The sequence below is a fragment of the Nitrococcus mobilis Nb-231 genome (genome assembly GCF_000153205.1).
In the GTDB taxonomy this organism is placed as follows: domain Bacteria; phylum Pseudomonadota; class Gammaproteobacteria; order Nitrococcales; family Nitrococcaceae; genus Nitrococcus; species Nitrococcus mobilis.
On sequence record NZ_CH672427.1, the window covers coordinates 1,620,160 to 1,677,128 of the forward strand.

A 56,969-nucleotide genomic window follows, 5' to 3' on the forward strand; every position below is an offset into this window, starting at 1 on the left:
GCCGGAGGGGCAATCGGCTCGGCAAAGCGTTGCCAGGCGTATCTGCGCGACCTTTGAGGTCAGCACCAGGAAATGTAGAGTTGAGGAGCACCCAGCGCGACTTTGAGTTCCGAGTCGTTACATTGGCTGGGCCGGCGAAACGAAGCTGAGTGCCGAAATAGCGGAATGCTCCTCTTGAACGGGAGGCTCACCACTCGACCGTATCATCGACTCCGCCGAATCGGGCCGGAAAGGCTGCGAAGTGCGGTAGATCATCCTTGATCGGCAAAAGGGCATGCTGGCACTGGATGTGAAACTCGGGTTTGAACATGCCTTTGGGTAGGCGGTGCGCTAGCACGCCACACCCGCCGAGACCGAGCACCCTGGCAATCATGGGCGTTCCACAGATCGCGCACCTCTGACGGGGAAGGCTCTTGAGCGTCCAACTCACCAGCTCACCTTGCGTCACAGCGACGGCCTGCGATGGATAGATCGCAACACCGATGTAAGCGCCGCCATGGACTGCCTGGCAGTCGTCGCAGTGGCAGTAGAATTGGACTAACGGCTCGCCGTTGATCCGCACTTTGACAGCCCCGCATAGACAACTGATTTCGATTGCGGTCACATCGATTCTCCATCGCTCGAACGAGTCTCGTATCCTTAATGGCCGTCTCGTCGCCACGGCGGCTAATGATACACCTACAAGTGCCGAAATATACTAAGGTACCGTAGAAGGGAGCAGTGCTAGCAGGAGGGGGATACCGTGTTTAGAAACGAACGCCCGCGTGTAGACGCCGCAACCTGGTTTCGACATCGCTCAGCCATATGACCACCAATTAATCGTGCTGACGGTGACTGCCTATTATTTCAATCTATTTGCGCTACCGAACATTGTCGTAGCTGTCGGCCTGCTGTGCTGGGGCGCGCTGCTGCGTTGGCGGGAAGCGGAATCCACCACAGGGACATGGGCCTTAGGGGTTGCCATCGCAGCGGCAACTTGGCAAACGGGTTTTGCCCTCGCCTATTGTTCGCTGACTCCCCCAATCGCTTTACAGTGGATTAGGCTGAGTCAAGTTGGCGTTGTGTTCCTCGCACCCACCCTCTACGAGTTGCTCAGGCGTCTTTTAGGGCTGACCGGCTGGCGCAGCCGCCTATCGCCCTGGGCCTGGACGGCATCCCTGGGCTTTCTTTATGTGCTATTGGCCACCAATGCGTACATGGGAACTCCGTATCTGTATTGGTGGGGTTATTATGCGCATTACCGTATCGGCGGTATGCTCTTGGCGGCCTATTTGTGCGCCATGATGGTCTATTTATTTATTGAATGTTTACGCACGTGGTGTCTATCACCTCGCGGCAGCACACGCCGGCACAGGGCAAGAATTCTGCTGCTGGGCTTTGGAGTGGCTTTTACGGCCGCCATTGACTTTCTGGCGGCTTGGGGGGTTGCCGTTTATCCATTCGGCTACCTCATGGTGGCCTTTATGGTGGTCACCATCGGTTACGCGGCTTGGCGTTATCGTATCATTGCGGTGACCTCGCGGGCGGCGGCAGAACATGTGCTTAAAACGCTCTCCGATGGGGTCCTGGTGCTCGATGAGTTAGGCGCCATCGCCCTTGCTAATAATCGTGCGGCCCTACTGCTCGGATTCGATCACGATGCACTGTTGGGTAAAACCGTGGACGCGGTGTTACCTCTAAGGGACGTGGTTCTGAACCCTTTGAGGATCCAGCCACCGGGGCCGGTCCATACTGAAATCGAACTACCCATTCGAAATGGCGATAAACGCGTGATCAACGTCACCGTCAACACGATGCGCGATGCCGGCGGCGGATCACCGCTAACAGTATTGGTACTACAAGATGTCACGCACTATCGCGAGGCCACCGATAAAATCCGGAAACTGGTGTACTTCGATCAAGCGACCGGGCTTCCCAATCGGCGCCATCTACGCGACAAGCTCGGCCAAGCCCTGAAACTCTCTTCTCAAGGCCAACGCGTGGCGGTATGCGGTGTTCGTCTGAAGCATTTCCGGCACTTGGCGGATCACCACCCTTCAGCACACTCGAGTGATACCATGCTCAACGGGGTTGCTGCTCGTCTGCGCTCGTTCGCCCAGTCGGTTCCGCAAGGAAAAGTAACCGTAGCACGCCTGCAAAGCTATGAATTCGCCATACTGTTCGAGCAAGTAGACTCTGTCGGCAAGATGACGGCGGAGCTCGATCGGCTCCACAAGGCGCTTCGAGAACCGATAGCAATCGGCACGCGTCGACTGCACCCTGTTCTGTGGCTCGGTGTCAGCCTCTATCCCAATGACGGCAACAGTATCGATGCACTCATGGATCGCGCAGCCGCCGCTGTGGATCAAGCCGCGGAAGCCGGCGATGAGCAACACATACACTTCTACAACGCGGAGGCGAATACAGCGGCGCTGCACTCGCTGATGCTCGGCGCCAAAATTGCCCGGGCTATCGAAACCGACCAGCTGTGCCTGTATTTCCAGCCCATCATCAATACAGACTCCGGGACGATCGAATGCGCCGAGGCGCTGGTGCGTTGGCACGACCCTTTACACGGGCTGCGCTTACCCAGCGAGTTTATTCCGGTGGCGGAGCAAAATGCGCTGATCATACCGCTTGACCAGTGGGTGCTCAAAAAAGCATGTGAGCACGCTTTGCAGTGGCAAGAACGCCCACCTTCGCGCGGGCCGAAGGTCGCCGTCAACCTCTCCGGCGCGCATCTGTCCTCGAACGGGGGCAGGCAAATCGCCGAGACGGTTCAATCCATTTTGGAAACCAGCGGCCTGCCGGGCAATCGATTGGAGCTCGAGATCACGGAGACTCGGATGGTCGGAACGGATCAGACGATAGTCGACGGGCTACGGCGTCTACGGGAGCTGGGGGTACGTATCGCTGTTGACGATTTCGGCACGGGTTACGCCTCACTCAGCTACTTACACTGGTTTCCACTCGATAAGCTCAAAGTAGACCAAAGCTTCGTTGCGGCCATCGGCCAGGATCCGACCAAAACCGCTTTGCTCAAATCCATCTTGCTATTAGCCTCCCAGCTGGATCTTGCAGTGGTCGCCGAAGGCGTTGAAACACCCCATCAAGCGGCATTTCTGCTTCGCCACGGTTGCCCTTTCATGCAGGGCCACTTGCTTAACAAGCCGCTTCCCGCTGATGATTTCATGCAGCTCACCCGGAACTGGCACGTGCCGAGCGAGGTTCGGCTCGGCAGAAAACGCGCGGAAGGTTGGGATAGCGAACAACGCGTTGTCTTTAGACCCGGCTCGGGATAAATCGACGCCGGTGCGCCGCGAGCACTTACCGGAAACGACCATAATAGCCCCCTGCCTGTCAAAGAACGCCGACACGGCGCTGGCACAGCGACCTGGAACTCCCTTCGGGCGGCGAGACCAGCGCCCTACTGGATTAGCCGGCATTCTTCTTCCGACATGCCTATGAACTATTTTCAGACTACCTACATGTCTGCTCGACGCCTGCACGGAGCATGAGCCCGTCCGTTTGGCGGCTGAGAAAGGTTAATAGGCATATTTTCCGAAGACATACATTCTTTTTGCCGGCAAAAAAGCTCCTTAGCCATGCACACCGTAGAACTCGGCGCGCTTGCGCACCCGCACGGCCCACTCGCGATGGGTTGTGGGCTCGCACATCTGGCCGTTCATCTTAAAGACGGCCGGTGCATCCCGCCCAAGAATCTTCTCGGCCAGCGCGTACTCTTGCTCGCTCACCCGGTAGGCCGTCTCGATCATGCCGACCTGAGTGGGATGGATCGCCGTCTTCGCCCACAGTCCATACATGATATCCATTGCAACCTCGCGCTCTAGGGTCTGCCAGCTGTCGAGGTGTTCGAACACCGGCGAGGACAGCTCATAGCCGGCCGGCCGGAAAGTCACGATGATATCGTTGATGACCGTGCGCAACGGCGTGTCGTAAACCGTCATGTGCTTGGGCCGCTTGAGTCCTAGGCATTGCAAAAGGTCGTTCCCGCCGATGCGCAGGCAAAGTACCGGATTAATAAGCAGCGCAAGGGAATCTCGCAACCGTTCCAGGCGGCCACGATCGAAAGCCACGGCCGTCTCGATCGTCGGCATCAGCGCAAGCCAGGGCGTCTTAGCCACCGTCTCGGCATAGGCGATGATATTGGTCTCATCGACCTTGGGCAGCACCAGGCCGTCGATTGCATTGATACCCGGCATGCGCATGATCTCACCAAGCACCTTAGGATTACGCGGCCGCACGAAACGCATCAACGAGGCCGGCGAAAGACGATCGAGGGTGGCATCGAGGTTGCCCAGCGCCGCGGCAAGTTTGTTCTCGGGAACGGCATCTTCCGTGCAAACTACGAGCGAGCGAAGACCGCAGAGCTTCTTCTGGTTGAGCAGCGGCACCAAATCTTCGCGTGTAGCGGGCATATAAAGAGTAGCCCCCAAGCCCATATAGTGGGGCCCGGACGTCTCGCCAGCCTCCCTGGCGCGTACCGTGGCCGCAAACTGCGCCTTACGATCGGTCATGATGGGTTTCGAACTCGTTGTTGTTATGTAACCTTGATAAAGGCGGCTGCATTGAAAGGCATTTCCGGCTCGATGTCGATCGGAATGCTTTTCTCCTCGGCCAGCACTCGCAAGTGCTCGACATCGGAACTTGTCGGATCGCGCAGCAGCAACCGTCCTGGAACCCGGCGCAACATCACCCGAGTCGCCTCTGCGATTCCCGGCTTAATGTAATTGACGTCTTTGACGCCATAGCGCGCCATCCAACATGCAACCCAGGCTCGGGAACGGGCCGCCCGATCTTCCTTGGCAACAAAGCGCAGCGGGTAACCGCTCGCCGCACCAGCGAACGCTGTGCTTATTTCATCCAGAAACCAATTGGTCAGATCGTGGCCGCGCAGGTCATCATAGACAACACAGCCATGGAACCCGCACTCGCCAACCTCCTCGTTGAGAATGGAGCGGGAAATCAGCCCCGAGACCGTGGCATTGAGGATGCCTGAGGGAATCGCGTAATCCTCGTCGGTCGCCGCGACATCCGCCGTGCCCCCGATATCCGAGATCACGTACAACTCATCCGAGAGTTGCTCTGATTCCCGCAGGTTCCAGGCCTTGATCGCTGCCTTGAACTCGCGCGTGATCACACCTTTTGCGGTCCAGGCATCGGCGAAGAGCACGCCTGCAGCCGGACGCCGCGCAACGCGTAGGATATAGCGCAGAGCCTCAGTGTCGATCCCGCGATCGCGAATGATCGAGATCGAATAGTGAGTCGAGTCAACTGTAAACACCTCGGTCAGTGCCCGCTGCAGCAATGCACCAAACGGTGTGCCGGCCCGTGCGAGCGAAACAATGGTGATCGGTGCCGGCCGCGTGGCGACGATGTACTGCGCCAGAACCAAAATCTCGGTGGCGAGCCTCGCCTTGTAGCGCGCAGTCAGACTCTTGAATAGCGCACGGTACCGCTCGGGCGGCGCCCACTCCCGGCTGATCATCTCCGAATAGTGGCGCTTGCCACTCTGGATCATCCGCTCTTTCTCGATTACGTCGGTAAAACAGGCTTCTATCGGCCTCAGTAAAAACTGGCAATCACTCGCACGATAGCTGCCGGTAATGGGCTTACTGATATCGGTTACAAAGTCGGTGCGCCGCATACTCATACCCATGCACCCCGATGAATCTGGCTGCCTTGCGGAGTGAGCGCAAAGTGGCACAGCTTGAGAAAGGGCAGATCGGTGAGGCTGTCGCCCAGACCGATAAACAACGGCGGGACCGAAGCATCCTCGCAAATAAGCCCCATCACGTGTTCGACTGCCCGCGCCTTGCAGGCAAACGGCGGCAGCAACGCCATATTGCGGCCGTTGCGATGGATCGTGCCTTCGCGCCAGAATGGCTGGACGATCTTCGCCATGAGAGCGATTGCGCTACGCTCGCCTTTGATCGAGACGTAGACCGGGATGTCCCGATCATGAATGACTTTGGCTCGTAGCGGCAGATTTGCGGCCTTGATGTGCTCATGTGCGTAAGCCAGCGCTTGCGCAAACCGTGCCGACCACTTCGGCAACTCGGTCTCGAGCACCCGCTCCCATGCTGGCAGCAACCGCTCATCCGCCCCGCACACCAACGCTCCATGGCTGGTAATCCGTACCCAGGGGAATTCCATCGAGCGAACTCGCTTGAGCGCCGCGAGGTTACGGCCGGTCACGGGGATGAGTGTTGCCGTCTTAAACAGAGCGAGTAGCGTGAGCTGTTCTTCGGTGTGAAAGGACAGCGCCTGGCCGGCCTTGTCGTAGGCCGCTTCATGCACCGCGGCGTTCCCACACTTGTCTCGGACCTGGAAAAGTGTGTCATCGAGATCAGTAAAGACATAGACCGGACGGGTCACGCGCTTACCCTCCGGTCGAATCCTGGCAGGATCACCGGTATCGCATTCAACTGCTCGGACAGAGTGTGATTATAGGCGCAGTGTGGCGCTTCGTAGACCACCAGCACTTGAGCCGTTGTCGGCGGCGGGTTGTGGAGATAACTGGTCACGCCCTCACCGTGTTCGTCCTCGAATGAGATTGAACTCGCAATCGCGCCGCCCGGCGCGATCGGTGAGCGGGTGCTGCTTTGGTAGTAAACATCAAAGCCTTGGCGTTCGAGCTGTTCTGCGAGTAGAAAGGGCTGATAACCGAGCTCACCGGTTCCGATCACATACACGGGGCGCTGGCGATCGAGCGCCGCCGTTGGGGGAACGAGCTTATGTTCCCAACAACCCATACGAAGGCCGCGGCGTCCGATGTCAGCCCGCACCTCGACCTCGCGCTGTGCAGTCAACTGTCCAGGCAACTCGGCGTGAAACCTCGGATTACGCACAAAGCTGAAACCGCCTTCGAGCACGTTCGCAAAGCTCGGCGACAGACGTAGGCGCTGAGCGATCGCGCTCGTACGTGCATCGGCATCAAGCCAGTTGACGATGGAGGCAAAAACGATGTGCTGTAGCCTCGGCAGGTGCCGAATCATCGTTTCGGCGAGCCGCGTCAAAGTACGTCCGGTAGTGATCTCGTCATCGACTAGCACTAGGGTCTGCGCATTGTGATAATCGTGTGCGAGCACCGGCTGCGGCGCGTAAACGATATGATCAGGCGCATGGCTGTGCACCTCGTCAAAACGCGCGAGTTCCGTCGCTGGCACCGTATGGCGCGTGGTGTGTTGGTAAATTACGCTGTCTGCGCCGGCCCGCTGCGCAGCCAAACTATCGGCTATGCCACCACCCAGGCCGGTAGCCGTTTCCGCCATTCCCATCACCAGTATCGGAGTTGGCATCGCGCACAACGGCTCTATCAACAAATCGTAGATGGCTCGCATACGGCTCGGTCGGCACGGAACGTGTTTGCCCAGCACCTTTGATACAAAGAGAAAACCTCGCTTTGGATTGCGCCGCGTAGCAAAACCCAGCAGTTCCTCGAGTGGCAGCGCCTCTTTCGTAGTATCGATACTCAGGCGGCCGCACGCTAGATCGATCTCGTAGCGCACCCTCTACCCCCATTTCATAATTATTCTTGTCGATCCACCCCGGACATAATTGGGTTTGATCCGCGCTGTAGGAATAGGCCTTGAATCGACACTGGGGTGCCTGGCACCCCAGTGTCGAATGGGTTAGCGCCAAAGCTCAGATGTTGACGCCGTAGTCGCGAGCAACCGCGCCCAGGCCACCCGCGTAACCCTGACCGATTGCCTTGAACTTCCACTCGTCGTTGTGCCGATAAAGCTCGGCGAAGATCATTGCCGTCTCGGTGGAGTAATCCTCGGAGAGATCAAAACGGGCGATTTCCTTGTCACCGGCATCGTTGACGACGCGTATGAAAGCATTGGAGACCATACCGAAGTTCTGGCCTCGCGTGTCGGCCTCGTGGATGGTGACCACGAACACGACCTTTTTCGCCTCGGCCGGCACCGTGTTCAGTGCCACCTTGACGACCTCGTCATCTCCCTCGCCTTCGCCGGTGAGGTTATCGCCTTGATGCGCCACGGCACCGGATGGGTCCTGCTTGTTGTTGTAGAAAACGAAGTGACCGTCCGAGAGAACCTTGCCGTTCTCGCCAACGATGAGCGCGCTGGCATCGAGGTCGAAGTCCTTGCCGTCGGTGGTACGAACGTCCCAACCGAGACCGACACTGACGTCGGTAAGACCTGGGGCTTCCTTGGACAGGGAAACATTGCCACCTTTCTGTAGGCTAACTGCCATTGCTGTACTCCTTAATCGCTATTGCCTCTAGTGTAGAGAGTTGCCCTATTTAGCATTTATAGCGCCCTATGCCAGTGCAAGGCGGCGCTTGCCGGCGGGCTGTTCGCCGCGAGCAGGGGCTACTCATACCCCTCAGACGCAGCCGTCCTCACTCGCCTTGCCCTTCTCGGGAAAAATGAAGGAAGCAATAACCCCTACGGCCAGGGTCCCGAGCACGATCATTAAGCTTAAGTTCGGACCGATCTCGAAGCCGATATTGCCGAAGATGTGATTGTAGCTCTCCAACGCGAGTTTGGCCGCGATAAAGAACAGCAGCCCGATGACCGCCTTCTCCAAATGCACGAGATACTTAGTCAGTGCTGAAAGCACGAAATAAAGACTGCGCAGACCCAGAATGGCGAAGATCATCGCCGCATAGACCAACAGCGGTTCTCGGGTAACTGCGATTACCGCCGGCACCGAATCGAAGGCAAACATCACATCCGAGGTCTCGATTGCTATCAGACACAGAAAAGCCGGCGTTGCAAAGTAGGCTGCCGCTGCACGACCTCGGCCCTGAACCTTGATCGACGGATCCTGGCCCTGCAGGTCCTCGACGATCTTGCGGGTAATGAAAAACTTCTCCAGATGCAAGCGCGGAAACACCGGCACGACCCGTTTCGCCAGGCGCACCGACCAGTGATCAGAATAGTCCTCGATATCCTCATCAGCACCGCCCGAGGTGAGCATCTTCCAGCCACTCCAAGCAACGATCGCCGCAAACACGAAACCGACCCACGCGCTGGCTTGGAAAAGGCTGGTACCAAGCAATATGAAGACCGCGCGGAAGAGCAGCGCGCCGATAATGCCCCAATAAAGGATCCGGTGCTGCAGCGCACCCTTGATGCCGAAACTTGCGAAAATCGCCATGAACACCATCAGGTTGTCGACCGAGAGCGTCTTCTCCAGCACGTAGCCGGTGAGGTACATGTCGGCCCACTTCTGTTGGAAGCGAATGGCGAGATAAACATAGAAAGCAAGTGCCAAACCGATCCAAAATACTGACCAAAGACTCGCATCCTTGAGCGTGATCTCCTGGCTCTTGCGATGCGCGAACAGATCGGCGTAGACCGAGAGCCCGATCACGGCGAAGAAGATCACCACCGTCTCGAGCGGAAAACCAAAATGACTCATTGCAGCTGATTCCTCGTCTGCCGCCTCATGATGCAATGTTGAAAACGGCCTATCTTATCGAGAATATCGAGCCCACCGGCGAGCCGAGACACTGACTCGGTACACCCGATAGATACCGTATTGCGGTGCCTTACAGATCGAAATCCGCTGGGTCGAGCCCGAGTTCGTTGCAGACCTTGCGAACCGCCTGCTTCTCCTGTTCATCGAAATCGCCATCGGAGCTGGCGATCGCGCAGCACACGCGCACCAGCAGGCGCGCTTGATCCGGTTTGCTTTTCACCTTGGCGATCGCCGCAAAAGCGTCTATCTCGCCGATCTGGCGATCGAACTCGAAGCGGCTGGAGAACTTCTCGAACAGCTTGATGATGTCCTCGGTCTTGAACACGGACATGATGTCGTTGTTACGCATGAAGCCCATCATTTTCTGCTTTTCCTCGGGCTTGACGATGCCATCGGCATAGGCCACTAATGCGCAACCGGCAACCACGCCTTCGAGGAAGGTTTGGTTGCGGATTTTGGTGACTTCACCTTTCAGGGACTTGGAAACTTCGTTGAACTTGCCCTTGAGCCAATTGAGTGCCATAAGCGTTTACTCCGTAGAAATGGTACGCGACTACTTGCGCCCGGCGCGCCAGCTAAAGCCCCAGCCGTAGGCTTCATCCATAAAACGATGGCCACGATAATAATCGATGAGTTTACTAACTTTGATTTTGCCGCCGTCGTTCTCGAGCATAGCTACGGCGCACATGCCTTCGCTGCTGCTGTGGCTGTCGAGACGCACGACGAGTTCCGGCTGATCGGGAGCCTTGATCGTGATTACCGCATCGGCGGCGGCCCAGTTCGGCGCGCCCTCATAGATAAAAGCGTAGACAAGGACCCGACGCAGCTGCGACCATTGGTCGCCGTTGATGTGCAGAAACTCGCCTTGACTGGCCTCCCCGGTACGATCATCGGCGAGCAGGTGCGCGTACGGCTTGGAGTCGTAAGCGCCGAAGGTGTTGCCGAGCGCCTGGACCACGTCCTTAGCGCCGCTTTGGAGTTCGACAAAGCAGCCAAGATCAAGGTCGATACCCTTGTTGCGGCTGAAAAACCCGCCGCCACCCTTACCTTTCGTCCAGTTGAGGTTGACGATAATTCGACCGTATTGGCCACTCTCCTTGGTGAGCGAAACCGGTTTTTTCTTCTCCAGCGTGATCTTGTTGAGATTCACTGGCGCTGAAGACGCTGTGGTTGATGGGGTCGGCGTCGCCGAATGTGACGGCGGGCTGGTAGAGGGCTCGGCTTGCTCGGGGTCGTCTTTGACCTCAACACCATAGTGAGTCGCCAGCGGACCGAGTCCGCCGTTGAACCCTTGGCCAACGGCACGGAACTTCCATTGACCATTGCGCTTGTAGAACTCGCCGATGATAAGCGCGACTTCGCTCATCCCCGAGGCCGCAAGCGGAAAAACGAGGGGCTCGCCAGCACCAGTGACCGTAAGCTTTACCTCACTTAAGTCACCAAATCGCTGCCCCCGCTTCTGCCCTTGGTCGATCGTGAGCGCGATCACCACTTTCTCGATGCCGGCCGACAGCCGCTTCAGCTCGAGTAAAAACTCGCGCCGAGCGGCATCCAACACCACAGCGCCGTCCGCTGATTTGGGCTGCCCGTAGAAAACGAAGCCCTCATCGCCTGCAACCTTGCCGGTACTGGTAAGAAGGAAGGCACTCGGATCAAGCTCAAGTGCCGTGGCCGCTGGGGTCCACGACAGTTCCGCGCATACACTCAGCTCGCTCAGCGCCGTATTCTGACCGGGCTGTAGGTTCATAGTCCCCCCCGTGACGGTTCCGCAACCAATTAACGCTTAGAGATGCTGCGCGATGACGGGCATCAGTTTGTCGAACGTACGACCCTCGCCGTAGGCGCCCACCGCCTGCATCTCCCATTCACCCGACTGGCGCGAGAGCTTGGCCATAACCAGACCAGTGTGTTCGCCGCCATCGAGCGAGAGATTGAACCGAGCAATCTCCTTCTTTCCGTCCACATCGAATAAGCGGCAGAAGGCGTTGGGAATGCCCTTGAAGCTGTCGGCCAAAAACGAATTGACCGTGAAAACGAGTTGCTGGACGTTGGCCGGCAAATTCTTCAGGTCGACTTGGATACGTTCGTTGTCGTCGTCGGCCTGACCACCGCCGGAACGGTCATCACCACTGTGCTGAACGGTTTGGCACTTGCTACGCAGTTGGCGAAACCAAACCTGGTCGACGAGCTGGCCGTTGGCCTCGAACATAAGGCAAGAGGCGTCGAGATCGACATCGACTTCCTTCGTACCGAACAGCCCCTTCTTCGTCCGACGCCCCCACCCCAAACCTAAAAACACTTGTGCAAGACTTGTCCCCGCCTCTTTAGCGAGCGAGATCCGCTGACCTTTCTCAAGACGAATCGCCATCTATGCCGTTCTCCTAATTGGCGCCATTGTAGGCGCTGAAGTTTGCCACCCCGACTCTGATATTCCCCATCGCGCTTAAACTCCACACTCAACAGATCACTTGCGGGTATTAAAGTTCACACACCGGTAGGGTTTTCGCCCAATCAGCAATTCCCGGTCAACGCTTAACAAACTGATTTAAAAGCATATTTTTATTGAGCTTTTTACAAACCCAGAAACAATAAATATATATATTTCAAATAGTTATATAAAAATTGGCCGGGAATCGCTGCTGCTCAATGATACCCGCATCACCCAATCCTAGTTTTTTCTAAAATGGGATATCGTCATCGAAATCCTCTTGCGGCGCCGCCTGCGGCTTGGGTTCACGCGGCTGATAATCTCCACCACGCGGGCGCTCGCTCGAGGATGCCTCGGTGCGACTGTCGAGCATCTGCATCTCACTCGCTACGATCTCGGTGGTGTAGCGATCCTGACCGTCCTGCCCTTGCCACTTACGGGTCTGCAGGCGGCCTTCTATATAAACCTTGGCACCCTTGCGCAGGTATTCACCCGCAATCTCGGCCAAGCGGCCGAAAAAGACGATCCGGTGCCATTCGGTGCGCTCCTGCTGCTCGCCGCTCTGGCGATCCCGCCAAGCATCCGTGGTGGCAAGCCGCGCATTGGTCACGGCGCTGCCACTGGGACTGTAACGAACCTCCGGATCCGCTCCGAGATTACCAATTAAAATGACCTTATTGATGCCCCTGGCCATGCCAGTCCTCCCCTAAAACGTGCAAATCGTGGATGATCTCGCTCTCAGACCTGTCACGACATCGTTATCGAAACCGGTTCACCGGAGCGATTCTCCGCATAACAAAACACGCCAGCCCTATTGGCCGCTCGACGCCACAGCGGAGAACCCCGTCAGTCAAATGCAGCTCATTCGCCAAGGCCGAAGCCATGCTCCGCCGCCACCGCTTCCAACCGCTCGTGCAGCACCGTCTTCTCATCCGCATCGAGAAAGCTCGCGTCGATCGCGTTGCGCCCCAGTGTGAGCACCTGGGCCGGGACCAGTTCCAGCGCTTTGCGCACGGCGAGAAAATTCTCAGTTATATACCCGCCGAAGTAGGCGGGATCGTCCGAGTTGACGCAAACGCGCAGACCCAGCGCCAACATTCGAGACAGGCTGTGCGAGCCCAGATTTTTGACCACGCGTAGACGCACATTCGACAGTGGACAAACCGTGAGCGGGATTTCCTCCCGGACCAAGCGCTCGACCAGTTGCCCATCCTCAAGGCAGCGCACCCCGTGGTCGATGCGCTCGACACCAAGGGCATCCAGGGCGCCCCAGATATAATCGGGCCCGCCCTCCTCGCCGGCATGGGCCACGGCCTTCAGACCCGCGGCACGCGCCTTGGCATAGACTCGCCGAAACTTCTCGGGCGGATTGCCCACTTCGCTGGAATCCAACCCGACAGCCGCGAAGCAACCGAGGTGCGGTTGAGCCTGCTCCCAGGTGGCCAACGCCTCCGCCTCGCTCAAATGGCGCCAAAAGCAGAGAATGAGCCGCGAACTGATCCCGAAGCGTTGCTGCCCGGCCGCCAGGGCTCGGGTGATCCCGCCAACCACGCTCGCAAACGGAATGCCGCGACAAGTGTGCCCCTGAGGATCGAAAAAAATCTCCGTATGGACTACATTTTGCCGAGCGACCCGCGCCAGGTAGTCCCACGTGAGATCATAGAAATCCTCCTCCGTGCACAGCACCCCCATAGTCGCGTTGTACAGATCCAGAAACGACTGCAGATTCTGGAATTCATAGGCTCGCCGCAGCGCCTCGACACTGTCGAAGTCAAGCGATAGGCCGTTGCGTCGAGCGAAGCGGAACACGCTTTCCGGTTCCAACGTCCCCTCGATGTGCAAATGCAGCTCGACTTTCGGCATGGCTTCGATGAACGCATCGAGGGCCTGCCCCCGTTCATGGCTCTTAGCTCGGGCCACAACGAATATTCTCCCTTAGTACTACAGTTGCAAATAATCATCGACGGACATCTCGAGGATGATCCCCGCAATTCGCTGCCGTCTCACCCAGTGGTAGAACTGAGCGAGGCGTTGGTGTAGCCAACGCCAGCGGCACCACTGTAACGCCTGTTCAGGCCCTCCGCGTCGCCAGGCGATGGGAGTGAGACACAGCCACCGTCGCAGCTCGGCCAGAGAGAGGACCACGGGCATTGGCCGCCCAGGCTGAGCAGCAGGTTTTTTTTCAACTGGTGCCGCCGCAGCGTGACCAGCAGAGCATAAGCCGCCATCACCAAAGTGATATGCCGGTGCCAGCCCGTCCAGGTGCGCACCTCGTACTGATCCAGTCCCAGCTGTGACTTGCTCTCCTGAAAGCAGCGCTCGATGTTCCACCGTGCTCCGGCCGCCAAGGCCAAATCCGCCAGCTCCGTTCCGTTCGAAGCAAAAATGAAAAACGCCTGCATCTCCTGCTCGGCGTCCAAGCTGCGGCGGACCAGTACCGCCCGCTGCCAGCCTTCGAACGGCGGCGGGTTGACCGCTAAGCAGGTCCAGTCGTACTCCCGGGGACCCTGACTACCGGCCCCGGCACTGAGCCGTGACCAGCGCGCCTGCGCATCGCCCCTCAAGGCCTCCAACAGCTTCCCCACCTTGCGTTGTTTACAGCCCTGCCAAACATAGGCTTTGCGGCTGACGGCCAGCACATACCCTTGGCCGCGCTCCTCCAGCATCCACCGCAGTCGAAAATCATCGCCGTAGAGCGCATCGGCTGTGACCCAACGGGCGCTTACCCCGCTGTCCAAGGCACGCACCAACATCTGCCGGGCCAATTCCGTCTTGGGCTGATGAACCACCTCGTCCGGTATACCCGCCCGGCGGCAACGCGCACGATCCTCCGACCACTCCCGCGGCACAAACAGCGCACGATCCAGTAGCCCCTGGCCCCAACAACTGGCATAACCGAGAAATACACCGATCTGAGCGTTCTCGATCCGACCCGCCGTACCGCTGTACTGGCGTTTCACTCCCGCCGAGTGTATGCCCTTTTTTATAAACCCCGTCTCATCCACCACCAGCACCCCGGCGGCATCCTTCAGGGCCTCGTAGACGCGCTGCCGCACGGCATCGCGCACGCCTTGCTCGTCCCAGCGGGCACGGTTGAGCAAGTGCTGAAATCCATACGGATGGGCTTCACCCTGGTATTCGGATAACTGCCAGCTATTACGACGCTCAACCTCGCCCAGCAGCCCCCGCAGGTAGGCCCCCACCCGCTCACGGGCTTCGGCACGCTTGACATGGCCACCCAGTTGCCCTACCCAGCTACCCAGCTCCGCTTCCCAAGCGCCCGCCTGCTCACGCAAACCCTCCAGCGTCAGGAAATGGTTCATCTCTACCGCCACTTCGTTCAACTATCTGATAACGAAGTATAGCGTATTTATTTACAACTGTAGTATTAGTATGCGGCGCATCACTCGACCGCTCGTGCACCGATGCCGACGCTGCTTGCGGACGAATCTTTTGCCTGCCCTCAATACAATTTCTTGTCGGCTTTCTCTTGCCACACACGAAACACCGCCATGGCCTCGTTGCCCAACAGCCGCCGGGTCGGGATGCGCCGCTGATTCAGTGGCAATGCGAGTTCGTCGTAGACGAAGCTGTCATCAAAGCCAATCGCGGCCGCATCGTCGCGGGTATTGGCGTAATAGATAACCTGCAATCGAGCCCAGTAGATCGCTCCCAGGCACATGGGGCAGGGCTCGCAGCTAGTGTAGATCGAACAATCCGCCAGTTGATAGGTCTCAAGGATTCGGCAAGCCCGACGAATGGCAACCACCTCAGCATGGGCGGTCGGGTCCATAGCGCTCCAGACCCGATTCCATCCCTCTGCGACCACGCAACCATCGTGCACGATGACTGCCCCAAAAGGTCCACCGATGCCGGCGATCATTTTCTCATAGGAAAGATCGATGGCGCGTCGCATGAAAGCGGCATGGTCCATGATGCATCATTCTCCGATCCTGCGCCGATCAACCATCCGAGCCAAGAGGGAGCATACCGCGCGTGGCAAAATGGGAGAAGTCGATGTCTATCTTTGCGACGGCGGCTCGGTGTGCTTTACCGTTCGGGGTGCGAGGCTACCGGAAGGCCGGCTCGTCGAAGCTGCGCAACTTGCGTGAATGCAGCGCATCCACTCCCCCCTCTTTGAGGATGCGGATGGTCTCCAGGCCGATGGAAAGATGCTGGTTGATGCGCGTGCGATAGAAGGCGTTGGCCATACTGCGTAGCTTGAGCTCGCCGTGCATGGGTTTGTCGGAGACACATAACAGTGTGCCATACGGCACTCGCAGCCGGAAACCGTTCGCCGCGATGGTGGCACTTTCCATGTCCACCGCGATTGCCCGCGACTGGCTGAAGCGCTCGTAGAGCTCCTCATAGCGAAACTCCCAATTGCGATTGTCCGTCGTCGCCACGGTACCGGTACGCAGCCGGGTTTTGACATCGACGCCCGTCAAACCCGTTATCTGCACCACCGCGCTCTGCAGTGCAACCTGAACCTCGGCGATCGTAGGCAACGGCACCCACAACGGCAGGTCCTGATCGAGCACATGATCCTCGCGGATATAGGCGTGAGCGAGGACATAATCGCCAAGCTGCTGCGATCGGCGCAGCCCCCCACAGTGGCCGACCATGAGCCAGCCGTGCGGGCGCAGCACGGCCAAATGATCGGTCACGGTCTTGGCATTGGAAGGACCGAAGCCGATATTAATGAGCGTGATGCCGAGTCGATCCTCGCTCACCAAGTGATACGCCGGCATGGGCGGCAGGTGAGCCGCCGGCCGGCCCCGTGCCCGACCCTGGCTGAACCGCGGGTTGGGTGTTATCACATCGCCTGGCTCGACAAAAGCGGCATACTCGCAGCCCTGCTCGACCTGCTGACGGCCGTAGGCGATGAAATCGTCCACGTAGCGCTGGTAATTGGTGAACAGCACAAAGCCCTGGAAATGGGACGGGTCGGTACCCGTGTAATGATACAGGCGTTGCAGAGCGAGATCCGCGCGCTGCGCTGGGAACAGCGCCAACGGATAGGGGTGCCCGGACGGTGTGCGGTAAGTGCCATTGGCGATGGCGTCGTCGATTTGGCCCAGATTGGGCAGATAGAACACCGACTCCATAGCCCGCAGTTGCTCACGATCGAGATCGGCTGTCGCCTCCTCGATTACGAACGGCAACGGGATCGCTTGGCGGCTCACACCGATTTGTACCGGCACCCGATGATGCTTGAGCAACAACTCGATCTGCTCGCGGTAGTAGCCGGCAAACAGGTCAGGGCGTGTCAGTGTGGTACCGTGCACCCCCGGATTACGCAGGCTGCCGTAGGCCGGTCGGGCAACCGTCACCAAATGTTCGACCCCAACCTCGATGCCGATGTACGGATAACAGGCATCCAACGTCGGCTGCGCAGTGTGGTTGCCCGCAACGAACTGTTGATACCGTTGCCGGATACGCCCCACCGCACCCTCGTAGAGCTCGGTGATATAGGCAACCGCCGCGTGCGCATCGGTGAAGGATCGTAGATCGCGTACCGCGCCATGACGCGTTCCGGGCATGAGTGAGCCTCCCTATCGATCCCCCGTGCGACGCCACGGATAAAGCCCCGCGGCGACCGTGCAGCGCAGCCGCCGCGCGCCTGCCAAAGCCGGGTCCGAAACAAGCCGTCAAGTACGGCACGCAGGCCCGAACTCCACGCTCTAGCAGCCCTTAGGCTGCCCAGACAGCAGTCACCGCAGACTGATGTAACCGGTGTGCTCCAGCTTGAGAATGATCTGTTGGGCGGCTTCATCCGGCGTGCAATCGGTGGTATCGATGCGCAACTCTGGATTCTCCGGCACTTCATAAGGATCGTCGATGCCGGTGAAGTTCTTGATCAGGCCAGCCCGGGCCTTAGCGTATAAGCCCTTGCGGTCGCGGCGCTCGCATTCTTCCAAAGGTGTGGCAATATGGATCTCAAGAAAACCGCCGCCAGTTTCCTCCACCATTTGGCGCACACTCCGGCGAGTCTCGGTATAGGGCGCAATGGGCGCGCACAGGGCGACGCCACCGTTTTTGGTGATCTCGCCGGCTACGAAGCCGATGCGTTTGATATTGAGGTCGCGGTGCTCCTTGGAGAAGCCGAGCTCGCTGGATAGGTGCTTACGCACGAGATCGCCGTCCAGCAAAGTGACCCGGCGGCCGCCCAGTTCCATGAGCTTGACCATAACGGCGTTGGCGATGGTGGATTTTCCGGAGCCGGACAGTCCGGTGAAGAAGATGGTAAAGCCTTGTTTCGACTTCGGCGGATAGGTTCTTCGCAACTCCTCGACTACTTCCCGATAACCGAACCACTCGGGGATCTCCAATCCCTCACGCATCCGTCGACGGAATTCGGTACCGGAGATGTTCAGCACGCTCTCATCGTCGTGGACCTCCGTGACCGGCGCATACTCGGCCCGTTGCTTGACGTAGACCATCATCCGAAACGGCACGACCTCGATGCCGATCTCATCGCTATAGCGCTCGACCAACTCCTGCGCCTCGTAAGGCCCGTAGAAACTCTCGCCGTTGCTATTACTGCCTGGCCCGGCGTGGTCCCGACCAATAATGAAGTGGGTGCAACCGTGGTTCTTGCGGATCAGGGCGTGCCACATAGCCTCCCGCGGCCCACCCATACGCATGGCCAGTGGCAGCAACGAGAGCATCGTCGTTTGCTCCGGATATTTTTTAAGAACGTGCTCGTAGCAACGCACGCGGGAGAAATGATCCACATCGCCAGGCTTGGTCATGCCGACCACCGGGTTGATCAGAAGGTTCGCTTCCACCTGTTTGGCGGCACGGAAGGTCAGCTCAACATGCGCCCGATGCATGGGATTGCGTGTCTGGAAAGCCACTACCCGGCGCCAACCTGCTTTAGCGAAACGCTCACGCAGCTGCTCGGGGGTCATTCGCAGATGGTTGAAATCGTAATGCACCGGCTCACTGAGACCATGCAATCGCCCCCCAAGGCAGACCGGATGCGCCTGGTGAAAGAGATAATGCACACCGGGATGAGCCGCATCATCGGTACCGAAGACCCCGAGCCCCTCGGCGCGCCGATCAGGTTCCCAAATCTCAGCCACGTCCAAAACCGCGATCAACAGGCCTTCAGGATCGCGCAGAGCCACCTTATCCCCCACTGCGAGACCTTCGGCGAACTCGCGCGTAACATCCAAGGTGATGGGGATGGGCCACAATGTACCGTCGGCTAGTCGCATCTCCTCAACCACGCGCTCGTAGTCGGCACGGTCGAGGAAGCCTTCCAGTGGCGAGAAGCCACCATTGAGCAGCAATTCGATATCACAAAGCTGGCGTTGCGTTAGATCCCAGCTGACGTAGTCAACGGCTCGTACCTTCTCCTCGGCCGCGTCGGCGGACGGAAGATACAGTATCTTTAGCTGGCCCCCATGAGGCGCGATGAGATCGGTCATATCCCTTTCCTAAGTAAGAACTAAATCCACTGAAAAGCGGGCACTTCGTGTTAGCCGCAAAAACACCTCGCCCGCGACCGCAGGGTAGAGGCGCAACAACGCCCCACAAACGGAGGTTGGCAAGCATTGCCATCGACAGGATTGCTTATTGGCGAAGCGCCGCAACGTATCATCCTGCACGTAGGCTCAAGCGCTATGATATTCGCTGTTCTCGGCCTGGTTCTGCCCAGGCGAGCGCAATCCCAACACCACCAGAAACCACAAACCCGCTACCACAGCACAGAATTGGAACGTCCCGTCAACACCGAAACGCCCATAAACCGCCCCGCCCAGCACACCCCCGAGAAACGCGCCGATGAATTGGCAGGTGGAAAAGACTCCCAGTGCCGCCCCCTTGGCATCCGCCGGCGCGAAACGGGAGACCAACGAAGGGAGACTGGACTCCAAGATATTGAAGGCGGTGAAATAGACGATCAACCCCACGACGACCGCCCACGGCGCAACGTGGATCGCATCTCCTAACGCCAGTGTTCCAACGACCAGCACCGCAACCATCGCTGCGATCAAACGGTGCATCATACCCTTAGCCTCGCCTACGCTCACGGCCGGGAAGAGCAAAGCGGCCGAGATCAGCATCACCGGGACATAGAGCTTCCAGTGCTCGGGAGGCGATAAATGGATGCTGTTTTGTATGACTACCGGCAGAACTACGAAGCTGGCGGTAAGAATCAAGTGTAAGGCAAGCACACTCAAATCGAGCCGAATCAGATCTGGATGCCGCAATGCTCGACCGAAGGAACCCGGGCGAATCTCGCGATCATGGGTATGCTCGTAATGACCGGGAACGAACAAGTAGAGCAGTACCATGGACAGCAGTGCAAGCGCGGCCGTACACCAGAAGATCCCCGTCAGTCCAAGGTAATAAGCTACCGTGGGTGCGATAACGAGCGCCAGCATGAATGCCGCACCTACGCTGATCCCGAGGAAGGCCATGATCTTGGTACGCTGGCTCGCGCGCGTGGCATCGGCCGCCAGCGCCATGACCGCTGCGGCAATGGCGCCGCAACCCTGCAAAGCTCGACCCAGGATCACACCGTAGATGCTCGTGGACAGCGCGGCCACCACGCTGCCCAATGCGAATATCAGCAATCCGCCGATGATAATCGGCTTGCGCCCGATCCGATCCGAAGCCATACCCATCGGTACCTGAAAAATGGCCTGGGTCAGGCCGTAAGCGCCCAGGGCAAGGCCAATCAGGGTCGGCGTGGCCGAGGTAAGCTGGTCCGCGTAGAGCGTGAACACGGGCATAATAAAAAACAACCCGAGCATACGCAGACCAAAAATCGAGGCGAGACCGAGCGACGCTCGGCGCTCGGCGCTCGTCATCGGATCACTTGACCGAGGTTTTTTGGAGCTCAAGGTCGTTCGGACACTATCTGGGCTATGGAGATGAGACGGGCTTCGCTGCTGGCGTATAGTAACAGGTTGTCCTTCGGACCCCAAACTCGCCCCATGAAGCCCTCTTAGTCCTCGGCACGAGGGGTAACGCAAAGATCAGCACTAACAGGCTCTGTATTTATGGACACCATTCGAATCCAAGGCGCGCGGACTCACAACCTGTGCAGCATCGATCTCGAGCTGCCTCGCGACCGGCTCACTGTAATCACCGGCATCTCGGGCTCGGGCAAGTCTTCGCTTGCCTTCGACACGATCTTTGCTGAGGGCCAGCGACGCTATGTCGAGTCGCTCTCGGCCTATGCCAGACAGTTTTTATCCCTAATGCAGAAGCCGGACGTGGATCATATCGAGGGTCTCTCACCGGCCATTTCCATCGAACAGAAGGCCAGCTCACATAATCCGCGCTCCACGGTAGGCACAGTGACCGAAATCTATGACTACCTACGTCTGCTCTATGCGCGGGCCGGCACACCCTGCTGCCCTGAGCACGGTATTGAGCTCAATGCGCAGACGGTGAGCCAGATGGTCGATCAGATTCTGAGCCTTCCCGAAGGAACCAAGCTCATGCTGCTGGCCCCGCGAGTGGAGGGCCGCAAGGGTGAGCATTACGCGGTCATGGAAGAGCTGCGCAGGATAGGATTTATCCGCGCCCGAATCGATGGCGAGGTAATGGAGCTCGATGAGCTACCGAGGCTCAATGCCAAGCACGTTCATACCATCGAGGCCGTAGTCGACCGGTTTCGGGTACGCCCCGATCAGGCGGCGCGTATCGCAGACTCTGTGGAGACTTGCCTAGAACTCACGGGTGGCAACGCACGGCTCAGTCTCCTTGAGGCGGGCTCAGCGGATGATGAGCTGATTTTTTCGGCCTGCTTCGCCTGCCCCCAGTGCGGGTACTCTCTGGCCGAACTCGAGCCGCGCTTGTTCTCTTTTAATAATCCGCAAGGGGCTTGTGCGCTTTGCAGCGGCCTAGGGCAGCAGCAGTTCTTCGATCCCGAGCGGCTCGTCCAGCATCCCGAGCTCTCGCTGCCCGGCGGTGCGGTACGAGGCTGGGACCGACGCAACGTTTATTACAGCCAACTGCTCAGCGATCTCGCCGATCATTACAGTTTCGGCCTCGAGACACCGTTTGGTGCCCTCCCACAGCGAATCCGCGATATCCTACTCTACGGCAGCGGCGATGAATGCATCGAATTTCGCTATCGCACACCCCAAGGCCGGCACAAGGTCAACCGTCACTCTTTCGAGGGCATCATCCCGAATATACAGCGCCGCTATCGCGAGACCGACTCCAGCGTCGTCCGCGAAGAACTTGCCCATTACCTCACCCTGCGCGTGTGTCCGGACTGCCACGGCACCCGCCTCAATCGCGGCGCACGGCATGTCTTCATCGCTGGACAGAGCCTACCGGGACTTGCTGAGTGTTCTATCGGTCAAGCACTCGCCTTTTTCGAGCAGCTGGCCCTGCCCGGCAGTAAAGGGGCGATCGCCGAGCCGATCAGCAAGGAAATTCAAAAGCGGCTGTCGTTTCTCGTTAATGTCGGGCTGGAATATCTAACCCTTGCACGCAGCGCCAACACCCTCTCCGCCGGTGAGTCCCAGCGCATTCGCCTAGCAAGCCAGATCGGAGCCGGACTCGTTGGGGTGATGTACGTGCTGGACGAGCCGTCGATCGGTCTGCATCAACGAGACAATGAGCGGCTGCTGCAAACGCTGCTGGAGTTGCGTGATCTCGGTAACACACTCATCGTGGTCGAGCACGACGAGGATGCCATTCGTACCGCAGACCATATTGTGGATATTGGTCCGGGTGCCGGAACCCACGGCGGCCGCGTCGTGGCACAGGGTCGCATCGCCGATATTGAGCGCAGCCTTGAATCGATTACCGGGGATTACCTCTGCGGTCGCCGCCGCATCGAGGTTCCCATCCGACGCAAGCCCGTCGAGCCAAGCCGAACCGTCCGTTTACGTAACGCCCGCGGCAATAATTTGCGCGGAATCGACGTCCAGATTCCGGCTGGAGTGATGATCTGCGTAACCGGCGTCTCAGGTTCCGGAAAATCAACTTTGATCAACGATACGCTGTACCGCTATGCAGCACGCGAGCTCAATGGGGCTAGCGAGACGCCGGCGCCGTGTGACGGCGTCGACAACTTGGAACTATTCGATAAAGTCACCGACATCGATCAGAGCCCCATCGGTCGCACGCCTCGCTCCAATCCCGCCACTTATACCGGAGTGCTTGCACCGCTACGCGCGCTCTTTGCGGGAACAGCCGAGGCCCGCTCGCGCGGTTACCGTCCAGGCCGCTTCAGCTTTAACATCAAGGGCGGGCGCTGCGAAGCTTGCCAGGGGGACGGGATGCTCCGAGTCGAGATGCATTTTCTGCCGGATATCTACGTCCCTTGCGACATTTGCAAAGGCCGGCGCTATAACCGCGAAACGCTGGAGATCAAGTACAAAGGCCGCAATATCTATGAAACTCTGCAGCTCACCGTAGCGGATGCCCTCGATTGTTTCGGTGCGGTGCCCGTTATCAAGCGCAAGCTGCAAACACTCGTGGATGTAGGCTTGGGGTATATCAAGCTCGGGCAAAGCGCTACCACCCTCTCCGGAGGCGAGGCTCAACGCGTCAAACTGGCGCGAGAGCTATCCAAGCGCGATACCGGTAAGACCCTCTATATTCTGGACGAGCCTACCACTGGACTACATTTCCACGACATCAATCAATTGCTGCAAATCCTGCAGCGGCTGCGTGATCATGGCAATACAGTGATCGTCATCGAACACAACCTGGATGTGATCAAAACGGCTGACTGGATCATTGATCTCGGCCCTGAAGGAGGTACCGGTGGTGGCCAAATCGTGGCCACCGGCACGCCAGAGGATATAGCGAATGCAGCGCAATCCCACACGGGGCGTTTTTTGAAACCGCTGCTGGCAGCGCAGCTCTTGCGCTGCGGCCAAGCAAAGCCGGCGGCACGACAGCACGATTCGCGCGACTCAGCGAGCCCCGTATAGGCGCTTTGTTATGGTAGCAGGTGCTTGATCGCGCCGCGTTCTTCTGCTAGTTCCTGCTCGGTAGCGAGCATACGCGTGCGACTGAATTCATCGATTTCCAACCCCTCTACCACTTGGTAGTTACCAGCACTGCAACGGCACGGGAAGGAAAAGAAAAGACCTTCGGCGATCCCATAGCTGCCGTCCGAGAGTATCGCCATGCTTACCCAATCGTCTTCCGGTGTACCCAGGATCCAACTACGCATGTGATCAATGATGGCATTCGCCGCCGAGGCCGCGCTGGATTGGCCGCGGGCCCTGATGATGGCCGCACCACGTTGCTGAACGGTCGGTATGAAATCCTGCGTCAACCACTGCCGATCGACCAGGCCGTTGGCACGGCGTCCTTTAACCGTAGCCTGGCTGATATCCGGATACTGGGTCGATGAATGATTTCCCCAGATAATCATCTGCCGCAACTCATTGACGCGGGCGCCCGTCTTACTTGCCAGCTGGGCCAGCGCTCGATTGTGATCCAACCGCGTCATAGCAGTGAAACGACGGGGGGCGATGGTCGGGGCGTTGCGTTGTACGATCAGTGCGTTGGTATTGGCGGGATTACCCACAACCAACACCCGAACGCTGCGGCTCGCCATTGCATCGATCGCCTTGCCTTGCTGGGAGAAGATGGCGGCATTCGCTTCCAGCAGATCCCGGCGTTCCATCCCCGGACCACGTGGTTTGGCGCCGATCAATAGGATGAAATGCGCATCCCGAAACGCAATTTTGGCTTGATCACTGGTCGTAACCCCAGCCAGCAATGGAAAAGCACAGTCCTCGAGCTCCATTACCACGCCTTCGAGCACTTCCAACGCCGGAGTGATTTCGAGTAACTGCAGAATCACCGGCTGATCCTTGCCGAACATCTCGCCAGCGGCAATTCGGAACAACAGGCTATAACCGATCTGACCCGCAGCACCAGTTACCGCAACGCGCACAGGTGCTTTCATGACAAGGCACTCCTAAGTGCTTGGGGACGAGAGGATGGCAAACGCCGGCCCGCAATCAGAGAACTCAGGTTCTGGTGGCATTCTAGCAAAAGCGTGGGGTAGCCTCGCCCTCGACCGGTAATATCGCTTATCGGCTAATCGCTTGCCCTAACCGCGCCGCGTCTTTGGTGCCGCCGAGCCAGTGCTGCCGCCACTGCCGAACCGTCCCTCACGTAATAGTCTGGAAGCAGAGCGAATCGCCCACTTCCAGACCAAATCGCTGAGCCGCATTCCCCTGATTGACCGCGATCTCGACCAGTCCGAGTGAGTTTCGATACCAAAATACTATCCCTGGAGCCACATCGGCAAACGTGCGTGCCTCGATTATAGGCTGACCTGAAACTACAGGGCCCACGCCCCTCGACAACGTTGCGGCACGTCGGCCGGTTAGCACATTGCCGTAGCCATCAATGTAGACGATCCTATCGGTATCCGCAGGTAAATCCCGTCCGACCCAATCCACGATCTCGCACTGATCAGCGATACGCCCGCATATGGCCAACTCGGCAGCCGCCGGAGCGAATACATCGCGACCATGGAAACTTGCCGAAACGCCGCCCGGTATAGGCAACGCAAACACCCGTCGATCCACCGCCGCGGCATTGATAGTCGGCGCCAACAAGCCATTATCAGGACCAACAAACCAGCGACCATCCAGTGTGGCGGCAATAGCGCGGCGCTCGGTGCCCACGCCCGGATCGACGACTGCCACAATCACCGCCGCGGGCTTAATCCAATGCGCGATGGCAGCGAGCAAGTAACCGGCCTCGCGTGGCCGAAAGGCTGCTGCATCATGCATCAGATCGATAATGGGATGTGTCGGGCATCGTGTCGCCAACACGGCCTTCACCTGCCCAACATACGGGCCCCGCCAGCCAAAGTCCGTGAACAGCAGGAACATGACATTAACTGCGTTGCTATTGCCGCAACAGGGTGGTACTGACCGACGAGGTGTCCCACGGCCCAACCGCCTCGCCGACCCGCTTTCCCGTACCCCTCCTAACTAAACCGGAGGCAGGCCGGACGACTATTCAGCGGCTGGCGACTCAGCGGCTGGCGACTGCGGCTGCAATCGATCTACCAGTTCGACGTATGCCATCGGTGCGTTATCCCCTGGCCGAAAGCCTGCCTTGAGCACGCGCAAATACCCCCCGGGGCGCTCTCGACAGTTCGGTCCAAGCTCATCGAAGAGCTTTCTCACTACACCCTTGTCACGTAGGCGTGAGAATGCCAAGCGTCGGTTGGCAACCGTATCCTCCTTGGCCAGGGTAAGCAGCGGTTCCGCTACCCGCCGTAACTCCTTGGCCTTGGGTAGCGTGGTGCGAATCGCCTCATGGTAAAAAAGCGAGGCCGCCATGTTACGGAACATCGCCTGCCTATGGCTGCTGGTGCGGCCAAGCTTACGCCCAGCTTTACGATGGCGCATATTCTGAGCTCCCTTTTTCGAGCCAACATTCCGGACTTTTGGGGAAAACGCTCCCGCTCAGCCACTCCGCCTTAACTTCATTAATTCAAGTTCGTCTCAGCAGCCCAATTCTAACCAATTGCACGGTCTTTATCGTCGTAACCACGCGGTGGCCAGTTCTCCAAGCGCATACCCAATGCAAGCCCGTGCTGAGCAAGCACTTCCTTGATTTCATTGAGCGATTTCTTGCCAAGGTTTGGGGTCTTGAGCAATTCCACTTCCGTTTTCTGAACCAGATCACCAACGCAGTGGATATTCTCGGCTTTCAGGCAGTTCGCTGAGCGCACCGTAAGCTCCAGATCGTCGATTGATCGTAGCAGGACCGGATCGACCTCCGGCGCCGTTCGCTCTTGATCCTCCGCTTCCTCGCCACCCTCGAGATCAACGAAGACGGACAGTTGATCCCGTAGCAACCCAGCAGCAAAACGAACAGCCTCTTCCGGCTCGAGCACTCCGTTGGTCTCGATATCCATGACTAATTTGTCGAGATCGGTGCGCTGCTCAACCCGAGCGCTTTCGACATTGTAGGCTACCCGTCGCACAGGACTATAGCTGGCATCCAACTGCAGGCGACCGATGGGACGCTCCTCGTCGTGCTCACCTCGAGTCGTTACCGGCTCATAGCCCCGACCACGTGCAATATGCAACGTCATATTGATCTCACTCGCTTTGGTGAGATTGGCGATCGCGAGCTCCGGATTCTTGATCTCGACATCGTGATCGATTCCGATATCCGCTGCCGTGACCAATCCCGGCCCCTGCTTAGAAAGATGCAATGTCGCCGTGTCCTTGGAATGAAGACGCACCGCTAGATTTTTGAGATTCAAAAGGATATCGACTACATCCTCCTGAACGCCTTCGATCGCGGTATATTCATGCAGCACGCCCTCGATCTCCACCTCGACCACGGCATAGCCGGGCATGGAAGAGAGCAGCACCCGCCTAAGTGCGTTGCCAAGCGTATGACCAAACCCCCGTTCCAGCGGCTCAAGCGTGATCATCGCGTGGCGATCGCTTAGTGCTTCGACGCCAACAAGCCGTGGCCTTAAGAAATCCTTGAACTGACCCTGCATTGGATCAACCTCTCGATTCGATCGGCGACGCGGTGTTTATTGATCACTTACTTGGAATAAAGTTCGACGATAAGATGTTCATTGATATCGGCCGACAAGTCACTTCGATCCGGCATGCGTTTGAACGTTCCTTCGAATTGTTTAGTATCCACCTCAACCCATGCCGGCAAACCGATCTGCTGTGCCATCTCAAGCGCGGCTTGCACCCGCAACTGCTTCTTTGCTTTCTCCTTGACGGAGACGAGATCCCCAGGATTCAGGATACGCGAGGAAATGTTGCTCACCCGACCATTGACCAGAATCGCTCGGTGATTGACGAGTTGTCGAGCCTCCGCCCGGGTGGAACCGAAACCCATCCGGTAGACGGTATTATCAAGTCGCGACTCAAGCAGCTGCAGAAGAGTTTCACCCGTATTCCCTTTACGGCGATCCGCCTCCTTGTAGTATTTACGAAACTGCCGTTCCAACACGCCATACGTGCGCCGCACTTTTTGCTTCTCTCGCAACTGCAACCCGTAATCGGAGATTCGCCCACGGCGCTGACCATGCTGACCCGGTGGAGTATCGAGCTTGCACTTATTGTCCAGCGGACGCACGCGGCTTTTCAAGAAGAGATCCGTACCCTCGCGCCGAGCGAGCTTGCAGGTCGGTCCAGTATACCGTGCCATTACTGTAATGCCTCTTGATCTTCAAACACGCCGCTTTTTAGGTGGGCGGCAGCCATTGTGCGGAATAGGCGTGACATCCGAGATGTTGGTGATGCGGTAGCCGGCGTTATTTAGGGCACGGACAGCCGACTCTCGCCCCGGACCCGGGCCTTTAACTCGCACTTCCAGGTTCTTCAACCCATAGTCCTTGGCTGCTTCACCCGCACGCTCGGAGGCTACCTGCGCAGCAAATGGCGTGCTCTTGCGGGAGCTGCGAAAACCGCTGCCACCGGCACTGGCCCATGCCAATACGTTACCTTGCCTATCAGTGAGCGTGATAATCGTGTTGTTGAACGACGCGTTAATATGCGCGATACCGTCTACCACAGTCCGTTTGACGCGCTTGCGTGTTCGGCTGCTCGCTTTAGCCATATCTTTTCCTTAAATTGCAGGCCGATATCCGCCAACCGCCTGCAGATCGTTCAATAAACAATGCGGCAAAATCGGCTCAGCCCGCGAGTGTAATTCAAATCCAAAGATTACGCAGCGGCGGTAACTGACAGCATGGCCCGCATTCGTATCCGCAATCCGCGCTTTTACTTTTATCGACTGATCGCTCGCCTGGGCCCCTTACGTGTACGAGCATTGGTCCGCGTCCTTTGCCCGCGTACCGAGAGCCCACGTCGATGTCGGATCCCGCGGTAGCAACCCAAGTCCATTAGCCGCTTGATGTCCATCGCCACCTGGCGGCGTAGATCGCCCTCAATTACGTACTTACCAAGTTCACCACGTAGATGCTCAAGTTCGGCTTCGGTCAATTCTTGGATCTTGCACTCCGGCGCAATACCCGTTGCCCGGCAGATAGCCGCTGCGCAACTACGTCCAATTCCGTAGATGGAAGTAAGCGCAATCGCCGTATGCTTGTTGGCTGGAATGTTAACACCAGCAATTCGGGCCATAGACTCTCGCTCCTAATCGGATCCGACTGCTACATATAGACCAATCATCGGCATTATCGACGGGTTAGCCTTGCCGCTGCTTGTGCCGGGCCTCGATACAGATAACCCGTATCGTCCCTCTGCGGCGAATCACCTTACAGTTTCGGCACATTTTTTTGACCGACGCACGCACCTTCATCACTCATCCTCCACACCCGCCCGCTTTTACGGCGGATATCTGTCCCAACCAACCGCCTCAGCGTGCAACCGACTGCATTCTGCGCACCGCGCACCAGCAACCGCTCGGAATCATCAGCGCATCAAACCGCTGCCAGCACGACCATGAGCGTGCAGCTTAGCCTTCTTCATCAAGGGTTCGTATTGATGACTTAGCAGATGCGCCTGTACCTGGGACATGAAATCCATAATGACCACGACGATGATCAGTAACGATGTACCGCCGAAATAAAACGGTACATTATAATACAAAATTAAAAACTCCGGCAATAGACAAACGGCAATCAAGTAGATCGCTCCGGCAAGCGTAAGCCGCGTCATGACCTTATCAATGTAACGTGCAGTCTGTTCGCCCGGCCGAATACCCGCGATGAAGGCCCCGGATTTCTTCAAATTATCCGCAGTTTCCCTCGAATTAAAAACCAACGCCGTATAGAAAAAACAGAAAAAAGCGATCGCCCCAGCGTAGAACGCGATATATAACGGCTGCCCCGGACTCAATGTTTGTCCCAGCCGATTCAGCCAGGACAGCCCCTCGGAGGATCCGAACCACTGTCCTAGCGTTGCCGGAAACAAAATGATGCTCGACGCAAAGATGGGCGGGATGACACCCGCCATATTGAGCTTCAGCGGTAGATGGCTGCTCTGAGCCGCGTACAAACGCCGCCCTTGTTGCCGCCGCGCGTAGTTGACGGTGATCCGCCGCTGGCCCCGTTCGATAAAAACGATCACCCAGACCACAGCGACGGCGAGCGTCAACAAAAACAAAATGGTCCCCACGCCCAATTCACCGGTGCGCGCCAATTCCACAGTTCCGGCGAGCGCGCTTGGCAAGCCGGCGACGATACCCCCAAAGATCAACAGCGATATACCGTTACCAATACCTCGCTCGGTAATCTGCTCACCCAGCCACATAAGGAACATGGTCCCAGTCACCAGAGTAGCAGTACCGATAAATATAAAGCTCGGCCCTGGGCTAAGTACTACCGCCTGATTCTGCAACGCAACCGTAATACCCACGCCCTGGAATGTCGCTAATAACAAAGTTCCGTATCGAGTGTATTTGGTAATTTGGCGGCGTCCTTGCTCTCCTTCCTTACGCATTTGTTCCAGCGCCGGAACCACCGCACTCATCAGTTGCATGATAATCGAGGCCGAAATATAGGGCATGACACCAAGCGCAAACACACTCAGTCGCCGCAAGGCACCACCGGAGAACATGTTGAACATGTCCAGAATCGTGCCTTGCTGGCGCTCGAACATGGCGGCGAGCGCAGCTTGATCGATACCTGGTATGGTCAGATGAGCGCCGAAGCGATAGACAACCAACGCGAGCAACACAAAGACCAGTCTTTGCCGCACCTCGGTCAGCCGGCCAAACCCCGCCAGCGAATTCAGATTAGCTGCTGCTCTAGCCAAGGTTAATCCTACCGTACGTATTGGCCCGATTGGGACTCAGAGGCGGCTTGCCGAGAACGTAGACTGCCGGGAAAGAGCGGCCTACGCATCTACAGGGAAGTATTCATGGCGTATCTCGGCCAGCCATCCTGCATCCATTTCGTCACAGGAATGGCTTGCGCGTCTAGTAACCCTCGACTTTGCCACCCGCCTTCTCAATCGCCGCGCACGCGCCTTTGGTCACAGCCACCCCACGCACGACATAGGCACGCTCCACGTCCCCGGAAGCGATGATCTTGACGCAGCGTGCGTGCTGCGGCACCACATTCGCCGCCTTCAACGCCGATAAATCAACCGTATCCGTGGCGAGATACTTCAGCTCGGAGAGCCGAACCTCGGCACTGAAACGGCCACGGCGCGACCGGAACCCAACCTTGGGAACACGCCGCTGCAGGGGCATCTGCCCCCCCTCGAAACCGACCTTGTGGAACCCACCGGAACGCGAATGCTGGCCCTTATGCCCACGCCCAGCCGTCTTACCATTACCCGATGCCGTTCCCCGGCCGACCCGGTAACGCCCCGGCCGACTGCCTTGTGCCGGCTTGATCGTATTCAGCCGCATAGTCAGGCGTCCTCCACCTTGAGCATATAAGAAACCTTGCGAATCATGCCCCGGTTCTGCGGAGTATCGGTTACCATTACCGTTTGGTGAATTCGGCGCAAACCCAATCCCGCGATACACGCTTTGTGCCGACTCAACCGGCCATTGGGGCTACGCACCAGGGTGACTTTGAACTGCTTATTCTGCGCCATGTTCAACTCAGAATCTCTTCCACCTGTTTACCGCGCTTGGCAGCGACCTGTTCCGGCGCGCTGCTGCATGCCAGCGCCTTGATCGTGGCGCGTACAACATTGACCGGATTACGTGAGCCGATCGTCTTTGCCAATACATCCTGCACGCCCACAACTTCAAAGACCGCGCGCATCGCACCACCTGCGATAATTCCAGTACCCTCGGAGGCTGGTTGCATGAAAACCTTGCTAGCGCCATGATTCGCGGTCACCGGATACTGCAAGGTCGCACCGTTGAGATGCGCTTTGCGCATGCTCTTACGAGCCTTTTCCATCGCCTTTTGGATAGCGAGCGGCACCTCGCGCGCCTTGCCGTAGCCAAAACCCACGGAACCTTGGCCATCGCCCACCACCGTCAACGCAGTGAAACCAAATTGCCGGCCACCTTTGACGACTTTCGCCACCCGGTTAATCGAAATCAGCTTCTCCCGCAGGCCCTCACCACTCGCTTCGCCGCTCGTCGCCATATTTACCGCCTCTATCATCAGCGAGGTCGCCCTGGGCGCAACCCCTACGCTGGGCCGGGCACTATCGCCGGCGCACCGTTATCAATACTGCCTCAGAACTTCAAACCCGCCTCGCGGGCCGCCTCAGCGAGTGCTTTGACCCGGCCGTGAAACCTGAACCCGGAGCGGTCGAATGCAACTGTATTCACGCCCGCCGCCTGGGCACGCTCGGCGATCATACGCCCCACCACTTTAGCGGCCTCAATGTTCCCGCCGCTACGCAGCGTTCCGTTAATCGCCTTCTCCAGAGTAGAAGCCGCGACCAGCGTTCGATCGGCTGCCGGCGCAATAATCTGGGCGTAGGTATGCCGCGGTGTACGGTACACACACAGCCGATAAGCACCAAATTCTCGAATCTTGACGCGGGCCCTACGGGCGCGTCTTTGACGTGCAACCTTTTTGTCCATGCCCGCCTCGTTACCTTACTTTTTCTTGGCTTCCTTCAACACGACCGGCTCGTCGGTGTATCGCACACCCTTACCCTTGTACGGCTCCAAAGGCCGCAGACGGCGAATGTTCGCCGCGACTTGCCCGACCTGCTGCTTGTCGATCCCTTTAATCTGGATTTCGGTCTGAGTCGGCGTCTCGATGGTCACGCCCTTCGGCACCGGATAGTCCACAGGAAACGAGAAACCAAGTGTTAGATTGAGGTTATTACCCTGCGCTTGCGCCCGGTAGCCCACACCCACCAGTTGGAGCCTACGCTCGAATCCCTGGCTGACGCCAAGCACCATATTATAGAGCAAAGCACGGGTCGTGCCGGCCAGTGCCCAGGCATCCTGACGCTGCTTGTTCGGGACCAGGCAAAGCCGATCGTTCTCCTCCTTAACATCGACCCAGGGGTGAACCTGATGCTGCAGCGTGCCCAACGGGCCCTTGACTTTGAATAATCGATCCTCCAGCTCGACGCTCACGCCGGCGGGAATCGTTATTGGACTCTTAGCGACTCGGGACATGACAGTTGGATCTCGTGATTAAAATACTACACACAACACTTCGCCGCCTTGACCGGCCGCACGAGCTGCACGATCCGTCATGACACCCTGCGAGGTCGAGATGATGGCGGTACCCAGCCCACCCCGAACCGTTGGTAATGTCCGCTTGCCCTCGAACCGTCTGAGGCCCGGTCGACTGACTCGCTGCAACTCCTCGATCACCGGCCGCCCTTGGTAGTAGCGCAGCCGAACGCTCAAGGTTGGTTTCTTTGCGTCGCCGTCAACTCGGAAGTCCTCGATATAGCCTTCCTCCTTAAGCACGCGGCAAATGGACGCCTTTAGCTTAGAGGCGGGCATATTGACTTCGGCCTTTTCCGCCGTCTGGCCATTGCGGATCCGTGTCAACATATCCGCGATCGGGTCGGTCATGCTCATGCTGTCGTTACCTGACTCCCAACATCATGGTTATATTGCGCGGACTTACCAGCTTGCCTTGACCAGACCGGGAATTTCACCGGCCATAGCCGCCTCGCGTAGCTTATTGCGCGCCAGGCCAAATTTGCGGTAATAGCCCCGCGGCCGCCCGGTAATGTTACAGCGATTCCGCTGCCGCACCGGGCTCGCATTCCGGGGTAACCCCTGCAGCTTAAGCTGCGCCGACTGGCGATCCTCGGGGGTGCTGCCGGGATCCCTGATAATTATCTTGAGCGCCAGGCGCTGCTTGGCATACCTATGGTAGAGCCGCTCGCGTTTACGCTCGCGCTCAATCAAGGAAACTTTTGCCATGGTCGAGCCTCACTTAGCGGCGAAGCGGAAAATTGAAACTCTCGAGTAGACCTTGAGCTTCTGCGTCAGTCCTCGCCGTTGTTGTAAAAGCGATGTCCATTCCCCGTGTCGCATCTACTCGGTCGTATTCAATCTCAGGGAAAATAATTTGTTCACGCACGCCGAGGTTGTAGTTACCACGGCCATCGAAGGCGCGCGGCGAAAAGCCGCGGAAATCACGGATTCGGGGGGCTGCAACATTAATAAAACGGTCGAGAAACTCGTACATCCGCTCTCGGCGCAAAGTAACCTTCAGGCCAATCGGCCATCCTTCGCGTATCTTAAAGCCTGCTACCGACTTGCGAGCATAAGTGATTACCGGTTTCTGCCCAGAAATCAACGCAAGCTCCTTTTCTGCGAATTCAAGCACCTTCTTGTCGCGAACGGCCTCGCCCAAGCCCATATTAATGGTGATTTTAACCAGCCGTGGCACGGCCATGATGTTGTCATAACCGAACCGATCCATGAGGGTCCGGACAATTTCACTCCGGTAGAGCTCTCGCAGCCTTGCCATCAGGGCACCTTACAGTTCAACGATTTCGCTAGTCGACTTGAAGTAACGAACTTTACGTCCGTCCTCCAAAGTGCGAATCCCAACGCGGTCAGCCTTACCGGTGCCGGGGTTATAGAGCGCTACATTGGACAGATGTAACGGCTTTTCCTGTTCGAGGATACCGCCCGCGCTGCCGGTACGTGGATTTCCCTTCTGGTGTTTTTTCACTTTATTGATGTTGGCAACGACCACCTTGTTTACCTTCGGCAGAACCCGCAAAACCGTCCCTCGCCGCCCCTTATCCTTACCGGCAATCACAACGACTTCATCATTTCGCCTGATGCGTCTCATTGGTTTGTCCTACGTGGTCAACGTTCGCACTGCGTCTTATCGCCCAGGAACAAACGGTGCTTTGGGCCCTCTGTATGGACCCGACCCATCCAACAACCGTCGGCCTCGGCCTGACTACCGTCGAAAACAGGCCAACCCAGCCCAACCAAAGCCCTAACGGTCATAACACTTCCGGCGCCAGCGAAATAATGCGCATGAATCGTTCGCTGCGGAGCTCGCGAGTCACTGGGCCGAACACACGTGTTGCAATCGGCTGTAATTGATTATTTAGTAGAACAGCCGCATTGCTATCGAACCGAATGACCGAGCCATCAGGGCGGCGCACCCCATGCCGGGTACGAACAACGACGGCGTTGTATACCTCGCCTTTTTTGACTCGCCCGCGCGGAATCGCATCCTTAACGCTGACTTTGATGATGTCACCGATTTGGGCATATCTCCGGCGTGAACCGCCCAACACTTTTATACACTGAAGCCGCCGAGCACCACTGTTATCGGCCGCATTCAATGTCGTCTGCATTTGAATCATGGTGACTTACCCGTTATCCGGAAGCTCGACCTTTCGAACAGCGACTCGTTGAGTCGGTTCACTCGGCCGCTCGCTCGATAATTTTCACCAGCCGCCACGATTTAATCTTCGACATCGGCCGGCATTCCTCAACCGCCACCCAATCGCCGAGCTGACAGCTATTGTCTTCATCATGGGCATGCAGTTTCGTACTGCGGCGAATGTATTTCCCATACAGGGAATGGCGGATAAGGCGCTCAACCACAATCGTGACTGTTTTGTCCATCCGATTGCTAACTACTCGGCCGTTCACCGTCCGTTTAGCCGTTTTCCGTTCAGTCATGGCGTATCGCTGATCCTCGCCTTTTCATTCTGCACGGTTTTGATTCGCGCAATGTCGCGGCGAACTTTTTTCATCTGATCAGGCCGGGTAAGTTGACCACTTGCCTGTTGCATGCGCAAATTGAATTGCTCTTTGCGGCGCTCGAACAGCTCATTTTGCAACTCGGCAATGGACTTCCCACGCAGTTCGCTTACTTTCATCCCAACACCGTTCGCTGGACAAACGCGGTCTGCACCGGTAACTTCGCAGCCGCGCGGCGAAATGCCTCACGCGCCACATCCTCAGTTACGCCTTCGATTTCATAGAGCACACGGCCCGGTCGGATCGGACACGCCCAATGATCGACATTACCCTTGCCTTTGCCCTGTCGGACTTCGAGTGGCTTAGAGGTAATTGGCTTATCCGGGAATATCCGAATCCAGATCTTGCCACCACGCTTCACATGACGGTTAATGGCACGCCGCGCTGCCTCGATCTGGCGTGCCGTGATCGGCCCTCGGGTCAGCGCTTTGAGCCCGTACTCACCGAAAGCGACCGTGTTGCCACGCATTGCCATACCCCTGTTACGGCCTTTTTGCTGTTTGCGAAATTTCGTTCGCTTGGGCTGTAACATACAATTCCTACCTCAGATTCAGCTAGCTGGCACGTGCCTTGCGGGCTGTCGAGCCGGGCACGCTATCCGTATCCAGAATCTCACCCTTGAAGATCCACACCTTAACCCCGATGACACCATAAGTTGTCTTCGCATGGGCCAAGCCATAATCGATATCAGCCCGCAGAGTATGTAACGGCACTCGCCCTTCCCGATACCATTCCGTTCGCGCAATCTCGGCGCCGTTAAGTCGGCCAGACACTTGAATTCTGATGCCCTGACCACCCAAGCGCATGGCATTACCGACTGCACGCTTCATGGCACGGCGGAACATAATACGGCGTTCGAGTTGCTGCGCTACGTTTTCGGCCACAAGCTGAGCGTCGAGCTCGGGTTTACGGATCTCCTCAATATTCACGTGCACCGGAATATCCATCATCCGGGCCAACCGAACTCGCAGCGCCTCAATATCAGCACCTTTCTTGCCGATGACAATCCCAGGCCGTGCCGTGTAGATCGTGATCAGGGCATTCTTTGCAGGGCGCTCGATCTTGATTTTGCTGATCGATGCGTGTGCAAGTTTATGCTTGATAAAATTACGGACTTTCAAATCCGTGTTCAGATAATCACCGAAATTGGCGCTGTCCGCATACCACATTGAACGCCATTCTTCAGTGATACCGAGACGGAAGCCCGTCGGATGTACCTTATGACCCATAGGGGGTTCCTCGACTCATTGCTCCGCCACAGCCACCGTAATATGACTGGTTCGTTTACGAATGCGATTCGCCCGTCCCTTGGCCCGCGGCTGTATTCGCTTATACATAGGCCCCTCATCAACGAAGACACGGGCAACGGTCAATTCGTCTATATCCGCACCTTCATTGTGCTCTGCATTTGCGATTGCGGACTCCAAAATCTTCCGGATAACCCGCGCTGCTTTTTTCGAGCTGAACTCCAGCATCTGAAGTGCCTGCGCAACGGGTAATCCGCGTATTTGATCCGCCACCAGCCGAGCCTTCTGCGGCGAGATCAAGGAGTATCGCAACTTAGCCGCCGTTGCCATGGATTACCTCTTGGCTTTTCTATCAGCCGCATGACCTCGAAACATTCGCGTCGAGGCAAACTCACCAAGCTTGTGCCCAACCATATTCTCGTTGATCAACACTGGCACGTGCTGGCGCCCGTTGTGAACCGCAATCGTCAGGCCAACCATATCCGGAACGACCATGGAGCGGCGCGACCACGTTTTGATTGGCCGCTTGCTACGACTCGCGCTTGCCGCCTCCACCTTTCTTAAAAGGTGGACGTCAACGAATGGACCTTTTTTGATCGACCGCGGCATGCTTCATCCACCTGTTTTGCCAATACCACGAAATACGCGCATCAAAACCCCCGCTGTCCTATACCAGCAACCCTTGATAGGTACGGACAAAACCCGAACCGTCGTCTGCGCACCACACGCCTTTGGCGTATCCTCCCGCCCTAGCCTCAAGGGTTTGCGACTATGCGAGGTAAGGGATTCCACATGTGATCTATACGCCGAAACTGTTACGACTTGCGGCGCCGGACTATGAAACGATCGGTCCGTTTGTTACTGCGGGTTTTATGACCCTTGGTCGGCACACCCCAGGGCGTTACCGGATGCCGCCCCCCCGAGGTGCGCCCTTCTCCGCCCCCATGTGGGTGATCAACCGGGTTCATGGCCACACCACGCACCTGCGGCCGCTTACCGCGCCAGCGCTGCGCCCCCGCCTTGCCCAACGAGCGCAGCGAGTGTTCAGCATTGCCGACCTCTCCAACCGTGGCCTTGCAATCGGCCGGTACCCTACGCATTTCCCCGGAGCGAAGCCGCAGGGTGGCATAAGCTCCCGCCCGCGCCACAAGCTGTACCGCAGAACCCGCGGCCCGCGCAAGTTGCGCCCCTTTACCTGGGCGCATCTCCACACAGTGCACTTGTGTACCTAGCGGAATGTTGCGCAGCGGTAACGCATTGCCGAGCTTAATGGGCGCATCGGTACCCGAGACGATTTGCGCGCCGATCTCAAGCCGGCGAGGTGCGATAATATACCGTCGTTCGCCATCACGATAAAGAACTAAAGCAATATTGGCACTGCGATTGGGGTCGTATTCCAAGCGCTCGACGCGGCCAACAATGCCATCCTTGTCGCGCCGGAAATCGATTGTGCGATAGCGCCGCTTATGGCCCCCTCCCCGGTGTCGCGTAGTAATACGCCCAGCGTTATTACGACCGCCCGTCTTAGATAGCTTACGTACGAGCGGGGCGTAGGGCTCGCCCTGGTGCAGATTCTTGTCCTTGACCTGCACCGCGAAGCGCCGGCCTGGCGATGTCGGTTTTGCCTTAACCAAAGCCATGGTCAATCGTCCTATCGTTTACAGCGCTTATTCAGGCGCCCCAAACATATCGATATTCTGGCCTTCCGCCAAAGAGACGTAAGCCTTCTTCCAGTCACTACGCCGACCGCGCAGCCGCCCAAAACCCTTGCGCTTGCCTTTCAGGCTCACTACACGAACACCCTTGACCTGGACCTCGAAGAGGCGCTCGACAGCCTTTTTAATCTCAAGCTTGTTTGCATCACGCCCCACTTTGAACACCACCTGGCCAGCTGACTCACCAAGCGTTGTACTCTTCTCGGAGACATGCGGGCCGCGCAGAATCTGATAGATCCGCTCAGGGTTCATCCGAGCCACTCCTCTAAGCGATGCACCGCATCCACCGTTAACAGCACCTTCTCATGCCGCAACAGCACGACCGGGTTTAAGCGGTTCGTTTCCCAAACATCCACCGCCGCAAGATTCCGAGCAGCCAAACGCACATTCTCACTGGGCTCGTTGCTGACGATGAGAACATCCGCGAAACCGAGACTCCCAAGTTCGTCAAGAAGCAGTTTCGTTTTTGGCTGGGCAAGGTCGAAACGCTCCATTACACATAGCCGCTCCTGTCGAACGAGCTCGGAGAGAATGGCGCGCAAAGCACCACGATACATCTTACGGTTGACTTTCTGGCTATGATCACGCGGAGCCGAAGCAAAACTTCGCCCACCTCCGCGCCATAGCGGGCTGCGAATAGACCCGGCACGCGCACGGCCCGTTCCTTTCTGGCGCCACGGCTTGGCGCCGCCACCACGCACCGCCGCACGATCCTTCTGAGCCTTGCTACCGGCACGTCCACCGGCAAGATAGGCGACTACGACTTGGTGGATCAGGGGCTCTTTGAACTCGGCGCCGAAAGTTCGCTCCGATACCTGGACCGCACCCGCACCTTCGCGCAGCGGCAGCTCCATCAGGTTACCTCCTTGCCACGTCGAGTCTTGATCGCCGGTCGAACGACAACGTCAGCCCCCGGACTACCCGGTACGGCGCCTTTAATGATAAGGAGATTGCGCTCCGTATCCACTCGGACGATCTCCAGATTCTGCACTGTGCGCCTTACAGCGCCCAAATGTCCGGCCATCGCCTTACCCTTGAATACCCGCCCCGGATCCTGGTTCTGCCCGATCGATCCCGGCGCGCGGTGGGAAAGTGAATTGCCATGCGTAGCATCCTGGGTCCGGAAATGGTGGCGCTTCACAGTGCCGGCAAAGCCCTTCCCCTTGGTCCTGCTCGTTACATCGACTCGCTGGCCGACGACGAACTGATCGACTCGCAATTCATTATTGTCCGAGGACTCCGTTTCGACACCTCGAGGCAGACGAAACTCCCACAGCCCACGCCCCATTTCCACACCGACCTTAGCGACATGACCAGCTTGTGGCTTATTCACCCGAGCCGGCCGACGCGTTCCGGTGGTCACTTGGATCGCCGAATAACCATCCTTGTCTTCGCGTCGATGCTGAGTGATGCGATTCGGCGCGGCCTCGACAACCGTTACCGGCACCGAGGTTCCATCCTCTGCAAACAGACGCGTCATACCACATTTTCGACCGACGATCCCAATCGCCATCGTCGTTACCCTCATCTTAACGGCAACAGAAATACCTTTGCCTTGCGTAGCGCTACAGGCTTACTCGAATTGTTTGAATGGTCGCTGACACCGGGGTTATCCGGTGCTGTTCAGGGCCCGCCCCAGCTGACCGAAAACAACAAAGAACTGGGGTAGTTCCCAAGATAGCTCAATATACCTTAATTTGAACTTCTACACCCGCAGCCAGATCAAGTTTCATCAGGGCATCGACGGTCTTGTCCGTTGGATCGACGATATCCATAAGGCGCTTGTGTGTGCGCATTTCATATTGATCTCGTGCATCTTTATTGACATGCGGCGAAACCAAAACGGTGAAACGCTCCTTCTTGGTCGGCAAAGGCACCGGTCCTTTCACCTGAGCACCCGTGCGTTTAGCCGTTTCGACGATTTCCCGTGCCGATTGGTCGATCAACCGATAATCGAACGCCTTGAGTCGAATGCGGATACGCTGACTGGTTGCCATCACCGTCACTCCAAGATTTTGGAGACGACACCGGCGCCGACGGTGCGTCCGCCTTCGCGGATGGCAAAGCGTACGCCCTCCTCCATCGCGATCGGCGCGATCAGCGTCACCGACATCTTCACGTTATCCCCGGGCATCACCATCTCGGTACCCTCAGGCAGGTCGACTGAACCGGTCACATCCGTCGTGCGAAAGTAAAACTGCGGCCGATAACCCTGGAAAAACGGCGTATGCCGGCCACCCTCCTCCTTGGAGAGCACATAAACCTCACACTCAAAACGCGTGTGCGGCGTAATGCTGCGCGGCTTGCACAGCACCTGCCCGCGCTCGACATCATCGCGCTTGGTGCCCCGCAATAACACTCCGACGTTATCGCCCGCCTGCCCCTGATCAAGCATCTTGCGAAACATCTCCACACCGGTGCAGATCGTTTTGGTCGTATCCCGAATCCCAACGATCTCCACTTCCTCGCCAACCTTGACCACACCGCGCTCCACTCGGCCCGTAACCACCGTGCCACGCCCCGAGATCGAGAACACATCCTCAATGGGCATCAAAAACGGGCGGTCAATCGCACGCTCAGGCTCCGGTATATAACTGTCCATCGCCTCCACTAAACGCAGGACCGCCGGCGCCCCAATCTCCGAATCGTCCCCCTCCAGCGCCTTCAACGCCGAACCGGTCACAATCGGTATGTCATCGCCCGGAAAATCATACTGGCTCAGAAGCTCCCGGACCTCCATCTCCACCAGCTCCAAAAGCTCCGGATCGTCCAGCATGTCCGCCTTGTTCAAAAACACGACGATATACGGCACACCCACCTGACGCGCCAACAAAATATGCTCTCGCGTCTGCGGCATCGGTCCATCCGCGGCGCTCACCACCAATATCGCACCGTCCATCTGCGCCGCACCCGTGATCATGTTCTTCACATAATCCGCATGCCCAGGGCAGTCTACGTGCGCGTAATGACGCTGCTCCGTCTCATACTCCACATGCGCCGTGGCAATCGTAATCCCACGCGCCCGCTCCTCCGGCGCATTGTCAATCGAGTCAAACGCACGCGCCTCACCACCGTACCGCGACGACAATACCTTCGTCATCGCCGCCGTCAACGTCGTCTTACCATGGTCTACGTGACCAATCGTCCCAACATTTACGTGCGGCTTGGTACGCTCAAACTTCGCCTTGGACACGGCTCATACCTCTTGGCTCAAAGCTGTTGCAATCCGCTAGTTCGCTGTGCCCCGCCATCAGGAGGCTTTTTGGATTATCTCGCTCGCTATGTTGGCTGGCGCCTCGGCATAGCCACGGAATTCCATAGCGTACGAGGCGCGCCCCTGAGTAGCCGAGCGCAAATCCGTGGCATAACCGAACATTTCCTTCAATGGCACCTCGGCCCGGATGATTTTGCCGGACAAACTGTCTTCCATGCCCTGAACTGTACCCCGACGCCGGCTGATATCGCCCATCACGGCACCCATAAACTCCTCGGGCGTCACGATCTCGACTTTCATGATCGGTTCGAGCAAAACCGGGTTGGCCTTCATGAAAGCTTCCTTGAAGGCCATGGAGCCGGCAATCTTGAATGCCATCTCCGAGGAGTCCACATCATGGTAGGACCCGTCGAATAACGTCACCTTGAAATCGATCACTGGATAACCGGCCAGCACGCCGTTGTCCATCTGCTCCCGAATCCCTTTGTCCACCGACGGGATGTATTCTTTCGGAATCGTACCGCCGACAATGGCGCTGACGAACTCATAGCCTTTGCCACGCTCTTGCGGCTCCAAACGGAGCCAAACATGGCCATATTGGCCCCGCCCACCGGTCTGCCGAATAAACTTACCCTCAGCCTCGGAGTGTCTGCGGATACTCTCCCGATAGGCAACCTGCGGTTTACCGACATTCGCTTCGATCTTGAACTCCCGCTTGAGCCGATCGACGATGATCTCGAGATGCAGCTCACCCATACCGGAGATGATGGTCTGCCCCGACTCTTCGTCGGTGCGCACCCGAAACGAGGGATCCTCCTGCGCGAGCTTCTGCAGCCCGATCCCCATTTTCTCCTGATCACCCTTGGTCTTGGGCTCCACCGCGACCGAAATTACCGGCTCCGGAAACTCCATTCGCTCCAGGGTAATCTTCCGGCTCGGGTCGCAAAGCGTATCGCCGGTCGCGACATCTTTGAGGCCGATCGCAGCCGCGATATCACCCGCCCTCACCTCATCGAGCTCCTTACGCTCCTTCGAGTGCATCTGCACGATCCGACCAAAACGCTCGCGCTTATCCTTCACCGGATTCCATACGGTGTCACCGGTGCGGACCACGCCCGAGTAGACCCTGAAAAAAGTCAGAGTACCGACGTACGGATCGGTGGCAATTTTGAATGCCAACGCTGCAAAGGGCTCATCGTCAGCGGCATGACGTTCGGCGGGCGAACCGTCTTCGAGTTCGCCACCAATCGATGCAATATCGCGCGGGCTCGGCAGGTATTCGATCACGGCATCCAGCAACGCCTGCACGCCCTTATTCTTGAACGCACTACCACAGAGCACCGGCACGATTTCGTTATTCAACGTCCGGATACGCAGCCCCTCATTAATCTCCTCGCTGGTGAGGCTTTCTTCGTCAAGGTAGCGCTCCATCAACTCTTCGTTCGCTTCCGCCGCGGCCACGATCAACGCCTCGTGGTAATGCTGGCAGGCCTCGAGCATGTCCGCCGGCGGGTCATCCTGCTTGTAGGTCGCCCCCTGAGTTGCCTCATCCCAGTAGATGGCTTTCATACGGATGAGATCCACGACTCCGGCAAAATCTTCTTCTGAGCCGATCGGCAACTGCACGGGGATCGCCTGTGACCCAAGCCGCTGACGGATTTGCTTGACCACTCGCAAGAAATCGGCACCGGCCCGGTCCATCTTGTTGACGAACGCAATCCGCGGCACCTGATACCGGTTGGCCTGTCGCCAGACGGTCTCGGACTGTGGCTCGACCCCACCGACAGCGCAGAACACACCCACCGCGCCGTCGAGCACCCGCAAAGAGCGCTCCACTTCGATGGTAAAATCCACGTGCCCCGGCGTGTCGATAATATTGATCCGGGTCTCTGGATACTGCTGATCCATCCCCTTCCAAAAGCAAGTAGTGGCGGCGGAGGTGATGGTGATACCCCGCTCCTGCTCCTGCTCCATCCAGTCCATAACGGCAGCGCCCTCGTGCACCTCACCTATTTTATGGGAGATACCCGTATAGAAGAGAACGCGCTCGGTAGTCGTTGTCTTACCGGCATCGATATGGGCCATGATGCCGATATTACGGTAGCGCTCGATGGGTGTTTTGCGTGCCACAGCTCAATAACCCCGTTGCCGTTACCAGCGGAAGTGCGAGAAAGCCTTGTTCGCCTCGGCCATGCGATGCGTGTCTTCCCGCTTCTTTGCCGCGGCGCCACGGCTCTCTGCAGCTTCCTGCAGTTCGGCGGCTAAACGATGTTGCATGGTCGTCTCGCCCCGCTTGCGGGCTGCATCGATCACCCAGCGCATGGCCAACGTCGTACGCCGCTGCGGCCGAACTTCGACCGGTACCTGATAGGTGGCGCCACCGACCCGACGAGATTTCACCTCGACGACGGGCCGCACATTATCCAGAGCGGATTCCAATACCGCCATAGGCTCTGCCACACCCCGCTCCTTAATGCGGTCCAAGGCACCATATACGATCTTTTCGGCCACCGAGCGCTTACCGTCGCGCATTAACATGCTTACGAACTTGGTCAGCAACTCGCTCCCGAATTTAGGATCCGGAAGCACCTTACGCTTGGGAACTTCCCTTCGCCGTGGCATCGCCTCTACCTGATTAGCTCGAGATCAAAACCGCAGCGCTCAGTCAGGCCTTGGGCCGCTTCGCGCCGTACTTCGAACGCCCCTGCCGACGCTTGCTCACACCCGCCGTATCGAGTGAACCGCGCACCACATGATAGCGTACTCCTGGCAAATCCTTCACCCGGCCGCCTCTAATCAATACTGCAGAGTGTTCCTGCAAATTATGCCCCTCGCCACCGATATAGACAGCTACCTCGTAGCCGTTCGTCAGACGAGCGCGCATGACTTTACGCAGTGCCGAGTTCGGCTTCTTCGGCGTTGTTGTATAAACGCGCGTGCATACACCACGCTTTTGTGGGCAGCTCTCGAGGGCCGGGACGTTGCTTTTTGACGCCCTGCGCGTGCGTCCTTTTCTGACCAGCTGATTGGTCGTCGCCATAAACCGTTCACTCCGCCTCAAAACGAACGACAGGCCGGTCGATCCGGCCTGTCGAAGGTGCGCCAGTTTAGACTTGCACGTCAGGGGTGTCAACCAGAATCCTAGAGATAGCGGCCGTTGCGACCCCATCCGAGACTTTTACTGCTCGGATTCAGGGTTTCTCTCGGGCATGGAGGAGGCCTCTTCCTCGATCTGCTCCATACGCGCTGCCGGAGGCAAAATCGGCTCAGGCAGCGTATCTCGGGCACGTTGACGCTCGGCATGATAGGCAAAGCCGGTCCCCGCCGGAATAAGCCGCCCAACGATCACATTCTCCTTAAGCCCACGCAGATCATCACGCGCGCCACGCACGGCGGCTTCGGTGAGCACCCGAGTAGTCTCTTGGAACGAGGCCGCCGAAATGAACGAGTCGGTTGCCAGCGAGGCCTTGGTGATGCCGAGCAATATCGGCTCCAGCTTGGCCGGCTCCTTATCGGAGCTTTGCAGACGCTCGTTCTCCTCCGCCACACGGCCCCAATCGAGTTGCTCGCCACGCAAATAACGCGTATCGCCGGGGTCTTTGATTTCGACCTTGCGCAACATCTGGCGTAAAATCACCTCGATGTGCTTATCGTTGATTTTCACGCCCTGGAGGCGGTAAACATCCTGAATTTCCTTGACCAGGTACGCCGCCAACTCGGTGACACCCAATAGCCGAAGAATATCATGCGGGTTCGGCTCACCGTCGGCGATAACCTCCCCTTTCTCCACATGTTCACCCTCGAAGACGGTCACATTACGCCACTTTGGAATAAGCTCCTCGTAAGTCTCCCCATCCGCCTGCGTGATGACCAACCGCTGCTTGCCCTTGGTGTCCTTGCCAAAGCTGACCGTCCCGGAGACCTCGGCCAATATAGCCGGCTCCTTAGGCTTGCGTGCTTCGAATAGATCGGCAACTCGCGGCAAACCACCTGTTATATCACGGGTTTTCGACGACTCCTGCGGAATCCGGGCGATGACATCACCCACGTCCACATCGGCGTTATCGGCCACGCTGACAATGGCGCCGGCCGGGAGGTAATAGTTGGCAGGAATGTCCGTACCCGCCAAGTTGAGATCATGGCCGTTGGCATCGACCAACTTGATCATAGGGCGCAAATCCTTATGAGCAACCCGCTCTTCGGATTGCTTGCCGTCGACCCCGACGACCGAGCGGCGGTATTCGCCGCTGCCGCGTGTTTTTGGATCCGTCACGACCAGGCTACTCAAGCCGGTCACTTCGTCGAACTGACGATTAACCGCCACGCCCTCGACAAAATCATAAAATCGCAACCATCCCTTCACCTCCGTAATGATGGGATGGGTATGAGGATCCCAGCTTGCGACCACTTGCCCGACAACGACAGCATCGTTGTCGGCAACCGAGATGGTCGCTCCGTAGGGCACCTTGTAGCGCTCCCGCTCCCGACCGTGCTCATCCATGATGGTGATCTCACCGGAACGTGACACCGCAACCAGGTTGCCACTGTGGTGTTTGACGGTCTTAATGTTGTGCAGTCGCACAACGCCGGCGGATTTGGCCTGGACATTGCTAACCGAAGCCGATCGCGAAGCGGCCCCGCCGATATGGAAGGTTCGCATGGTGAGCTGAGTGCCCGGCTCGCCGATGGATTGTGCCGCAATCACCCCTACCGCTTCACCGATGTTGACCCGGTGACCGCGAGCCAGGTCGCGCCCATAGCAGGTTGCGCATACTCCATAGCGCGCCTCGCAGGTGATGGGGGAGTGAACCCACACTTCATCCACACCCTCGGTCTCGAGGTGATCCACCAGATTTTCATCCAGCAACGTACCGGCCGGCGCCACGATCTCATCCCCACCGGGCTGCAGGATATCCTGCGCCACCACACGCCCAAGGACACGTTCCCGCAGCGGCTCGACCACATCGCCACCCTCGATCAATGGCGTCATTCTTAGGTTCCGATGGGTGCCGCAATTGAGCTCGGTCACCACGAGATCCTGGGCCACGTCCACTAAACGCCGGGTCAAGTAGCCAGAATTGGCAGTTTTGAGCGCCGTATCCGCAAGCCCCTTGCGGGCCCCGTGGGTAGAGATGAAATACTGCAAGACGTTCAAGCCTTCCCGGAAATTCGCCGTAATCGGCGTTTCTATGATGGAACCATCCGGTTTGGCCATCAGCCCACGCATGCCGGCGAGCTGGCGAATCTGAGCCGCGCTACCGCGAGCCCCGGAATCCGCCATCATGAAGATCGAGTTGAACGACTTTTGCTCGACCTCATTGCCTTGAACGTCGACATTGACCTCCTTGCCAAGCTTTTCCATCATCGCCCGGGCCACTTGATCATTGGTATGTGACCAAATGTCGACCACTTTATTGTAGCGCTCGCCGTTGGTCACCAGGCCCGAGGCATACTGATCCTCGATCTCCTTGACCTCCTCTTCGGCGCGCTTGAGTATCGATTCCTTCTCGTCTGGGATCACCATGTCATCCACGCCGATGGAGACGGCCGCACGGGTCGACATGTAGAAACCGAGATACATCAGGCGATCGGCAAAGACCACCGTTGCTTTGAGACCAAGACGGCGGTAACAGGCATTGACGATCTCGGAGATGGCCTTTTTCGTCATGTCACGATCGACCATCTTGAACGGCAGCCCCTCCGGCACGATATCGTAGAGCAACGTGCGCCCCACCGTCGTGTTTACCCGCTGAAAACTCTCCCGCTGCACACCATCGTCCTGCAGATCGGTCTCGCGGATGCGCACTTCGACCCGCGCCTGCAGATCCACTTGCCGTCCCTCATAGGCACGATGCAGTTCCGTGGTATCAGCGAAGCGCATCCCCTTACCGCGCGCGCCCAAGCGCTCGCGGGTCATATAGTACAAGCCGAGCACGATATCCTGCGTGGCGCCGATGATCGGCTCACCGTTGGCCGGCGAGAGTACATTGTTAGTGGACATCATCAGCGCCCGCGCTTCGAGCTGCGCCTCCAACGAGAGCGGCACATGCGCGGCCATCTGATCTCCGTCGAAGTCGGCATTGAACGCCGGGCAAACCAGAGGATGTAGCTGAATCGCCTTACCTTCGATCAGCACCGGTTCGAATGCCTGAATCCCCAAACGATGCAAAGTCGGGGCACGATTGAGCAGCACCGGATGCTCGCGGATGACCCCCTCGAGAATGTCCCAGACTTCCGGGGCCTCACGCTCGACCATCTTCTTGGCGGCCTTGATCGTCGTCGCCAAATCCTGACGCTGCAGCTTACTGAAGATGAAAGGCTTGAACAGCTCCAACGCCATGCGCTTGGGTAGACCGCATTGATGCAGTTTGAGGGTCGGACCGACCACGATCACCGAACGACCGGAGTAGTCCACCCGTTTACCGAGCAGGTTCTGGCGGAAACGTCCCTGCTTGCCTTTAATCATGTCGGCCAACGACTTCAAAGGCCGCTTATTGGTTCCGGTAATGGCCCGGCCACGCCGACCGTTATCGAGCAGAGCATCCACAGCTTCCTGCAGCATGCGCTTCTCGTTACGCACGATGATATCTGGGGCGGAGAGCTCCAGCAGCCGCTTCAAGCGATTGTTGCGGTTGATCACTCGCCGATAGAGATCGTTGAGATCCGAGGTCGCGAACCGGCCGCCGTCCAACGGCACCAAAGGCCGCAGATCCGGCGGCAAAACTGGCAACACAGTCAAAATCATCCACTCGGGATGGTTCCCCGAGTCGAGAAACGATTCCACCAATTTCAACCGCTTGGACAAACGCTTGATCTTGGACTCGGAGTTGGTCGCATTAATCTCTTCCCGCAGACGAACCGCCTCGTCCTCCAAATTGCTGCTATGCAATAATTCAAGTACGGCCTCGGCGCCCATCCGCGCATCGAACTCATCGCCGTATTGTTCGACCGCATCGAGGTAGTCTTCGTCGGTCAACAATTGGCCGCGCTCGAGCGGGGTCATGCCCGGATCAATGACGACAAAAGCCTCGAAGTAGAGAACGCGCTCGATATCGCGCAAGGTCATGTCCAGTAGCAGGCCGATGCGCGAAGGCAGCGACTTCAGGAACCAGATATGAGCGACCGGACTGGCCAATTCGATATGTCCCATACGCTCGCGGCGCACCTTGGCGAGCGTCACTTCGACACCGCATTTTTCGCACACTACGCCCCGGTGCTTGAGCCGTTTATACTTGCCGCACAGGCATTCATAATCCTTAACCGGCCCGAAAATTTTGGCGCAGAACAAGCCGTCGCGCTCCGGCTTGAATGTACGGTAGTTAATGGTTTCCGGCTTTTTGACCTCGCCATAAGACCAAGATCGAACCATATCCGGTGAAGCCAAACTGATTCGGATGGCATCAAAATCGTCAAGCTGCGCACCAGGCTGCTTGAACAAATTGAGCAAATCTCTCATAACCGCGGCCCGTCCAGGCTTGAGTTCATATAGGGCTGACAAGCGCTCGAAGCGCCGTAGCGGCTTATTCCCGCTACCGTGGCCAGCAGGAGGTACCCCTTTATCGCAGACTCCGTCAATTACCCGACTCCACCGCCAAGGTAGAGACGAGCGGCCCACGTATTGAGCGAGGTGACTGCTGCATTAGGCTCAGTCCTGCTCCAGCTCAATATCAATGCCGAGCGAACGGATCTCCTTGACCAGCACATTGAAAGACTCCGGCATACCGGCTTCCATCCGGTGGTCGCCGTCCACGATATTTTTGTACATCTTGGTGCGGCCCGAGACGTCGTCCGATTTCACGGTCAACATCTCCTGCAACGTGTAGGCTGCACCGTAAGCCTCGAGCGCCCATACTTCCATTTCACCGAAGCGCTGACCGCCGAACTGCGCCTTGCCTCCCAGCGGCTGCTGCGTCACGAGACTGTAAGGACCGGTCGAGCGGGCATGAACTTTATCGTCCACCAAGTGGTTGAGCTTCAACATGTACATGTAGCCGATGGTCACAGGGCGATCGAAGGCTTCCCCGGTACGCCCGTCGTACAAGATGGCCTTGCCTGATTCCGGCAGACCGGCGAGTCGCAACATGGCTTTGATCTCGTTTTCATGAGCACCATCGAAGACCGGCGTGGCCATGGGCACGCCGCTGCGCAGATTGTCCGCTAGTTCGATGAACTGCTGGCTGGAGAACGAGTCCAAATCCTCTTCGCGACCGCTGGAATTGTAGATTTGCTGAAGGAACCCCTGTAGCTCGCTTATCTCGGTATGGGTATCCAGCAAATCGGCGATCTTGCGACCCAACGCCTTAGAGGCCCAGCCCAGATGGGTCTCGAGTACCTGCCCGACGTTCATACGCGAAGGCACACCCAGGGGATTAAGCACAATATCCACCGGTGTGCCATCCTTGAGATACGGCATGTCTTCCACCGGAACGATGGTAGAGATTACGCCTTTATTGCCATGGCGGCCTGCCATCTTGTCACCGGGCTGCACTCGACGCTTGACGGCCAGATAAACCTTGACCATTTTGAGCACGCCTGGAGCCAGATCGTCACCCGCCGTGATCTTGGCCTTCTTCTCTTCGTACCGGCTATCGAAGATCTCGCGCTGTGCCTTGAGCTGCGACTGCACGGCCTCGAGTTGCTGATTGACCTCCTCGTCGCGCATACGGATTTCGAACCAGCGCTCGCGCTCGACGCCCGCGAGGTAAGCGCGACTCACCTCGGCGCCGCTGCGCAGACCACCTGGGCCGCCCGCTACGGCCTTACCCTCCAGCAAGCGCTCGAGGCGGGTGAATGCATCATCCTCGAATATCCGGTATTGATCGTTGAGATCCTTGCGGACATCGGCCAATTGGCCGGCTTCGATGGATAAAGCCCGCTGATCCTTCTTCACTCCGTCGCGCGTAAAGACCTGAACGTCAATCACGGTGCCATCCATTCCAGTCGGCACACGTAGCGACGTATCTTTCACATCAGAGGCTTTCTCACCGAAAATAGCGCGTAGCAGCTTCTCCTCCGGGGTCAACTGAGTCTCCCCCTTCGGCGTAACTTTGCCCACTAGGATATCGCCGGCCTTGACCTCGGCACCGATGTAGACGATCCCCGACTCGTCTAATTTGGACAATGCGCTCTCGCCGACGTTCGGGATATCCGCTGTGACCTCCTCCGATCCCAGCTTGGTATCACGGGCCACGCAGGTGAGTTCCTCGATATGGATCGTGGTATAGCGATCTTCTTGCACCACCCGTTCCGAGATCAGGATGGAGTCTTCGAAGTTGTAGCCGTTCCAAGGCATGAAAGCGACCAGCATATTCTGGCCTAGAGCCAGCTCGCCCATATCCGTCGACGGGCCATCGGCCAGCACATCGCCCCGCACCACCTGCTCGCCGGGTCGCACTAGAGGGCGCTGATTGATGCAGGTATTTTGGTTGGAACGCGTATACTTGGTCAGATTGTAGATATCCACGCCTGGCTCGCCCGGCACCGCCTCCTCATCGTTAACCCGGACCACGATACGCGCCGCATCCACCTGTTCCACAGCGCCGCCACGCTCGGCAATCACGGTTACACCCGAGTCGATTGCCACCGCCCGTTCCATCCCGGTGCCGACCAACGGTTTCTCCGAGCGCAGCGTCGGCACTGCCTGACGCTGCATGTTGGAACCCATGAGCGCACGGTTGGCATCGTCGTGCTCGAGAAAGGGGATCAGCGACGCCGCCACGGAGACGATCTGTTTGGGAGCGACGTCCATGTATTGAACACGCTCCGGAGTCGCCATGCCAAACTCGTTCTGAAAACGGCAGGAGATTAGATCATCCAGCAACCGACCGTCTTCGCTCACCCGCGCGTTCGCCTGGGCGATTACGAAGCGGCCTTCCTCAATAGCCGAAAGGTATTCCACTTCGCTAGTCACCCGGCCATCCACAACCTTGCGATACGGCGTTTCCAGGAAGCCATAGCGGTTGGTACGGGCGTACACCGCCAACGAATTAATCAAACCAATATTCGGCCCTTCCGGGGTCTCGATCGGGCAGACGCGCCCATAATGAGTTGGGTGAACATCGCGCACCTCGAATCCTGCCCGCTCGCGGGTCAGTCCACCGGGGCCGAGTGCGGATACCCGGCGCTTGTGCGTGACCTCGGAGAGCGGATTGTTCTGATCCATGAATTGCGAGAGCTGACTGGAGCCGAAGAATTCCTTGATCGCCGCCGCCACAGGCTTGGCATTAATCAGCTCCTGGGGGATCAGGCCCTCGCTCTCCGCCAAACTCAACCGTTCACGCACCGCACGTTCGACACGCACAAGGCCCACGCGAAAGACATTCTCGGCCATCTCCCCTACGCAGCGCACCCGCCGGTTGCCGAGGTGATCGATATCATCCACTTGGCCTTTGCCGTTGCGGATATTGATCAGCTCATGCAAAACATCCAGGATGTCCTCATTGCTGAGCGTACCCGAACCGGTAACCTCTTGGCGCCCAACCCGCAAGTTGAACTTCATGCGCCCGACCGGTGAGAGATCGTAGCGGTCTTCACTGAAAAACAGATGTTGAAAAAGGTTCTCCGCCGCTTCGCGGGTGGGCGGTTCCCCGGGGCGCATCATGCGGTAGATTTCGACCAAAGCCTCCAATTGGGTGGTCGTTGGATCACCGCGCAACGTAGTGGAGATGTATGCGCCGCGATCGAGATCGTTGACATAGAGCGTCTCGATGTTCTTGATGCCCGCATCACGTATCGCCTGCACCAGCTCGCCAGTCAGCTCGGTATTGGCGGTAGCCAATATCTCGCCGCTGCTCTTGTCCACGACATCGTGCGCCAGGATTTTGCCGGTGAGGTAGTCATCCGACACATCGAGCTCAGTCAGCCCGCCTCGTTCTAATTGCCGAATATGGCGTGCCGTGATTCGCTGACCGCTCTCAACCAAGAGCACATCATCGATATGGATATCGAAGGAGGCCGTCTCCCCGCGCAGCCGCTCGGGTATGAGTTCAAGAACAGCCTTGTCTTTTCTTATGTGGAATGTATTTTTCTCGAAGAACCGATCCAGAATCTGCTCGTTGTCATAACCGAGTGCGCGAAGCAATATCGTTGCCGGCAACTTGCGTCGGCGATCGATACGCACGAATATCGCATCCTTGGGATCGAATTCGAAATCCAGCCAGGAGCCTCGATAGGGAATGACTCGGGCGGAGAACAGCAACTTTTTCGAAGAATGGGTCTTGCCTTTGTCGTGATCGAAGAATACGCCCGGCGAGCGATGCAACTGCGAGACAATGACCCGCTCAGTACCATTGATGACGAACGTGCCGTTGCGCGTCATAAGCGGCAGCTCGCCCATATAGACTTCCTGTTCCTTGATGTCCTTGACGGTACTCGCGTCCTTATCGTAGATCACCAAACGCACCCGTACGCGCAGCGGAGCAGCATAAGTCTGCCCACGCAGCTGGCACTCCTTGACATCAAACGGCGGCTCACCAATACGGTAACTCACATATTCCAGCACCGCACTGCCCGAGTAGCTGGAAATTGGAAAGACCGATTTAAAAGCCATATGCAGACCGATTTCCGCGCGGTCTTCGACGCGCTTGTCGAACTGCAGGAACTCACGATATGACTCGATCTGGGTAGCGAGAAGGTACGGAACATCTAGGATTTTCGACTGCTTGCCAAAATCCTTGCGGATACGCTTCTTTTCGGTGAACGAGTAATCCATCGAGGTTCCTCATCAGTCTGATTCCGTTGGGCGTTAAGCAAAGTACTAGTACGGTATTGAACAGCGGGATCCTCCCGAATCCGAAGGCAGCAAGCCATAAATTAATCCGGCGATTTGCATTTGCCACAAACGGGAAAAGGCCGGCAGCTACGACGGCCACCAGCCAACTCCGCGGCGCTCGCGCGCTCTAATCGCTGCAGGCCCTTACTTGAGCTCGACGCTCGCACCCGCCTCTTCCAGTTTCCCTTTGATCTCGTTGGCTTCCTCTTTAGGAATACCCTCTTTGATTGGAACCGGAGCGCTCTCCACAAGTTCCTTCGCCTCTTTCAGTCCAAGACCGGTAACCGCACGGGCCGCTTTGATCACAGCGACCTTATTGGCGCCAAAGCTGCTCAAAATGACATCGAACTCGGTCTGCTCCTCGGCAGCCTCGGCAGCTCCCGCACCGGCTGCTGGCGCAGCGGCTACAGCAGCGGCTGCTGTTACACCAAATTTTTCCTCCATGGCATCGATGAGCTCGACGACTTCCATGACGGTCATATTGCCGATAGTCTCTAAAATGTCCTCTTTGGAAACGGCCATCATTCATTCTCCTCGGTTGACGCGATATTTTTAACTTAATAGCAGCACACAATGGACTTGATCTGACTAGCCGCTCTGTTTAGCATCCCGCACGGCAGCCAACGTCCGGGCCAACTTGCTAGGCACTTCGTTGAGCGTCGTCACCAATTTCTGAATCGGCGCCTGCATAGTTGCCATAAGACGGCTGAGCGCCTCATCATAGGTCGGCAGGCTAGCGAGACGGTCTGCTTCGGTGGCTGGATAGAGCTTCCCACCGATAGCCACCATCTTGACCACGAGTTTGGCGTAGTCCTTGGAAAAATCCTGCACCACCCGCGCCGCCGATGCCGGATCCTCGCGCGAGAATGCCAGCAGCAAGGGCCCTTCAAAGCCCTCCGCCATGCACTCGAAATGTGTACCTGCTACAGCCCGCTTGGCCAGCGTGTTTTTGATAATCTTCAAGTAGACGCCGGCCTCACGCGCCTTGACGCGGAGCTGATCCATCTCCGCCGCAGTGAGCCCCCGATACTCCGCGGCGAGCGCGGAGTGTGCCTCCGAGGCAACACCCGTCAAATCCCGCACCATCCGCTGCTTTTGATCTAAACTCAATCCCATCCGAAATTCTCCCGAAACGCGGTTGGTTTGCGCGCCTATGCCGTACCGGCCCACCTCGATCGGGCACACCGCGAACGACCCACGCTTTTCCCAACTTACTCTCCGAATCTTCAGCGGTGGCCTAACGCAGGAAAATGAATGATCCTGTCCCAGCTGCACCGTCTGCGCAGGTGGCCTCTGGATAAACCAATGGCCTTTAAGCGTTTGCACGCGCCTAGCGGTCTATGACAAGTGTCCCGTCGAACCGACAGCCTCCATTGAGCTACTTAATAACTAGATGGCTACAAAAAAAGCGCTAAACTTCATGGCAGCCAGTGAAATGACAGAGCAGAGCCATAGCGTACATAAACAAGGGGCACGTCCCAGGCATCCCCATTCCAGCGGCGCTCAGCCTTAAGGTGAGTCGTCCATTCGCCCCCGCCCAAGGCCTACTTTCACGCGTGCAATGATGAGAGATCCACCTGTAGACCCGGCCCCATCGTGGTGGAAACCGTAACTTTCTTCAGATAAACGCCCTTTGCCGCGGCCGGCTTGATCTTGGCCAAATCACCGATCAAAGCTTCTAAATTCTGTTGTAACTGTGCCACCTCGAAGGTGACCTTGCCCAAGGTGCAGTGAATCAGCCCGCCTCGATCCGTCCGATAGCGCACTTGGCCGGCCTTTGCGTTGCGCACGGCTGCCGCCACATCCGCAGTAACAGTGCCCACCCGGGGGTTGGGCATCAAGCCGCGGGGACCTAGAATCCGCCCCAAGCGCCCAACAACGCCCATAGCATCCGGCGCGGCGATCACCACCCCGAAATCAAGCTCTCCTCCCTGAATGCGCTCGGCCAAATCGTCCATACCAACTACATCGGCACCCGCCTCCTTGGCGGATTCAGCGTTTGTTCCCTGAGCGAACACAGCCACCCGCACCGTTTTGCCCGTACCATGGGGCAACACAGTGGAACCACGCACAACCTGATCGGACTTACGGGGATCGACGCCCAAGTTGACAGAAACATCAACCGACTCAGTGAATCCAACCGTCGAGAGATCCTTAAGCAGCGAGAGGGCCTCCGCTGCCGAAAACACCGCAGCGCGATCCACCTTCGCCCGAATCGCCTGCTGACGCTTGCTCAGCTTAGCCATTCTCAGAACCCTCAACCGTGATACCCATACTCCGCGCGCTGCCGGCAATGCATCGCAGCGCAGCCTCCATATCCGAGGCCGTCAAATCCGGCCATTTTGTTTTGGCAATCTCTGCAACCTGCTCGCGACTTACAGTCCCGACCTTATTGGTGTTCGGCGCTCCGCTACCGGACTTTATGCCGGCCGCTTTTTTAAGCAACACCGAAGCCGGAGGCGTCTTGGTGATAAAAGTAAAGCTGCGATCACTGTATACGGTGATCACCACCGGGATAGGCAACCCGGGCTCCATATCCTGGGTTTGAGCGTTAAATTGCTTACAAAACTCCATGATATTCACGCCCCGCTGCCCTAGCGCCGGGCCCACGGGGGGGCTTGGGTTGGCCTGACCAGCGGCCACCTGCAGCTTGATGTACGCATCGACCTTTCTCGCCATCTCGGCCTCCTGGTTTAGGCACTAGCCCGTTGTGCCGACAGCACCCTTATCGCAACCGGATCGGCCGCTGCGGATGCAGCAGCTTGTCACCCCTTCTCGACCTGACTGAACTCCAACTCAACCGGCGTGGACCGACCGAAGATCAATACCGCCACCCGAAGGCGGTTCTTCTCGTAATTGACCTCCTCAACCACACCATTGAAATCCGTGAACGGACCGGATACGACCCGAACGACCTCGCCTACTTCGAACAATATCTTGGGTCGGGGGCGCTCCGCGCCTTCTCTAACACGATTGAGTATCTGTTCCGCCTCGGCATCCGAAATCGGTGCCGGACGATCGCTGGTTCCACCAATAAACGCCATGACCCGTGGAACATCCCGCACCAGGTGCCAAGTCTCCTCGGTCATCTCCATCTGAACGAGCACATAGCCTGGGAAGAACTTGCGCTCACTGCGGCGCTTCTGACCCTCGCGCATTTCGACCACTTCCTCGGTCGGCACGAGAATCTCGCCGAACTTGCTTTCCACTCCTTCGCGCTTGATGCGCTCCTCCAGCGAACGCTTCACCTGGTTCTCGAAACCGGAGTAGGCATGAACCACGTACCAGCGCTTCGCCATATCCGTCAACCTCCAGGATGAAGCAAAAGTTGAATCGCCCAGAGGAAGAACGTGTCCAATAGCCACAAGAACACACCCACCAGCACGACCACGACCAGCACGACCAGCGTGCTCTGCAAAGACTCCTGCTTAGTGGGCCAAACCACCTTGCGCAACTCTTGCCGTGAGTCTCGCGCAAAAGCCCACACTTCGCGCCCAGCGTGGGTAGTCATGCAAATACCCACCGCAACCAAGCTCACCGCAAG

Annotated in this window: 61 protein-coding genes (1 of these 61 running past the window's edge); 2 read left to right on the forward strand and 59 right to left on the reverse strand. The window is 57.7% G+C overall.

Annotated features, from left to right (window positions below):
* Window positions 1-187: 187 nt before the first annotated feature.
* Complete coding sequence (locus NB231_RS07460) at window positions 188-604, reverse strand: GFA family protein (protein ID WP_005001191.1); 417 nt, start codon at window positions 602-604, stop codon at window positions 188-190.
* Window positions 605-821: 217 nt separating this feature from the next.
* On the opposite strand from NB231_RS07460, the gene NB231_RS07465 reads away from it, so the two are divergent.
* Window positions 822-3,281, forward strand: a complete 2,460-nt coding sequence (locus NB231_RS07465; protein WP_005001193.1) for a putative bifunctional diguanylate cyclase/phosphodiesterase — start codon at window positions 822-824, stop codon at window positions 3,279-3,281.
* Window positions 3,282-3,578: 297 nt separating this feature from the next.
* On the opposite strand, the gene NB231_RS07470 is transcribed toward NB231_RS07465, so the two are convergent.
* From NB231_RS07470 to NB231_RS07545, 16 genes are all read right to left on the reverse strand, one after another.
* Window positions 3,579-4,517: an HpcH/HpaI aldolase/citrate lyase family protein gene (locus NB231_RS07470; RefSeq protein WP_005001195.1), complete on the reverse strand. Its 939-nt coding sequence runs from the start codon at window positions 4,515-4,517 to the stop codon at window positions 3,579-3,581.
* Between the two features lie 23 nt (window positions 4,518-4,540).
* Entirely contained in the window at window positions 4,541-5,653 is a 1,113-nt protein-coding gene (locus NB231_RS07475; RefSeq protein ID WP_005001199.1) for a cysteine protease StiP family protein, read from the reverse strand.
* Window positions 5,650-6,378, reverse strand: coding sequence for an HAD family hydrolase (locus NB231_RS07480; RefSeq protein ID WP_005001200.1), 729 nt, complete (start codon window positions 6,376-6,378; stop codon window positions 5,650-5,652). Before NB231_RS07480 ends, NB231_RS07475 begins: the two co-directional genes overlap by 4 nt.
* Entirely contained in the window at window positions 6,375-7,511 is a 1,137-nt protein-coding gene (locus tag NB231_RS07485) for a phosphoribosyltransferase domain-containing protein (RefSeq protein ID WP_005001203.1), read from the reverse strand. The genes NB231_RS07480 and NB231_RS07485 overlap by 4 nt, the downstream gene beginning before the upstream one ends.
* Before the next feature lie 136 nt (window positions 7,512-7,647).
* A complete protein-coding gene (locus tag NB231_RS07490; protein ID WP_005001206.1) occupies window positions 7,648-8,223 on the reverse strand; it encodes a TerD family protein in 576 nt (191 codons plus the stop codon).
* 132 nt (window positions 8,224-8,355) lie between these two features.
* Complete coding sequence (locus NB231_RS07495) at window positions 8,356-9,396, reverse strand: TerC/Alx family metal homeostasis membrane protein (RefSeq protein WP_005001209.1); 1,041 nt, start codon at window positions 9,394-9,396, stop codon at window positions 8,356-8,358.
* A gap of 130 nt (window positions 9,397-9,526) precedes the next feature.
* Window positions 9,527-9,979, reverse strand: a complete 453-nt coding sequence (locus NB231_RS07500) for a tellurite resistance TerB family protein (RefSeq protein WP_005001212.1) — start codon at window positions 9,977-9,979, stop codon at window positions 9,527-9,529.
* Window positions 9,980-10,009: 30 nt separating this feature from the next.
* Window positions 10,010-11,203 (reverse strand): TerD family protein, encoded by a 1,194-nt coding sequence (locus tag NB231_RS07505; RefSeq protein WP_005001216.1) that lies wholly within the window; start codon window positions 11,201-11,203, stop codon window positions 10,010-10,012.
* Between the two features lie 36 nt (window positions 11,204-11,239).
* Entirely contained in the window at window positions 11,240-11,824 is a 585-nt protein-coding gene (locus NB231_RS07510; RefSeq protein WP_005001221.1) for a TerD family protein, read from the reverse strand.
* Window positions 11,825-12,134: 310 nt separating this feature from the next.
* Window positions 12,135-12,578, reverse strand: coding sequence for a single-stranded DNA-binding protein (gene ssb, locus NB231_RS07515; protein WP_005001224.1), 444 nt, complete (start codon window positions 12,576-12,578; stop codon window positions 12,135-12,137).
* Window positions 12,579-12,745: 167 nt separating this feature from the next.
* Window positions 12,746-13,747, reverse strand: a complete 1,002-nt coding sequence (locus NB231_RS07520; protein WP_040663514.1) for an adenosine deaminase — start codon at window positions 13,745-13,747, stop codon at window positions 12,746-12,748.
* A gap of 140 nt (window positions 13,748-13,887) precedes the next feature.
* A complete protein-coding gene (locus tag NB231_RS07525) occupies window positions 13,888-15,207 on the reverse strand; it encodes an IS701 family transposase (RefSeq protein WP_005001229.1) in 1,320 nt (439 codons plus the stop codon).
* Between the two features lie 140 nt (window positions 15,208-15,347).
* Window positions 15,348-15,818 (reverse strand): nucleoside deaminase, encoded by a 471-nt coding sequence (locus NB231_RS07530; RefSeq protein ID WP_005001230.1) that lies wholly within the window; start codon window positions 15,816-15,818, stop codon window positions 15,348-15,350.
* A 136-nt stretch (window positions 15,819-15,954) separates the two neighbouring features.
* Entirely contained in the window at window positions 15,955-17,427 is a 1,473-nt protein-coding gene (locus tag NB231_RS07535; RefSeq protein WP_005001231.1) for an AMP nucleosidase, read from the reverse strand.
* Between the two features lie 171 nt (window positions 17,428-17,598).
* The gene (locus tag NB231_RS07540; RefSeq protein ID WP_005001232.1) at window positions 17,599-19,320 is read right to left on the reverse strand and encodes a bifunctional sulfate adenylyltransferase/adenylylsulfate kinase; all 1,722 of its coding nucleotides are present in this window, start codon (window positions 19,318-19,320) and stop codon (window positions 17,599-17,601) included.
* A 186-nt stretch (window positions 19,321-19,506) separates the two neighbouring features.
* The gene (locus NB231_RS07545; RefSeq protein WP_005001234.1) at window positions 19,507-20,706 is read right to left on the reverse strand and encodes an MFS transporter; all 1,200 of its coding nucleotides are present in this window, start codon (window positions 20,704-20,706) and stop codon (window positions 19,507-19,509) included.
* Between the two features lie 192 nt (window positions 20,707-20,898).
* On the opposite strand from NB231_RS07545, the gene uvrA reads away from it, so the two are divergent.
* The gene (uvrA, locus tag NB231_RS07550; RefSeq protein WP_005001235.1) at window positions 20,899-23,799 is read left to right on the forward strand and encodes an excinuclease ABC subunit UvrA; all 2,901 of its coding nucleotides are present in this window, start codon (window positions 20,899-20,901) and stop codon (window positions 23,797-23,799) included.
* Window positions 23,800-23,807: 8 nt separating this feature from the next.
* Here the strand turns inward: uvrA and NB231_RS07555 are convergent, their stop codons facing one another.
* From NB231_RS07555 to secE, 42 genes are all read right to left on the reverse strand, one after another.
* Window positions 23,808-24,788 carry a malate dehydrogenase gene (locus NB231_RS07555; RefSeq protein ID WP_005001237.1) on the reverse strand — a complete coding sequence of 327 codons (981 nt, stop codon included), beginning with the start codon at window positions 24,786-24,788 and terminating at the stop codon, window positions 23,808-23,810.
* Window positions 24,789-24,996: 208 nt separating this feature from the next.
* A complete protein-coding gene (locus NB231_RS07560; protein ID WP_005001239.1) occupies window positions 24,997-25,728 on the reverse strand; it encodes an SAM hydrolase/SAM-dependent halogenase family protein in 732 nt (243 codons plus the stop codon).
* A 126-nt stretch (window positions 25,729-25,854) separates the two neighbouring features.
* Window positions 25,855-26,253, reverse strand: coding sequence for a 50S ribosomal protein L17 (rplQ, locus tag NB231_RS07565; protein WP_005001241.1), 399 nt, complete (start codon window positions 26,251-26,253; stop codon window positions 25,855-25,857).
* Window positions 26,254-26,363: 110 nt separating this feature from the next.
* Window positions 26,364-27,365: a DNA-directed RNA polymerase subunit alpha gene (locus tag NB231_RS07570; protein ID WP_005001242.1), complete on the reverse strand. Its 1,002-nt coding sequence runs from the start codon at window positions 27,363-27,365 to the stop codon at window positions 26,364-26,366.
* 47 nt (window positions 27,366-27,412) lie between these two features.
* Window positions 27,413-28,033 carry a 30S ribosomal protein S4 gene (rpsD, locus tag NB231_RS07575; protein WP_005001243.1) on the reverse strand — a complete coding sequence of 207 codons (621 nt, stop codon included), beginning with the start codon at window positions 28,031-28,033 and terminating at the stop codon, window positions 27,413-27,415.
* A 21-nt stretch (window positions 28,034-28,054) separates the two neighbouring features.
* On the reverse strand, window positions 28,055-28,444 hold the full coding sequence (gene rpsK, locus NB231_RS07580) for a 30S ribosomal protein S11 (RefSeq protein ID WP_005001247.1): 390 nt from the start codon (window positions 28,442-28,444) through the stop codon (window positions 28,055-28,057).
* Between the two features lie 170 nt (window positions 28,445-28,614).
* Complete coding sequence (rpsM, locus tag NB231_RS07585) at window positions 28,615-28,971, reverse strand: 30S ribosomal protein S13 (RefSeq protein WP_005001249.1); 357 nt, start codon at window positions 28,969-28,971, stop codon at window positions 28,615-28,617.
* Between the two features lie 64 nt (window positions 28,972-29,035).
* The gene (rpmJ, locus tag NB231_RS17590) at window positions 29,036-29,149 is read right to left on the reverse strand and encodes a 50S ribosomal protein L36 (protein ID WP_005001251.1); all 114 of its coding nucleotides are present in this window, start codon (window positions 29,147-29,149) and stop codon (window positions 29,036-29,038) included.
* A gap of 113 nt (window positions 29,150-29,262) precedes the next feature.
* Window positions 29,263-30,606 (reverse strand): preprotein translocase subunit SecY, encoded by a 1,344-nt coding sequence (secY, locus tag NB231_RS07590; protein ID WP_040662036.1) that lies wholly within the window; start codon window positions 30,604-30,606, stop codon window positions 29,263-29,265.
* A gap of 163 nt (window positions 30,607-30,769) precedes the next feature.
* Window positions 30,770-31,207, reverse strand: coding sequence for a 50S ribosomal protein L15 (rplO, locus tag NB231_RS07595; protein WP_005001257.1), 438 nt, complete (start codon window positions 31,205-31,207; stop codon window positions 30,770-30,772).
* A gap of 2 nt (window positions 31,208-31,209) precedes the next feature.
* Window positions 31,210-31,398, reverse strand: coding sequence for a 50S ribosomal protein L30 (gene rpmD / locus NB231_RS07600; protein WP_005001259.1), 189 nt, complete (start codon window positions 31,396-31,398; stop codon window positions 31,210-31,212).
* A 2-nt stretch (window positions 31,399-31,400) separates the two neighbouring features.
* Window positions 31,401-31,904, reverse strand: coding sequence for a 30S ribosomal protein S5 (gene rpsE / locus NB231_RS07605; protein WP_005001261.1), 504 nt, complete (start codon window positions 31,902-31,904; stop codon window positions 31,401-31,403).
* Between the two features lie 92 nt (window positions 31,905-31,996).
* A complete protein-coding gene (gene rplR / locus NB231_RS07610) occupies window positions 31,997-32,350 on the reverse strand; it encodes a 50S ribosomal protein L18 (protein ID WP_005001264.1) in 354 nt (117 codons plus the stop codon).
* Window positions 32,351-32,365: 15 nt separating this feature from the next.
* The gene (gene rplF, locus NB231_RS07615; protein WP_005001266.1) at window positions 32,366-32,899 is read right to left on the reverse strand and encodes a 50S ribosomal protein L6; all 534 of its coding nucleotides are present in this window, start codon (window positions 32,897-32,899) and stop codon (window positions 32,366-32,368) included.
* A gap of 18 nt (window positions 32,900-32,917) precedes the next feature.
* Window positions 32,918-33,313, reverse strand: a complete 396-nt coding sequence (gene rpsH, locus NB231_RS07620; protein ID WP_005001268.1) for a 30S ribosomal protein S8 — start codon at window positions 33,311-33,313, stop codon at window positions 32,918-32,920.
* 45 nt (window positions 33,314-33,358) lie between these two features.
* The gene (gene rpsN / locus NB231_RS07625) at window positions 33,359-33,664 is read right to left on the reverse strand and encodes a 30S ribosomal protein S14 (protein ID WP_005001270.1); all 306 of its coding nucleotides are present in this window, start codon (window positions 33,662-33,664) and stop codon (window positions 33,359-33,361) included.
* Window positions 33,665-33,677: 13 nt separating this feature from the next.
* Window positions 33,678-34,217 carry a 50S ribosomal protein L5 gene (rplE, locus tag NB231_RS07630; protein WP_005001272.1) on the reverse strand — a complete coding sequence of 180 codons (540 nt, stop codon included), beginning with the start codon at window positions 34,215-34,217 and terminating at the stop codon, window positions 33,678-33,680.
* Between the two features lie 9 nt (window positions 34,218-34,226).
* Complete coding sequence (rplX, locus tag NB231_RS07635; RefSeq protein ID WP_005001274.1) at window positions 34,227-34,547, reverse strand: 50S ribosomal protein L24; 321 nt, start codon at window positions 34,545-34,547, stop codon at window positions 34,227-34,229.
* 160 nt (window positions 34,548-34,707) lie between these two features.
* Window positions 34,708-35,076: a 50S ribosomal protein L14 gene (gene rplN, locus NB231_RS07640; RefSeq protein ID WP_005001276.1), complete on the reverse strand. Its 369-nt coding sequence runs from the start codon at window positions 35,074-35,076 to the stop codon at window positions 34,708-34,710.
* A 58-nt stretch (window positions 35,077-35,134) separates the two neighbouring features.
* Entirely contained in the window at window positions 35,135-35,398 is a 264-nt protein-coding gene (rpsQ, locus tag NB231_RS07645) for a 30S ribosomal protein S17 (RefSeq protein WP_040662039.1), read from the reverse strand.
* Window positions 35,395-35,598 carry a 50S ribosomal protein L29 gene (gene rpmC, locus NB231_RS07650; RefSeq protein ID WP_005001290.1) on the reverse strand — a complete coding sequence of 68 codons (204 nt, stop codon included), beginning with the start codon at window positions 35,596-35,598 and terminating at the stop codon, window positions 35,395-35,397. Before rpmC ends, rpsQ begins: the two co-directional genes overlap by 4 nt.
* Window positions 35,595-36,011, reverse strand: coding sequence for a 50S ribosomal protein L16 (gene rplP, locus NB231_RS07655; RefSeq protein ID WP_005001296.1), 417 nt, complete (start codon window positions 36,009-36,011; stop codon window positions 35,595-35,597). Before rplP ends, rpmC begins: the two co-directional genes overlap by 4 nt.
* Window positions 36,012-36,033: 22 nt before the next feature.
* Window positions 36,034-36,708, reverse strand: a complete 675-nt coding sequence (gene rpsC, locus NB231_RS07660) for a 30S ribosomal protein S3 (RefSeq protein ID WP_005001298.1) — start codon at window positions 36,706-36,708, stop codon at window positions 36,034-36,036.
* 15 nt (window positions 36,709-36,723) lie between these two features.
* Window positions 36,724-37,056: a 50S ribosomal protein L22 gene (gene rplV / locus NB231_RS07665; RefSeq protein WP_005001301.1), complete on the reverse strand. Its 333-nt coding sequence runs from the start codon at window positions 37,054-37,056 to the stop codon at window positions 36,724-36,726.
* Window positions 37,057-37,059: 3 nt separating this feature from the next.
* Window positions 37,060-37,335, reverse strand: coding sequence for a 30S ribosomal protein S19 (gene rpsS / locus NB231_RS07670; protein ID WP_005001304.1), 276 nt, complete (start codon window positions 37,333-37,335; stop codon window positions 37,060-37,062).
* Window positions 37,336-37,541: 206 nt separating this feature from the next.
* Window positions 37,542-38,366 carry a 50S ribosomal protein L2 gene (rplB, locus tag NB231_RS07675; RefSeq protein ID WP_005001306.1) on the reverse strand — a complete coding sequence of 275 codons (825 nt, stop codon included), beginning with the start codon at window positions 38,364-38,366 and terminating at the stop codon, window positions 37,542-37,544.
* Between the two features lie 27 nt (window positions 38,367-38,393).
* Complete coding sequence (rplW, locus tag NB231_RS07680) at window positions 38,394-38,693, reverse strand: 50S ribosomal protein L23 (RefSeq protein ID WP_005001308.1); 300 nt, start codon at window positions 38,691-38,693, stop codon at window positions 38,394-38,396.
* Entirely contained in the window at window positions 38,690-39,295 is a 606-nt protein-coding gene (rplD, locus tag NB231_RS07685; RefSeq protein WP_005001309.1) for a 50S ribosomal protein L4, read from the reverse strand. Before rplD ends, rplW begins: the two co-directional genes overlap by 4 nt.
* Window positions 39,295-39,954, reverse strand: coding sequence for a 50S ribosomal protein L3 (rplC, locus tag NB231_RS07690; RefSeq protein WP_005001312.1), 660 nt, complete (start codon window positions 39,952-39,954; stop codon window positions 39,295-39,297). The genes rplD and rplC overlap by 1 nt, the downstream gene beginning before the upstream one ends.
* A 169-nt stretch (window positions 39,955-40,123) precedes the next feature.
* Window positions 40,124-40,438 carry a 30S ribosomal protein S10 gene (gene rpsJ / locus NB231_RS07695; RefSeq protein WP_005001314.1) on the reverse strand — a complete coding sequence of 105 codons (315 nt, stop codon included), beginning with the start codon at window positions 40,436-40,438 and terminating at the stop codon, window positions 40,124-40,126.
* 5 nt (window positions 40,439-40,443) lie between these two features.
* Window positions 40,444-41,634, reverse strand: a complete 1,191-nt coding sequence (gene tuf / locus NB231_RS07700; protein WP_005001317.1) for an elongation factor Tu — start codon at window positions 41,632-41,634, stop codon at window positions 40,444-40,446.
* A 57-nt stretch (window positions 41,635-41,691) separates the two neighbouring features.
* A complete protein-coding gene (fusA, locus tag NB231_RS07705; RefSeq protein ID WP_005001320.1) occupies window positions 41,692-43,785 on the reverse strand; it encodes an elongation factor G in 2,094 nt (697 codons plus the stop codon).
* Between the two features lie 21 nt (window positions 43,786-43,806).
* The gene (gene rpsG, locus NB231_RS07710; RefSeq protein WP_005001321.1) at window positions 43,807-44,277 is read right to left on the reverse strand and encodes a 30S ribosomal protein S7; all 471 of its coding nucleotides are present in this window, start codon (window positions 44,275-44,277) and stop codon (window positions 43,807-43,809) included.
* 43 nt (window positions 44,278-44,320) lie between these two features.
* Entirely contained in the window at window positions 44,321-44,695 is a 375-nt protein-coding gene (rpsL, locus tag NB231_RS07715; RefSeq protein ID WP_040662042.1) for a 30S ribosomal protein S12, read from the reverse strand.
* A gap of 138 nt (window positions 44,696-44,833) precedes the next feature.
* Window positions 44,834-49,111 carry a DNA-directed RNA polymerase subunit beta' gene (rpoC, locus tag NB231_RS07720; RefSeq protein ID WP_005001323.1) on the reverse strand — a complete coding sequence of 1,426 codons (4,278 nt, stop codon included), beginning with the start codon at window positions 49,109-49,111 and terminating at the stop codon, window positions 44,834-44,836.
* Window positions 49,112-49,300: 189 nt separating this feature from the next.
* Entirely contained in the window at window positions 49,301-53,365 is a 4,065-nt protein-coding gene (gene rpoB / locus NB231_RS07725) for a DNA-directed RNA polymerase subunit beta (RefSeq protein WP_005001324.1), read from the reverse strand.
* Window positions 53,366-53,569: 204 nt separating this feature from the next.
* The gene (gene rplL / locus NB231_RS07730; protein ID WP_040662044.1) at window positions 53,570-53,947 is read right to left on the reverse strand and encodes a 50S ribosomal protein L7/L12; all 378 of its coding nucleotides are present in this window, start codon (window positions 53,945-53,947) and stop codon (window positions 53,570-53,572) included.
* A 66-nt stretch (window positions 53,948-54,013) separates the two neighbouring features.
* The gene (gene rplJ / locus NB231_RS07735) at window positions 54,014-54,541 is read right to left on the reverse strand and encodes a 50S ribosomal protein L10 (RefSeq protein WP_005001329.1); all 528 of its coding nucleotides are present in this window, start codon (window positions 54,539-54,541) and stop codon (window positions 54,014-54,016) included.
* A 434-nt stretch (window positions 54,542-54,975) separates the two neighbouring features.
* Window positions 54,976-55,671, reverse strand: coding sequence for a 50S ribosomal protein L1 (gene rplA / locus NB231_RS07740; protein ID WP_005001335.1), 696 nt, complete (start codon window positions 55,669-55,671; stop codon window positions 54,976-54,978).
* Window positions 55,664-56,104, reverse strand: a complete 441-nt coding sequence (gene rplK, locus NB231_RS07745; RefSeq protein WP_005001337.1) for a 50S ribosomal protein L11 — start codon at window positions 56,102-56,104, stop codon at window positions 55,664-55,666. The genes rplA and rplK overlap by 8 nt, the downstream gene beginning before the upstream one ends.
* An 86-nt stretch (window positions 56,105-56,190) precedes the next feature.
* Window positions 56,191-56,724, reverse strand: coding sequence for a transcription termination/antitermination protein NusG (gene nusG, locus NB231_RS07750; protein ID WP_005001338.1), 534 nt, complete (start codon window positions 56,722-56,724; stop codon window positions 56,191-56,193).
* A 5-nt stretch (window positions 56,725-56,729) separates the two neighbouring features.
* On the reverse strand, window positions 56,730-56,969 hold the 3' portion of the coding sequence (secE, locus tag NB231_RS07755; RefSeq protein WP_005001339.1) for a preprotein translocase subunit SecE. 138 nt of this gene lie beyond the right edge of the window; the window shows 240 of its 378 coding nt (coding positions 139-378); its start codon lies off the right edge, out of view; it ends in the stop codon at window positions 56,730-56,732.

What these genes read in the sequence shown, in the direction of transcription:
- rplK (WP_005001337.1), bottom strand. Translation starts at nt 56,104, where the DNA reads ATGGCGAGAAAGGTCGATGCGTACATCAAGCTGCAGGTGGCCGCTGGT.
- rpoC (WP_005001323.1), bottom strand. Translation starts at nt 49,111, where the DNA reads ATGAGAGATTTGCTCAATTTGTTCAAGCAGCCTGGTGCGCAGCTTGAC.
- NB231_RS07525 (WP_005001229.1), bottom strand. Translation starts at nt 15,207, where the DNA reads ATGAACCATTTCCTGACGCTGGAGGGTTTGCGTGAGCAGGCGGGCGCT.
- rplA (WP_005001335.1), bottom strand. Translation starts at nt 55,671, where the DNA reads ATGGCTAAGCTGAGCAAGCGTCAGCAGGCGATTCGGGCGAAGGTGGAT.
- NB231_RS07475 (WP_005001199.1), bottom strand. Translation starts at nt 5,653, where the DNA reads ATGAGTATGCGGCGCACCGACTTTGTAACCGATATCAGTAAGCCCATT.
- NB231_RS07540 (WP_005001232.1), bottom strand. Translation starts at nt 19,320, where the DNA reads ATGACCGATCTCATCGCGCCTCATGGGGGCCAGCTAAAGATACTGTAT.
- NB231_RS07535 (WP_005001231.1), bottom strand. Translation starts at nt 17,427, where the DNA reads ATGCCCGGAACGCGTCATGGCGCGGTACGCGATCTACGATCCTTCACC.
- rplR (WP_005001264.1), bottom strand. Translation starts at nt 32,350, where the DNA reads ATGGACAAAAAGGTTGCACGTCAAAGACGCGCCCGTAGGGCCCGCGTC.
- NB231_RS07500 (WP_005001212.1), bottom strand. Translation starts at nt 9,979, where the DNA reads ATGGCACTCAATTGGCTCAAGGGCAAGTTCAACGAAGTTTCCAAGTCC.
- rpmC (WP_005001290.1), bottom strand. Translation starts at nt 35,598, where the DNA reads ATGAAAGTAAGCGAACTGCGTGGGAAGTCCATTGCCGAGTTGCAAAAT.
- rpsE (WP_005001261.1), bottom strand. Translation starts at nt 31,904, where the DNA reads ATGGCGACGAGCGGCGAAGCGAGTGGTGAGGGCCTGCGGGAGAAGCTG.
- rpsM (WP_005001249.1), bottom strand. Translation starts at nt 28,971, where the DNA reads ATGGCCCGAATTGCTGGTGTTAACATTCCAGCCAACAAGCATACGGCG.
- rpsS (WP_005001304.1), bottom strand. Translation starts at nt 37,335, where the DNA reads ATGCCGCGGTCGATCAAAAAAGGTCCATTCGTTGACGTCCACCTTTTA.
- rpsD (WP_005001243.1), bottom strand. Translation starts at nt 28,033, where the DNA reads ATGGCACGGTATACTGGACCGACCTGCAAGCTCGCTCGGCGCGAGGGT.
- rplC (WP_005001312.1), bottom strand. Translation starts at nt 39,954, where the DNA reads ATGGCGATTGGGATCGTCGGTCGAAAATGTGGTATGACGCGTCTGTTT.
- rpoB (WP_005001324.1), bottom strand. Translation starts at nt 53,365, where the DNA reads ATGGATTACTCGTTCACCGAAAAGAAGCGTATCCGCAAGGATTTTGGC.
- nusG (WP_005001338.1), bottom strand. Translation starts at nt 56,724, where the DNA reads ATGGCGAAGCGCTGGTACGTGGTTCATGCCTACTCCGGTTTCGAGAAC.
- rplX (WP_005001274.1), bottom strand. Translation starts at nt 34,547, where the DNA reads ATGAGACGCATCAGGCGAAATGATGAAGTCGTTGTGATTGCCGGTAAG.
- ssb (WP_005001224.1), bottom strand. Translation starts at nt 12,578, where the DNA reads ATGGCCAGGGGCATCAATAAGGTCATTTTAATTGGTAATCTCGGAGCG.
- NB231_RS07505 (WP_005001216.1), bottom strand. Translation starts at nt 11,203, where the DNA reads ATGAACCTACAGCCCGGTCAGAATACGGCGCTGAGCGAGCTGAGTGTA.
- rpmD (WP_005001259.1), bottom strand. Translation starts at nt 31,398, where the DNA reads ATGGCGCAGAATAAGCAGTTCAAAGTCACCCTGGTGCGTAGCCCCAAT.
- NB231_RS07560 (WP_005001239.1), bottom strand. Translation starts at nt 25,728, where the DNA reads ATGTTCCTGCTGTTCACGGACTTTGGCTGGCGGGGCCCGTATGTTGGG.
- rpsJ (WP_005001314.1), bottom strand. Translation starts at nt 40,438, where the DNA reads ATGGCAACCAGTCAGCGTATCCGCATTCGACTCAAGGCGTTCGATTAT.
- rpsK (WP_005001247.1), bottom strand. Translation starts at nt 28,444, where the DNA reads ATGGCTAAAGCGAGCAGCCGAACACGCAAGCGCGTCAAACGGACTGTG.
- rplE (WP_005001272.1), bottom strand. Translation starts at nt 34,217, where the DNA reads ATGGCAAGGCTGCGAGAGCTCTACCGGAGTGAAATTGTCCGGACCCTC.
- NB231_RS07570 (WP_005001242.1), bottom strand. Translation starts at nt 27,365, where the DNA reads ATGCAGGGTCAGTTCAAGGATTTCTTAAGGCCACGGCTTGTTGGCGTC.
- rplD (WP_005001309.1), bottom strand. Translation starts at nt 39,295, where the DNA reads ATGGAGCTGCCGCTGCGCGAAGGTGCGGGTGCGGTCCAGGTATCGGAG.
- rplO (WP_005001257.1), bottom strand. Translation starts at nt 31,207, where the DNA reads ATGCGGCTGAATACGATCAAGCCGGCACAAGGCAGTCGGCCGGGGCGT.
- rplW (WP_005001308.1), bottom strand. Translation starts at nt 38,693, where the DNA reads ATGAACCCTGAGCGGATCTATCAGATTCTGCGCGGCCCGCATGTCTCC.
- rplV (WP_005001301.1), bottom strand. Translation starts at nt 37,056, where the DNA reads ATGGCAACGGCGGCTAAGTTGCGATACTCCTTGATCTCGCCGCAGAAG.
- NB231_RS07545 (WP_005001234.1), bottom strand. Translation starts at nt 20,706, where the DNA reads ATGACGAGCGCCGAGCGCCGAGCGTCGCTCGGTCTCGCCTCGATTTTT.
- uvrA (WP_005001235.1), top strand. Translation starts at nt 20,899, where the DNA reads ATGGACACCATTCGAATCCAAGGCGCGCGGACTCACAACCTGTGCAGC.
- rpmJ (WP_005001251.1), bottom strand. Translation starts at nt 29,149, where the DNA reads ATGAAGGTGCGTGCGTCGGTCAAAAAAATGTGCCGAAACTGTAAGGTG.
- NB231_RS07510 (WP_005001221.1), bottom strand. Translation starts at nt 11,824, where the DNA reads ATGGCGATTCGTCTTGAGAAAGGTCAGCGGATCTCGCTCGCTAAAGAG.
- NB231_RS07470 (WP_005001195.1), bottom strand. Translation starts at nt 4,517, where the DNA reads ATGACCGATCGTAAGGCGCAGTTTGCGGCCACGGTACGCGCCAGGGAG.
- rplQ (WP_005001241.1), bottom strand. Translation starts at nt 26,253, where the DNA reads ATGCGCCATCGTAAAGCTGGGCGTAAGCTTGGCCGCACCAGCAGCCAT.
- rplL (WP_040662044.1), bottom strand. Translation starts at nt 53,947, where the DNA reads ATGGCCGTTTCCAAAGAGGACATTTTAGAGACTATCGGCAATATGACC.
- NB231_RS07555 (WP_005001237.1), bottom strand. Translation starts at nt 24,788, where the DNA reads ATGAAAGCACCTGTGCGCGTTGCGGTAACTGGTGCTGCGGGTCAGATC.
- NB231_RS07495 (WP_005001209.1), bottom strand. Translation starts at nt 9,396, where the DNA reads ATGAGTCATTTTGGTTTTCCGCTCGAGACGGTGGTGATCTTCTTCGCC.
- NB231_RS07520 (WP_040663514.1), bottom strand. Translation starts at nt 13,747, where the DNA reads ATGCCGAAAGTCGAGCTGCATTTGCACATCGAGGGGACGTTGGAACCG.
- NB231_RS07530 (WP_005001230.1), bottom strand. Translation starts at nt 15,818, where the DNA reads ATGGACCATGCCGCTTTCATGCGACGCGCCATCGATCTTTCCTATGAG.
- rplP (WP_005001296.1), bottom strand. Translation starts at nt 36,011, where the DNA reads ATGTTACAGCCCAAGCGAACGAAATTTCGCAAACAGCAAAAAGGCCGT.
- rplJ (WP_005001329.1), bottom strand. Translation starts at nt 54,541, where the DNA reads ATGGGATTGAGTTTAGATCAAAAGCAGCGGATGGTGCGGGATTTGACG.
- rpsL (WP_040662042.1), bottom strand. Translation starts at nt 44,695, where the DNA reads ATGGCGACGACCAATCAGCTGGTCAGAAAAGGACGCACGCGCAGGGCG.
- rplB (WP_005001306.1), bottom strand. Translation starts at nt 38,366, where the DNA reads ATGGCTTTGGTTAAGGCAAAACCGACATCGCCAGGCCGGCGCTTCGCG.
- rpsH (WP_005001268.1), bottom strand. Translation starts at nt 33,313, where the DNA reads ATGAGCATGACCGACCCGATCGCGGATATGTTGACACGGATCCGCAAT.
- rpsG (WP_005001321.1), bottom strand. Translation starts at nt 44,277, where the DNA reads ATGCCACGGCGAAGGGAAGTTCCCAAGCGTAAGGTGCTTCCGGATCCT.
- rpsC (WP_005001298.1), bottom strand. Translation starts at nt 36,708, where the DNA reads ATGGGTCATAAGGTACATCCGACGGGCTTCCGTCTCGGTATCACTGAA.
- rplF (WP_005001266.1), bottom strand. Translation starts at nt 32,899, where the DNA reads ATGTCCCGAGTCGCTAAGAGTCCAATAACGATTCCCGCCGGCGTGAGC.
- rplN (WP_005001276.1), bottom strand. Translation starts at nt 35,076, where the DNA reads ATGATTCAAATGCAGACGACATTGAATGCGGCCGATAACAGTGGTGCT.
- rpsN (WP_005001270.1), bottom strand. Translation starts at nt 33,664, where the DNA reads ATGGCAAAAGTTTCCTTGATTGAGCGCGAGCGTAAACGCGAGCGGCTC.
- NB231_RS07490 (WP_005001206.1), bottom strand. Translation starts at nt 8,223, where the DNA reads ATGGCAGTTAGCCTACAGAAAGGTGGCAATGTTTCCCTGTCCAAGGAA.
- rpsQ (WP_040662039.1), bottom strand. Translation starts at nt 35,398, where the DNA reads ATGACTGAACGGAAAACGGCTAAACGGACGGTGAACGGCCGAGTAGTT.